Origin of the sequence: Veillonella dispar (assembly GCF_900637515.1) — a bacterium.
Taxonomy (GTDB): domain Bacteria; phylum Bacillota; class Negativicutes; order Veillonellales; family Veillonellaceae; genus Veillonella; species Veillonella dispar.
Window position 1 is genome coordinate 1,309,901 of the sequence record NZ_LR134375.1, and the last position, 57,671, is coordinate 1,367,571.

General features: G+C 37.4%; 55 protein-coding genes and 1 pseudogene (1 of these 56 cut by a window edge). All 56 read right to left on the reverse strand.

From position 1 onward, the window contains the following. Nucleotides 1–496 carry the 5' portion of a chloride channel protein gene (locus EL171_RS06100; protein WP_005386986.1) on the reverse strand. The gene continues 743 nt to the left of window position 1, outside the view, so only the first 496 of its 1,239 coding nucleotides appear in the window; its start codon is at nt 494–496; the stop codon falls past the left edge of the window. 2 nt (nt 497–498) lie between these two features. Further along, nucleotides 499–996, reverse strand: coding sequence for an anaerobic ribonucleoside-triphosphate reductase activating protein (gene nrdG / locus EL171_RS06105; protein ID WP_039969258.1), 498 nt, complete (start codon nt 994–996; stop codon nt 499–501). 135 nt (nt 997–1,131) lie between these two features. Continuing rightward, nucleotides 1,132–3,282 carry an anaerobic ribonucleoside-triphosphate reductase gene (gene nrdD, locus EL171_RS06110; protein WP_005386990.1) on the reverse strand — a complete coding sequence of 717 codons (2,151 nt, stop codon included), beginning with the start codon at nt 3,280–3,282 and terminating at the stop codon, nt 1,132–1,134. A 245-nt stretch (nt 3,283–3,527) separates the two neighbouring features. Beyond that, a complete protein-coding gene (locus tag EL171_RS06115; RefSeq protein ID WP_005386991.1) occupies nt 3,528–4,331 on the reverse strand; it encodes a CpsB/CapC family capsule biosynthesis tyrosine phosphatase in 804 nt (267 codons plus the stop codon). A gap of 263 nt (nt 4,332–4,594) precedes the next feature. Then, on the reverse strand, nt 4,595–5,041 hold the full coding sequence (locus tag EL171_RS06120) for a VanZ family protein (protein ID WP_005386993.1): 447 nt from the start codon (nt 5,039–5,041) through the stop codon (nt 4,595–4,597). Between the two features lie 36 nt (nt 5,042–5,077). Beyond that, complete coding sequence (locus EL171_RS06125; protein WP_005386998.1) at nt 5,078–6,244, reverse strand: nucleotide sugar dehydrogenase; 1,167 nt, start codon at nt 6,242–6,244, stop codon at nt 5,078–5,080. Further along, nucleotides 6,245–7,342 (reverse strand): NAD-dependent epimerase/dehydratase family protein, encoded by a 1,098-nt coding sequence (locus tag EL171_RS06130; RefSeq protein WP_039969261.1) that lies wholly within the window; start codon nt 7,340–7,342, stop codon nt 6,245–6,247. Between the two features lie 26 nt (nt 7,343–7,368). Beyond that, complete coding sequence (locus tag EL171_RS06135; protein ID WP_005387002.1) at nt 7,369–8,820, reverse strand: lipopolysaccharide biosynthesis protein; 1,452 nt, start codon at nt 8,818–8,820, stop codon at nt 7,369–7,371. Continuing rightward, nucleotides 8,820–9,959, reverse strand: coding sequence for a CapA family protein (locus EL171_RS06140; protein WP_039969263.1), 1,140 nt, complete (start codon nt 9,957–9,959; stop codon nt 8,820–8,822). The genes EL171_RS06135 and EL171_RS06140 overlap by 1 nt, the downstream gene beginning before the upstream one ends. Beyond that, the gene (locus tag EL171_RS06145) at nt 9,937–10,869 is read right to left on the reverse strand and encodes an ATP-grasp fold amidoligase family protein (protein WP_005387004.1); all 933 of its coding nucleotides are present in this window, start codon (nt 10,867–10,869) and stop codon (nt 9,937–9,939) included. The genes EL171_RS06140 and EL171_RS06145 overlap by 23 nt, the downstream gene beginning before the upstream one ends. After that, a complete protein-coding gene (locus tag EL171_RS06150) occupies nt 10,847–12,088 on the reverse strand; it encodes an O-antigen ligase family protein (RefSeq protein ID WP_039969265.1) in 1,242 nt (413 codons plus the stop codon). Before EL171_RS06150 ends, EL171_RS06145 begins: the two co-directional genes overlap by 23 nt. Before the next feature lie 19 nt (nt 12,089–12,107). Further along, on the reverse strand, nt 12,108–13,175 hold the full coding sequence (locus EL171_RS06155; RefSeq protein WP_005387006.1) for a glycosyltransferase: 1,068 nt from the start codon (nt 13,173–13,175) through the stop codon (nt 12,108–12,110). After that, a complete protein-coding gene (locus tag EL171_RS06160; protein WP_005387007.1) occupies nt 13,172–14,221 on the reverse strand; it encodes an NAD-dependent epimerase/dehydratase family protein in 1,050 nt (349 codons plus the stop codon). The genes EL171_RS06155 and EL171_RS06160 overlap by 4 nt, the downstream gene beginning before the upstream one ends. Continuing rightward, nucleotides 14,214–14,936: an IspD/TarI family cytidylyltransferase gene (locus EL171_RS06165; RefSeq protein WP_005387013.1), complete on the reverse strand. Its 723-nt coding sequence runs from the start codon at nt 14,934–14,936 to the stop codon at nt 14,214–14,216. Before EL171_RS06165 ends, EL171_RS06160 begins: the two co-directional genes overlap by 8 nt. A 9-nt stretch (nt 14,937–14,945) precedes the next feature. Next, a complete protein-coding gene (locus EL171_RS06170; RefSeq protein ID WP_039969266.1) occupies nt 14,946–15,812 on the reverse strand; it encodes a LicD family protein in 867 nt (288 codons plus the stop codon). Nucleotides 15,813–15,823: 11 nt separating this feature from the next. After that, nucleotides 15,824–16,510 (reverse strand): sugar transferase, encoded by a 687-nt coding sequence (locus tag EL171_RS06175; RefSeq protein WP_005387016.1) that lies wholly within the window; start codon nt 16,508–16,510, stop codon nt 15,824–15,826. Beyond that, nucleotides 16,504–17,703, reverse strand: coding sequence for a DegT/DnrJ/EryC1/StrS family aminotransferase (locus EL171_RS06180; RefSeq protein WP_039969267.1), 1,200 nt, complete (start codon nt 17,701–17,703; stop codon nt 16,504–16,506). Before EL171_RS06180 ends, EL171_RS06175 begins: the two co-directional genes overlap by 7 nt. Nucleotides 17,704–17,778: 75 nt before the next feature. Continuing rightward, nucleotides 17,779–18,390: a CpsD/CapB family tyrosine-protein kinase gene (locus EL171_RS06185; protein WP_005387020.1), complete on the reverse strand. Its 612-nt coding sequence runs from the start codon at nt 18,388–18,390 to the stop codon at nt 17,779–17,781. Between the two features lies 1 nt (nt 18,391). Next, nucleotides 18,392–19,837 (reverse strand): GumC family protein, encoded by a 1,446-nt coding sequence (locus EL171_RS06190; RefSeq protein ID WP_005387022.1) that lies wholly within the window; start codon nt 19,835–19,837, stop codon nt 18,392–18,394. Nucleotides 19,838–19,957: 120 nt separating this feature from the next. Then, entirely contained in the window at nt 19,958–21,784 is a 1,827-nt protein-coding gene (locus EL171_RS06195) for a polysaccharide biosynthesis protein (RefSeq protein WP_005387024.1), read from the reverse strand. A gap of 36 nt (nt 21,785–21,820) precedes the next feature. After that, the gene (locus tag EL171_RS06200; RefSeq protein WP_005387026.1) at nt 21,821–22,564 is read right to left on the reverse strand and encodes a polysaccharide biosynthesis/export family protein; all 744 of its coding nucleotides are present in this window, start codon (nt 22,562–22,564) and stop codon (nt 21,821–21,823) included. Nucleotides 22,565–22,982: 418 nt separating this feature from the next. Further along, the gene (locus tag EL171_RS06205; RefSeq protein ID WP_005387028.1) at nt 22,983–23,693 is read right to left on the reverse strand and encodes an ABC transporter ATP-binding protein; all 711 of its coding nucleotides are present in this window, start codon (nt 23,691–23,693) and stop codon (nt 22,983–22,985) included. A gap of 1 nt (nt 23,694) precedes the next feature. Continuing rightward, nucleotides 23,695–24,456 (reverse strand): ABC transporter ATP-binding protein, encoded by a 762-nt coding sequence (locus tag EL171_RS06210; protein ID WP_005387030.1) that lies wholly within the window; start codon nt 24,454–24,456, stop codon nt 23,695–23,697. Between the two features lie 11 nt (nt 24,457–24,467). Beyond that, nucleotides 24,468–25,481 carry a branched-chain amino acid ABC transporter permease gene (locus EL171_RS06215; RefSeq protein WP_005387032.1) on the reverse strand — a complete coding sequence of 338 codons (1,014 nt, stop codon included), beginning with the start codon at nt 25,479–25,481 and terminating at the stop codon, nt 24,468–24,470. Next, a complete protein-coding gene (locus EL171_RS06220; RefSeq protein ID WP_005387034.1) occupies nt 25,481–26,362 on the reverse strand; it encodes a branched-chain amino acid ABC transporter permease in 882 nt (293 codons plus the stop codon). The genes EL171_RS06215 and EL171_RS06220 overlap by 1 nt, the downstream gene beginning before the upstream one ends. A gap of 16 nt (nt 26,363–26,378) precedes the next feature. Then, a complete protein-coding gene (locus EL171_RS06225; protein WP_005387036.1) occupies nt 26,379–27,527 on the reverse strand; it encodes an ABC transporter substrate-binding protein in 1,149 nt (382 codons plus the stop codon). Between the two features lie 109 nt (nt 27,528–27,636). Beyond that, nucleotides 27,637–29,556 carry an ABC-F family ATP-binding cassette domain-containing protein gene (locus EL171_RS06230; RefSeq protein WP_005387038.1) on the reverse strand — a complete coding sequence of 640 codons (1,920 nt, stop codon included), beginning with the start codon at nt 29,554–29,556 and terminating at the stop codon, nt 27,637–27,639. 28 nt (nt 29,557–29,584) lie between these two features. Beyond that, entirely contained in the window at nt 29,585–30,850 is a 1,266-nt protein-coding gene (locus EL171_RS06235) for a type II secretion system protein GspD (RefSeq protein WP_005387039.1), read from the reverse strand. Continuing rightward, on the reverse strand, nt 30,832–31,692 hold the full coding sequence (locus EL171_RS06240) for a hypothetical protein (RefSeq protein ID WP_005387042.1): 861 nt from the start codon (nt 31,690–31,692) through the stop codon (nt 30,832–30,834). Before EL171_RS06240 ends, EL171_RS06235 begins: the two co-directional genes overlap by 19 nt. A 129-nt stretch (nt 31,693–31,821) precedes the next feature. Continuing rightward, nucleotides 31,822–32,811, reverse strand: a pseudogene (gene galE / locus EL171_RS06245) (UDP-glucose 4-epimerase GalE). A 9-nt stretch (nt 32,812–32,820) separates the two neighbouring features. Further along, nucleotides 32,821–34,257, reverse strand: a complete 1,437-nt coding sequence (locus EL171_RS06250; protein WP_126413454.1) for a phosphoglucose isomerase-related protein — start codon at nt 34,255–34,257, stop codon at nt 32,821–32,823. An 84-nt stretch (nt 34,258–34,341) separates the two neighbouring features. Continuing rightward, the gene (locus EL171_RS06255) at nt 34,342–34,620 is read right to left on the reverse strand and encodes a DUF1294 domain-containing protein (RefSeq protein WP_005387048.1); all 279 of its coding nucleotides are present in this window, start codon (nt 34,618–34,620) and stop codon (nt 34,342–34,344) included. Nucleotides 34,621–34,640: 20 nt separating this feature from the next. Then, nucleotides 34,641–35,564, reverse strand: a complete 924-nt coding sequence (locus tag EL171_RS06260) for an NAD-dependent epimerase/dehydratase family protein (protein ID WP_039969268.1) — start codon at nt 35,562–35,564, stop codon at nt 34,641–34,643. A gap of 22 nt (nt 35,565–35,586) precedes the next feature. Continuing rightward, nucleotides 35,587–36,312: a ribonuclease H1 domain-containing protein gene (locus EL171_RS06265; protein ID WP_005387050.1), complete on the reverse strand. Its 726-nt coding sequence runs from the start codon at nt 36,310–36,312 to the stop codon at nt 35,587–35,589. Between the two features lie 9 nt (nt 36,313–36,321). Next, nucleotides 36,322–36,813, reverse strand: a complete 492-nt coding sequence (gene ybaK / locus EL171_RS06270) for a Cys-tRNA(Pro) deacylase (RefSeq protein ID WP_039969269.1) — start codon at nt 36,811–36,813, stop codon at nt 36,322–36,324. Nucleotides 36,814–36,893: 80 nt separating this feature from the next. After that, nucleotides 36,894–37,892, reverse strand: a complete 999-nt coding sequence (locus EL171_RS06275) for a nucleoid-associated protein (protein WP_005387052.1) — start codon at nt 37,890–37,892, stop codon at nt 36,894–36,896. Between the two features lie 27 nt (nt 37,893–37,919). Then, entirely contained in the window at nt 37,920–39,215 is a 1,296-nt protein-coding gene (locus EL171_RS06280) for an AMP-binding protein (RefSeq protein WP_005387054.1), read from the reverse strand. Nucleotide 39,216: 1 nt separating this feature from the next. Further along, nucleotides 39,217–40,323 (reverse strand): thiolase family protein, encoded by a 1,107-nt coding sequence (locus EL171_RS06285; protein WP_039969270.1) that lies wholly within the window; start codon nt 40,321–40,323, stop codon nt 39,217–39,219. 66 nt (nt 40,324–40,389) lie between these two features. Further along, nucleotides 40,390–40,902, reverse strand: a complete 513-nt coding sequence (locus EL171_RS06290; RefSeq protein WP_005387058.1) for a biotin transporter BioY — start codon at nt 40,900–40,902, stop codon at nt 40,390–40,392. 8 nt (nt 40,903–40,910) lie between these two features. Beyond that, complete coding sequence (locus tag EL171_RS06295; protein WP_005387060.1) at nt 40,911–41,477, reverse strand: hypothetical protein; 567 nt, start codon at nt 41,475–41,477, stop codon at nt 40,911–40,913. 168 nt (nt 41,478–41,645) lie between these two features. After that, on the reverse strand, nt 41,646–42,509 hold the full coding sequence (gene galU / locus EL171_RS06300) for a UTP--glucose-1-phosphate uridylyltransferase GalU (RefSeq protein ID WP_005387062.1): 864 nt from the start codon (nt 42,507–42,509) through the stop codon (nt 41,646–41,648). Nucleotides 42,510–42,522: 13 nt separating this feature from the next. Next, nucleotides 42,523–44,076 carry an LptA/OstA family protein gene (locus tag EL171_RS06305; RefSeq protein WP_005387063.1) on the reverse strand — a complete coding sequence of 518 codons (1,554 nt, stop codon included), beginning with the start codon at nt 44,074–44,076 and terminating at the stop codon, nt 42,523–42,525. A gap of 37 nt (nt 44,077–44,113) precedes the next feature. Beyond that, entirely contained in the window at nt 44,114–45,232 is a 1,119-nt protein-coding gene (locus EL171_RS06310; protein WP_039969271.1) for a hypothetical protein, read from the reverse strand. Nucleotides 45,233–45,340: 108 nt separating this feature from the next. After that, nucleotides 45,341–45,787: a hypothetical protein gene (locus EL171_RS06315; RefSeq protein ID WP_005387067.1), complete on the reverse strand. Its 447-nt coding sequence runs from the start codon at nt 45,785–45,787 to the stop codon at nt 45,341–45,343. 254 nt (nt 45,788–46,041) lie between these two features. Beyond that, complete coding sequence (hypE, locus tag EL171_RS06320; protein ID WP_005387069.1) at nt 46,042–47,049, reverse strand: hydrogenase expression/formation protein HypE; 1,008 nt, start codon at nt 47,047–47,049, stop codon at nt 46,042–46,044. A gap of 1 nt (nt 47,050) precedes the next feature. Continuing rightward, the gene (gene hypD, locus EL171_RS06325; protein ID WP_039969273.1) at nt 47,051–48,169 is read right to left on the reverse strand and encodes a hydrogenase formation protein HypD; all 1,119 of its coding nucleotides are present in this window, start codon (nt 48,167–48,169) and stop codon (nt 47,051–47,053) included. After that, complete coding sequence (locus EL171_RS06330) at nt 48,129–48,380, reverse strand: HypC/HybG/HupF family hydrogenase formation chaperone (protein WP_005387071.1); 252 nt, start codon at nt 48,378–48,380, stop codon at nt 48,129–48,131. Before EL171_RS06330 ends, hypD begins: the two co-directional genes overlap by 41 nt. A gap of 143 nt (nt 48,381–48,523) precedes the next feature. Then, complete coding sequence (hypF, locus tag EL171_RS06335; RefSeq protein ID WP_005387072.1) at nt 48,524–50,803, reverse strand: carbamoyltransferase HypF; 2,280 nt, start codon at nt 50,801–50,803, stop codon at nt 48,524–48,526. 35 nt (nt 50,804–50,838) lie between these two features. Beyond that, on the reverse strand, nt 50,839–52,248 hold the full coding sequence (gene scfB, locus EL171_RS06340; protein WP_039969275.1) for a thioether cross-link-forming SCIFF peptide maturase: 1,410 nt from the start codon (nt 52,246–52,248) through the stop codon (nt 50,839–50,841). A 166-nt stretch (nt 52,249–52,414) separates the two neighbouring features. Continuing rightward, complete coding sequence (scfA, locus tag EL171_RS06345; RefSeq protein WP_004693318.1) at nt 52,415–52,558, reverse strand: six-cysteine ranthipeptide SCIFF; 144 nt, start codon at nt 52,556–52,558, stop codon at nt 52,415–52,417. 67 nt (nt 52,559–52,625) lie between these two features. Next, a complete protein-coding gene (locus tag EL171_RS06350) occupies nt 52,626–53,417 on the reverse strand; it encodes an ECF transporter S component (RefSeq protein ID WP_005387078.1) in 792 nt (263 codons plus the stop codon). Nucleotides 53,418–53,466: 49 nt separating this feature from the next. Continuing rightward, on the reverse strand, nt 53,467–54,309 hold the full coding sequence (locus tag EL171_RS06355) for a hypothetical protein (protein WP_005387079.1): 843 nt from the start codon (nt 54,307–54,309) through the stop codon (nt 53,467–53,469). Beyond that, nucleotides 54,302–54,706 (reverse strand): hypothetical protein, encoded by a 405-nt coding sequence (locus EL171_RS06360; protein ID WP_005387080.1) that lies wholly within the window; start codon nt 54,704–54,706, stop codon nt 54,302–54,304. Before EL171_RS06360 ends, EL171_RS06355 begins: the two co-directional genes overlap by 8 nt. A gap of 115 nt (nt 54,707–54,821) precedes the next feature. After that, complete coding sequence (locus EL171_RS06365) at nt 54,822–56,960, reverse strand: heavy metal translocating P-type ATPase (RefSeq protein ID WP_005387082.1); 2,139 nt, start codon at nt 56,958–56,960, stop codon at nt 54,822–54,824. 16 nt (nt 56,961–56,976) lie between these two features. Then, nucleotides 56,977–57,237, reverse strand: a complete 261-nt coding sequence (locus EL171_RS06370; RefSeq protein WP_004697111.1) for a DUF6110 family protein — start codon at nt 57,235–57,237, stop codon at nt 56,977–56,979. Between the two features lie 104 nt (nt 57,238–57,341). Further along, nucleotides 57,342–57,548 (reverse strand): FeoB-associated Cys-rich membrane protein, encoded by a 207-nt coding sequence (locus EL171_RS06375; RefSeq protein ID WP_004697259.1) that lies wholly within the window; start codon nt 57,546–57,548, stop codon nt 57,342–57,344. Nucleotides 57,549–57,671: the final 123 nt, after the last annotated feature.

Consider the following 57,671-nt stretch of genomic DNA (forward strand, 5'->3'; position numbering starts at 1 on the left):
GTGAATTATAAACCGCTGCCAAGCCAGCACCTGCTGCACAAGCAATCAATAGTTGGCGATCTTCTTGTTTAATATCAAAATGTTTAACTAAAAAAGTAGTAATCCCTGCACTGGCTTCACGTGGTGCAACTTCTCGCCCTAATGGTGAACCAATACCTACGGTAATAATTTGTAAAGTTGCATGTAAAACAGTAGTAATAGGATTCATATCCATCTTACCAGATACAGCCGTTTTAATATCTACAACACCTTTACCATATCGGTGAATAAGTACCCAACCAACACCGCCTATAAGACCGCAAATAATCAATGGTATCAATCGCTCTACCGGAGATACACGAGCTACAGCAGCGCCAAAACTCATATGATCAGCAGAAGAATAATGATATACAAAGTGCTGAATTCCATGTAATAAATGTGTATAAGAGGCCCCTACTAATCCCGCTATAAATCCAACGATAATTATGAGGCCTATTAAACGTTTATCAAATGCCATACTTACTCCATTGCTAATACGACTTCGCCTGTTTCTAATGTTTTCTTAACGTCTATAATACGTTGATTAGATGACCCTCTAAATCGCAATGCTGGATCTTTTAGTTCATCTACAAAGCGACCGTCTACGAGAATATCAATTTCATGTAATAAAGCGCTTCTCAACTCATCTTCTAAGATATCATCTATTGTATAACCTGAATAGGCCCAAATTTTCTTTTCTGGCGCCGCCGCACGAACTGCCCGCACCACCGGTAATAAGCCTTGTACATTTTGGAACGGTTCCCCACCTAACAAGGTTAAACCTGAGCATGTTGGACTTTTCACATAGGATACAACTAAATCAGTTTCAGATTGAGTCCATTCCTTACCGGCATTAAAATTCTGGTATTCTTCATTAAAACAGTTATAGCAACAATGTGTACAACCGGTTACGAATATAGATGTACGAATACCTTCCCCATTGGCAATATCATATTGTCTTATTTGCCCATATCTCATAATTACCTCCATAATAGTGGTTATCAAATGATCAACACCATATAGATATATTTCAATTTCTCATATATACAGTAAAAGCTGTGCCTTAAGCACAGCTTTTACCATGTATTTATAGTAACTATAATTCTAATAATTTTAAATATGCATTACACGATCTTTGATTTCTTTCGTACGACCTTCATTCCAGAAGTTTTCACCTAAATAACCACAAGTACGACGAATTACAGTTAATTTATCGCGGTTTGTGTTGTGGCAACGAGGACATTCCCATTCATTATGTTCATTGACCTTAATTTCACCATCAAAACCACATTCGTGACAGTAGTCGGACTTGGTATTAAATTCAGCATAAGAAATATGATCATAAATATATTGAATCATAGTCAAAACAGCTGGGATATTGTTAGTCATATTCGGAATTTCCGCATAGGAAATACAACCGCCGGTCGATTTCTTTTGGAATTCAGATTCAAAATTAAACTTATCAAATACATTGATTTCTTCACGAACATTAACGTGATAGCTATTAGTATAATATCCTTTATCAGTGATATCTTCAATTACACCAAAGCGAGCACGATCTAGAGAAGAGAATCGATTTGTTAAGCTTTCAGCAGGTGTACCATATAAACCAAAGCCAAGATTATGTTTATCATGCCATAGATTGATGGCATCATTTAAACGATCCATAATTTTCATGGCAAATACACGACCTTTTTCACCTGTGTTAGACTCACCGGTAATCAATCGTGTTGCTTCATAAATGCCGATGTAGCCAAGAGAAATTGTCGCATAACCACCAGTAAGGAATCGACCGATTTTTTCGCCTTTTTTTAGGCGCGCAATAGCACCGTGTTGCCAATGAATTGGAGATACATCACTTACTACATCCTTTAATAAGTTATACCGTAATAGTAATGCTTTTTCTGCTAATTCAAGGCGCTTATCTAAAATTTCAAAATATTTTTCTTCGCTACCACGAGCTAAGATGCCAATTTGAGGTAAGTTCAAACTTACAACGCCCATATTAAAGCGACCATCAAACTTATAGTTCCCCTTTTCATCCTTCCAAGGAGATAAGAATGAACGACATCCCATTGGGCTAAATACATTACCTTCATAGTTTTCCTTCATCTTCTTAGCGGAAATGTAATCTGGATACATGCGTTTAGCAGTACATTGTGCAGCAAGATCAGTTAAATAGTAATATGGACTATCAGGCGTTACATTATGTTCATCAAGAACATAAATCAATTTAGGGAATGCTGGCGTAATATATACATCAGCTTCATTTTTTACACCTTTAATGCGTTGACGCAAAATCTCTTCTGTAATAAGAGCAGCTTCTTTAGCATATTCATAATCAGGCTTAAAATACATGAACAATGTAACAAATGGAGATTGACCATTTGTAGTCATCAATGTATTGATTTGATATTGGATAGTTTGGATACCATCCTTAACCTCTTTACGCGTACGTTTCCACGCAATTTCACGGGCTTTTTCCATATTTGGTTCCATACCGTAAATTTCAACTTGTTCTTCAATAACATTGTTGAGGATTTTTTCGTAAGACTTACGTACGAATGGTGCTAAGATACGATCGATACCGTTGATGCTTTGACCACCATATTGACCAGATGCAACTTGAGCAATAATTTGTGTTGTTACGGTACATGCAACTTGGAAAGACTTAGGTGTATCAATCTTCTTACCATTGATAACTGTACCATTTGTAAGCATATCTTCCAAATTGATCAAGCAACAATTAAACATAGGTTGGATAATGTAATCCATATCATGGAAGTGGATAGCACCACTATCATGGGCTTCTAAAATATCTGTAGGAATTAATTTACGGCGAGCGATATCCTTAGATACTTCACCAGCGATTAAATCACGTTGTGTAGATACAATAGCAGCATCCTTATTAGAGTTTTCGTCGAGAACGCTAACATTACTGCGATCTAATAAACCGATTACATCATCATCTGTAGTATTTTGACGACGTTTAAAAGCTTGAACAGCTTTGTAACCTTCATAGGCACGTGCCGTTGCAGGATTATGATACTCAATCAACTTATAATACACTTGATCTTCAATAGCATAAATTGTCATGTCTTTTTGGAGTTTTGTAGCATATTCTTCAATTTCATCAGCAATAAGCTGTGCCAACCCCTCTTCGTACAACCCTGTACTACTATGCTCAGCTTTTTCTATAGCCAAAGCAATCTTATTCTTATCAAATGGTACCTTTGTACCATCCCGTTTAATGACCTGCAACATATTGGCAACCTCCCCATTTTGTTACCGCTGAAATATATGTTAAGACATAGAAAAAAGTATGGAAAACCATACTTTTTATAAATTTATATGTAAAAATGTAAAGAATTATGACTAAACTCTCTATTTTTTACCGCTAACTCAGTATACTATATATGGTGGTTGTTTTCAAGAACAAATACAATATAAAGTAAAAATAGGCTCTTTTAGCCATGCCAATACAGCATGAATAAAAGAACCTATATAAATTATAATGTAAAACCAAATAGACGTGTCAAGAAATTGGACTTTTGACCTACCCAACTAGAAGGAACCGCTGGATAGAATGTGCGATCAGCTAAAAGATCGCGTTCATTGAGATGAATATTCGGCAACAAATCTTTTTTGTACGTACTATCTAATTTAGAAATAGCTTCTACGTATCCTTGATGTGCTTGTACATCACTTTCATTACAGTAACCAGTACCAAAGAAGTGAATTAGACCATTGCGATATAATTCAATAGCTCTGTGATAATTAGCATTGCTATGATTAAAGGAAGCCATATTACATTGAATTAGTATCCCTTTATCTACCCATTCCAACAATTGCTCTGGTTTAGTAAACAATTGACGATGTATCTCTACTTCACTAATGATAGGAACAATACCCATATTAAGCAAATCTAATAACCATGCATTAATGTGATGGACTTTGCTATTTTCAGGAATGGACACTAACATAAAATGGCTATTTCCCAATAGATATTGATTGCGATGAGAAGCAATATATTCAATCATTTCATCACAAAGCAAAACTCGAGCACCACCATGAATAGTTACATCTACTTGTTGTTCCCCTACAGCAAGCTTCACATCATTCAATGTTGTTTCCATCTCATCCCATGTATTCATATCCATAGATACGGTTACATCAGGTGTACTAAAAATATCTGTAATACCTTGTTCAGCCAAGGATTTTATCATTTTTACTGATTCTGCCATTGTTTGTGGCCCTTGAGGCCCTAACACAGCTGGCAAAATGCAACCATGTAAGTCAACCACGCGATTCATATTCTTTCCCTTCTACTTACGATAATCCCTTACAGAAATCGTTCTCTTTATAAAGTTCATGTTTATCTCATTTATTTTTCATTTTCTATTCATGATTATATCAAGGGAAAAGTGGCTTGTACAGTGGTTTTTATATAAAAATAGATAAATTATAATATGTTCATTTAATATATTTTTTATATTTTCATGTTATCTTCATTAAAAATACCTCATAATCCCTAAGATTATGAGGTATTTATATATATTTGTATATTATTAACAAATTAATTTTTAAATGTACTTCGTTTATACCTGATGTAATGAACTAGTTTCACTACTAGAATACCAATAACAACACCAACAGTATCAATCAAAATATCAGAAACCTGAGAGCTACGCCCTGGTGAGAACAATTGTATAAATTCATCAAGACTAGCTATCAACATTCCTAAACCTATAGTCTTAATTACGGTACCATATGTAATATATCGACGTAGAATCGTATATAAAACACCACCAAGAATTGTAAACTCTGTGAGATGTGCTAATTTTCGAACAATCCTATTTAAGGTCCATATATTTCCATGAAAGCCTAATTTATTTGCTATAGGAGTCAAAGTCTCTGCAAAAAGCAAACTAAATCCATCTGATGATCCACCATTCTGCATCGAATTATCCCATATAAAAAATACTATTAGCCCTAACAGGATATATAGTATCCAACGTTTCATACTACTCTCCTAAACGCCACAATACATATACTTATATTAATCGCGGTCAAAAATGTCTCTTGTGTAAACTTTATCCTTCACATCTTCTAAACTATTATCCCAACGGTTAGCTACTATGACATCACTAACACGTTTAAAGTCTTCAAAGTTACGAATCACAGGGGAATTAAAGAAGTCTTCTGCATCAAGAGTCGGTTCATAAACAACTACTGCAATCCCCTTCGCTTTAATTCGTTTCATTACACCTTGAATTGCAGATGCTCTAAAGTTATCAGAGTTCATTTTCATAGTCAAGCGATAGATGCCAACAATTTTTGGGTTCTTTCCTATAATAACATCTGCTATGTGATCCTTGCGAGTTCTATTAGCATCAACAATAGCAGAAATCAAATTTTGTGGAACATCATTATAGTTAGCTAATAATTGCTTAGTATCTTTTGGTAAGCAATACCCTCCATAACCAAAGGATGGATTATTATAGAAGTCGCCTATACGAGGATCTAAACAAACACCATTAATAATCTGGCTTGTACTAAGACCTCGAACTTCGGCATAAGAATCTAACTCATTAAAGTAAGCAACGCGCAATGCTAAATACGTATTAGCAAATAATTTAATAGCTTCTGCTTCCGTAGAATCCGTATACAATTGAGGCACATTTTCTTTGATGGCACCATCAGCTAATAGTTGACCAAAACAACGAGCCCTTTTAGAGTCTTCTCCTACCACTATACGAGAAGGATGTAAATTATCATATAAAGCTTTACCTTCACGTAAGAACTCTGGAGAGAACATCAAGTTCTCTGTATCGAATTCTTTACGCATTTGAGCTGTATACCCAACTGGTACTGTTGACTTGATAACCATAACAGCATCTGGATTGATATCTAATACTGTTTTGATAACTTGCTCTACAGAAGATGTGTCAAAAAAATTCTTTTGAGGATCATAATTAGTAGGGGTCGAAATAATAACATAATCAGCACCTGTAAAAGCCTCTACAGGATCTAAGGTAGCTTTAAAGTTTAATTTTTTAGTAGCCAAGTACTCTTGCAATTCTGCATCTACAATAGGTGACTCTTTGCGATTTAACATTTCTACCTTTTCAGGAATAATATCGAGGGCTACTACTTCATTATGTTGTGCTAATAAAACACCATTTGAAAGGCCTACATAGCCGGTCCCAGCAATTGCAATCTTCATTTATTTGCCCTCCGTCATATAAAACTCTTTATACCATATAGCAAATTTCCGTAACCCTTCACGTAAAGATGTATTTGGCTTGAATCCAAAATCTTCTTCTAGAGCACTTGTGTCTGCATAGGTAACAGGTACGTCGCCTGGTTGCATCGCCACTAATTCTTTATGGTCTTCAAAATTATAATCCTCTGGTAATACGCCAGCTGCAACTAATTCCTCTGAAAGAATACGCACAAAATCTAGAAGATTTTCAGGATGACTATTGCCAATATTATAAATAGCATACGGAGGAACTGGTAAACCATCGGCACCGTTGCGACGTTCTGGAGCCGCACACATCACCTTAGATACGCCCTCTACTATATCATCGATATAGGTAAAGTCACGTTTACAGTTACCATAGTTAAAGATTTTTATAGTGCCACCGCTCCGCAACGTGTTAGTAAAGCCAAAGTACGCCATATCCGGACGCCCCGCTGGACCGTACACAGTGAAGAAACGAAGCCCTGTACTAGGTATGTTATATAACTTGGCATACGAATAAGCCAATAATTCATTCGATTTTTTAGTAGCTGCATACAGAGAAACTGGGTTATCTACTTTATGCTCTGTAGAGTATGGAATTTGTTTGTTCGCACCGTATACGGAGGAGGATGATGCATATACTAAATGCTCTACTCCACTTTCACCATTATCATAAGAATGACGACAAGCCTCTAATATATTGTAGAAACCAATAATATTAGACTCGATATAAGCATCGGGGTTCGTAATAGAATAACGCACACCCGCCTGTGCTGCTAAGTTAACAACAACACGTGGTTTATAAGTAGAGAAAATTTCTTCGATAAAGGCCTTATCTGCAATATTCCCTTTTTTAAATACCCACGCATTTTTATTATCTTTGCACATCTCATCAATTTGTTGCAATCGATAATCTTTTAAGGCCACGTCATAGTAATCATTAACAGAATCTATGCCGATAATTTGAGTTCCTTCTGCTTCAGATAACAGGGACATAACAAGATTAGCCCCTACAAATCCAGCGGCTCCCGTTACTAGGATCACCGTGTTGTTTAAGTCTACATTTTTTGAAAGCATATGTACTCCTTTCATAGTTCTGTTAATTATGATCGTCTTACTTTACTTAATAATTTATCAACGCCAGAAGTGATAATAGTGCGCTCAGATGGTATGAGATATAAGATAACCACATACAATACAACGCATAAAATCATACAAGCTATAGTCCACCATACCGCATCATATAAATGTAAAATACTATATGCAAGAGCACCAACAATAGATGCAGTAATTAGATATACACCTATATTAGTAATCACCCGAAGGGCACTTATATGTATAAATAATGCTAAGAAAATCATGGCAACCATTAACATTTCCATGCGTACTATTGAACGAGCATAGACAAATGTACTAAAGTCATACTGAATACAAATATAAATGACCGGTATTAATACAACTAAATGTAATATTTGAGTCCAGAATGATAAATTAGGAACTCCTTTTGCACGGAATACTTCAGAAATCAAATTCGCTGTTACTGTCATAATAGCGGAACTCAAGGCCCAAGATCCCAATACAATACCTGCTAACTTCCATTGTGGTCCCAATAAGAGATCAACAACAAAGTCTTGGAATACAAACAAGCCTATCCCTATAGGTACTAAAAAAAGAGCCATATAGCGTTGGAAGGTAAAGAATGTATTGGAAAATGCCTGTTCATCCTGTTGAACTCGACTTAAAGCGGCAAATAATACAGGCGCTAAAGATGAAGTAGCCATAGCCATGACAGTTGTAACAATAGCCATAGGCATTTTATAGATCCCTAAATAATAGGCATCCAAAAAGCGACTAATAATGAAGGTATCCACCCATGCAGTAAGCCAAATAGAAAATGCTTCAGCCAATGACCATGCACTATAACTAAACATGTTCATAAAGACTCTAGAACTAAAGAAGAGATGGATTTGATTTTTCCTACTCTTCAATAAGGCCAAAGCCGTAAATAACTGAGCCCCTAACATACCAGCGATTAAAGACCAATAGTCATATCCCATGAGCGCCATAGGTATGGATATCAATATAGGAGTCAGAATTGTGATGAGCCGAATGTTAAGAAGAAACTTAAAGTTAAAGTCCCGTCTATACAATGCCATTTGTACACTACTGAAAGCAGAGAGCGGAATCATGGCCCCCATTATGGCCAACGGTATGCCTAAGCCATCATTTCCAACTAATACGGCCAGTTCATCACGACCGACTATAATAGCCCCCCACAAGAGTAAAGAAAGAACTAAGTTAGCAATAAAAGCTACATCTGTAGCCTCCTGTTTTTCTTTATCACTTTGAAACTCATGCTGTACAAGAAATTTTTGGAATCCCGCATCAGCTAGCATTTCTGCAAAGGATATAACCATCATAATTGTTGCCAATATCCCAAATGCCGTAGGTGCTAGCATATGGGCCAATATTATATTTGTTAGTGGTGTAATAAGCTTTGCTAAAACCTCTGTTATGACAGACCATTTAGCAGCAGCTACTATTTTTGTATCCATTATTTTTTATTGATATTCTTAATGCCCCGCAAGAATAATTCATGGTGAGCTTCACATTCCAAGTAATTTTGAATTGCTAAATAACTTGTTTTTCCTAAAATAAGTTGTATTAATTTTCGTCCAAATAATCCATTTATTGCACGAATGATAAAAGATCTACCTAAAAATTCACGCAAATATCGCTTTACATGAGTATCAGCAAAATCCTTATATGCTTGAGCAACAAAATGAGCATCTCTAATGTTTTCACTTCGCTTTTTATATTCCGTCAATGTTTCCATGGCTTCCGATTCAGTAGCCAAACGGGTGCCCCTTTCGGTACCACGAATTGGCACTTCAGATACAATAAAACTATCCTTTGTAGCCTCTACACTGATTAATAAGGAATCTTTTACAAACTCCTTATGATGTATATAGGATTCGGAGTTAAAGATAAAGTTACCTTGGCCATAAATAATAGTCCCCTTACCATAGTCCTCACGAGAACCTATACAATGACTATGTTGGCAAATTACAAGATCTGCCCCTTTATCAACAAATTTTCTGCAATATCTTTGTAACATTGGCGATGGATAGCGATAAAACTCCTTCCCACCATGATATAGGACGATAACATAATCACAAGTTTTTTTTAAAGCTTCTACATCATCGAAGCTCTCTAATACATCAAATGGATTAGCCCCCATTGTATGACAAGAAGCAACGGTAAACTCATGTTCTGCACATAAGTAAAATCCTATACGTATACCTTCTTTTTCAAAGATAAATGGCTTTTTAGCTTCCTTTACATTGGCACCAGCACCTGCATTTTTAATATCATGCTTTTTTAATAACTCCAATGTAGTAGTTAAGCCTTCCACACCATGGTCTAAGGAGTGATTATTAGCCAGTGTTAAAAATATAGGTTCTAAAGCCTTATAACCGTATATTGTTTTCGTAGGCGACTTTAAATTATTACCAAATTTATCAATCGGTGTAGATGCATCAGTTAAGGGTACCTCTAGATTAAACACATTTAAATCAGATTGCTTAAAGAGTCCTAATAATTCTTTACCAACTAAAGCTTCTATATTACCAGTTTCAAATAATACTCTATTTATATCCGTAGGAACAAAATCAGCTCCGATGTACAGTTTCAAGGTGTAACCACTCTCCCAATTCATAATCTTTTGATATAGGACGAAACTGTTCTAATCCCGCACCAGGGAAGAACGTTAACTCTCCAATATACAGTCGTCTCTTTATTTCATAGAAATCAACACGTAAAAACGGACAGTCTTTACTAAGTTCTGTAGCAAGTCTTAACATCTCATCATATGTTTCAGGTCTCGGGAACTCTGTTGGCAACGGTGGATAATGGCCAAAATGAATGCCCATAGGTTTCCAATCGATATCGTAAAAATTCATACGCGTTCCAGTTTTAGAAAAACGGTCAGAACAAACTACTGTCATCTTTGGTTCACCGTGGAAACAATACATCTTATAATCTAAGATTTCATTGCTACCTAATTCAGATAAGTATTCCTCTGCGATAATCCGACGAGGAACCTCCTTATAAGGCCACTCTCTGGCTATACGCGAATAATCCCGTTGTAAGGATGCACTTAATTTAGCTTTAGCAGCTTCTCGATCAAGGGATGACTTATCTTTACAAATAACGATGCCCCCACTATCATGTGTACATTTCAAAACAAATTGATTAGGTAATGCATCAAAGTCTATATCCTCTACAGAATCCCAAACAGCAAGTGTGCGAATTATATATTGTTCACCCACCCGTTGAGCAATAAAGTTCTTAGCTTCATGTTTATCAACCATTACAGTTTGTATAGGGTCTCTGTAATTAACCTTTAGCCATTGTAACTTTTCGCTAAAAGTTTTAGGATTCTCTAAATCTAGAGGATAGCCCATGTATTTTGGGAATACTTTCTTTAAAAACTCTTCATCAGATAAAGAATCATAATAACCTAATTTGATTAATACTCTTGTGCGATAGTAAGGTTTTGTTAAAAAGGACATGCCAACTTTACATAACTTGCTGAGCTTCATTTTTACGTCCTTTCCGGATCAATTGCATCTCTAAATAAAACATCATCATATAAAAATATGTACTCTTACTTTCATAAGACACCATCCCCATATCCATGACGATTTGAGAAAGGAATAAAATGAGCACCATTACATATTCATTGCTATGAAAATTTCGATAGCGAATTAAGTTATAAGCTATATACACATACATTGAGTAATACGCCAATAAGCCGATTATCCCTGTACCCGCTAATAGTTCAATATAATTATTATGTAAATAATAATTCTCTTTACCATATAAAAAATAGGTAAGTACAGATGGATTATTAACCCCCACCCCAGTCATGGGCGATTGATAAAATAAATCCCACCCTATATCAACCAAGGCTAAACGAATAATAGTAGATGAATCACCACCAGTACCGGAGAAAGCATCCACCATACTCGACATACGATCCAGAACCTCTGAAAACATAGGTAATTGTAGAACTGCAATACCAATGATGGTAAGAGCTAACAATGACCCAATAATCTTAGCAATAGAATTTACTACATTGGCACTACGTAAACTTTTAAATACAAATAGTAATACTGTACCAACAACAACAAATACTAAAGCTTTACGACTACCAGTAGCTGCTAGAATCCCCAATGTAGGTAAGGCTATAATATTCCACCAACGAGGTCGATCGTATAACATGTAATACAATGTCATAACGATAGCATTGGCACCTAATAAACCTACAGTATTCGCATTTAATGCATCATTTGCAATTCGTGCGGAAGATGACAAAACCGTAATAAAGTAATCTAAGCCATAGAAATATACCGTGTAAAAACAAACTATATAACCGGTCCACATACCAATTTTTAGTAATGTGTCCACCGATGTTTTATCTTGATAACACATGTATAAAATGATAAGCATAAAGAATATCTTGACGATATCAAAACTTCGACTGAGTGCTACAGATGGCTCAATAGCATTAATAGTACTCAGATAACAGGCTCCAATAAAGAGCAGCATATAACCATGCATCCAGGTAAGCCTAAATTTTATAACTCCCTGCTCTCGTATGAGATAAAAAATAATAAGTCCAAATAGGCATACAAATAATACATAGGCACCATAATTCGCATCGCCAAGGGCAAAGGAAATGGTCAACGACAACACTAAAAATATTAGAGTTATGAACCATATCATGCGGTCAGCAATAGCCGTAATATTTAACTTCAATGGTTCTCCTCCTTACAACTCATAAAACATCTAACCAACGTTTAGCAATTTTACATAGTGGGAATTTATCACGAACCTTGATAGCTTCCTGTGAAAGTTTTGCTGCTAGTGCAGGGTCTTTCAGAATACTACGCATAGCTTCATACATGGCCTTTGTATCTCCTACAGGTACCAAGATTCCATTTTCTCCACTATTTATTACCATACGAGCACCACCTACTGGACAGTCTGTAACTACAGCAGGCAAGCCCATGCCAAGTGCTTCTAACATAGAGTTTGAAATACCTTCAAAATCAGATGATGAAACATACATAGAACAAGGTGCAACCTTCTCTAAAATATTACTAGCAAAGCCAGGTAATAAAATACGATTTTCTAAATTGAGCGCTTTAATTTGAGCACGTAGTTCATCCTCTAAAACACCTTGGCCATAAATAACAAGTTTATACTCTGGAAACTCATCTGCCAGCATACTAAAAGCATTAATCATCATAGGCAAATTCTTTTGAGGATGTAATCGACAAGCCGTAACAATTGTCTTCTCACGTTCCCCTTCTATTGGTGGTGGCAGTTTACCATTAATAGGATTTGGAATGATAACACCACGCTTTTGTACAGATTCAGGGAAATATGAACGAGCATCCTCAGTTTGGAATACTAACGCATCAGCAAAGCGAAAGGCAAAATTACGCAACGCTTGTTGATGCCAACCAATAGGCACCTTACGCGGATTATTTCGCTCCGAAAAGACGATGCGATTCTTCACAAACCAAGAGCTAATGGCGAGAATAAAGCTCGATGCCGACAAAAACGATAAGCATGTTGCGTTAGGTCTTGTCTTCAAAATCTTGATCAGCTCTTTAATTTCCTGAATAAAGCGAATTACTTTATTAGAGCTTGTAGTATGAATTTGAATTTGTTCAATACCTTCCTCTAAAGCATATTCATTACCATAACGATTAGGGCTTGTTTGGATAACCGTAATATGGTGACCATCATGCACCCACTGACGAGCTAACTCTGTTAAAATACGTTCAGCTCCATCATTACCGAGGGAGATGGTAACAATAATTATTTCCTTTTTCATAAGCCTTCCTCTTGGATATATTCTGCAAGTCTTACATAGGCTTGTGCCATTGACACTTTAGGCTGCCAACCTAAAGATTTCAACTTCTTAGAGCTTAAGAACATGTGAACTGTCGGTGCGTATCCCAAACCCTGTACATCTTCTGGAATGTCAAAAACTACTTCACTTTTTCCATGACTTACATGCGTAGCTACTAGATGCGCAATACTTGCTATGGAGCGAGTTTCCTCATCATGACAAATATTATATGCTTCACCAGCTTCGCCATCCTTCATGAGGGTTAAAATGCCCGTTAATGCATCAGTAATATAGCAATAATTCGACATGGAGTCACCTTTTGTATGAAGAATAATATTTTCATTTCGTAAAGCACTCTTAGTAAACTGCATGAATACACGATTATCAGATACGGGAACACCTGGTCCAAAGGTTTGAGCAAGTCTAGCTATAACAGCAGGAACTCCAAATTCTACAGCATAGGACTTACAATAACACTCACATAATCTCTTACTTTCAGAATAAGAACTACGAATATTTAAATGATCTAAATACCCTAATCGTTCTTCTGTCATCACTTGTCCGGATTCATAGGGTACACCATACTGTTCCATACTCGATAAGTACACAAGTTTTTTTACCGTTTTATGATGTCCGAGCTCTAACATAGCTTCAGTACCATGAATTGATGTACGAATAGTTTCTACAGGATGCTCCATAAAGAATTTAGATTGTGTTGGTGCAGCACCATGTAAGATATAGTCACAAGGTACGTCAATAGATTCTAAAGCACCATCAATAAGTGTAATGGAATCATTATCTAAGTAGTTACCTAATATAGCCTGTGCTTTATCATGACTTCGTACATGACCTATTACCTTTATGTCCAAGTTAAAAGTCTCATTGGCAAGTATAAGCAATTTTATAAACATAGAACCAATAAGTCCCGTCGCACCTGTCACAAGAATGCGCTGATGGCGGAGGAATTCAAAGTACTCTTTGTCTTGTAATAAAGCTATTAACTCGCGCTTAATAACGGAATTACTCATCTTGTAATCCTCCTAATTCACGGTTTTTAATAATACCTGTGAACATATAATAATCAGATGGTGTAGTAATCTTTATATTTTCTGTTTCTCCTAATACTGGATACAAGGTGTATCCATAATGCATCATCATGGATGCAGAATCTATAAAATTATGGATACCTTCTGCTTTAGCTCTATCATGAACCGATAAAATATCATCTAGTTTAAAGCTTTGAGGTGCTTTTGCCATAAGGCATTCACTACGATTTAAAATTCGGTTTATAGAACCATTATCTGTAACCATAACGGTTTCAATAGCAGGTGTAACTGTAATAGCAGAACCCTTTGTTTCTACAGATTCAATATTCCTCTCTATTGTTGCCTTATCCACAAGTGGTCTAACACCATCGTGAATCAATACGGTAATCTCTTCATTAGGAAATAATCGTTTTGCCTCTGTCAATCCATTATATTGAGAGTCTAAAGCACTGTCTCCACCTGGAACAATGGATACAATTTTTTGTAAACCAGCCTCTTTGATGAGGTTTTTAGTATGATCAATCCACTCTGCTTTGCAAGCTAAAACAATACCGTCAATAGAGTCGGTTTGTTCAAACACATCTAAAGTTTGAATCAAAATAGGTCTACCGTTCCATTCTAGAAACTGTTTTGGCGTCTTGCTGTTATTCATTCGAGCACCTACGCCACCCGCAAAGATTACTGCTATTCGTTTCATAGGCCCTCCTTAAGGTTGAGCTTCGTTCTTGGCATAATGTATGCCTCTATACTCCTTGTAAGGTGTATGTAAATCAGCAAACACAGCATCATGTTTTGCTACACGCTGTTCTACTGGTGGTAATTGCATATAGTCGCCCCAAATGAGACGTAAATATCTTTCATACCCTTTCATAACAGGTATCTGATGACCTTCAAAGTCTTTATATACAACAGATTCGAAGTCTTCTCGAGGATGACGCAACTTCATGCCTTTTAAACTACCAATTAACTCAGTACACTCCTTGCTCGTATTAAAATCATATTTAGTCATTTGCTTTTCTGCAAAGCGCCATATATGGTAACGTAATGACTGACTAGAGAATACCTTGTAGATACATCCTGCTAATGCACGATACATCGGTCCTTTATTATCCGGTAAACGTTGTGCATTAAAAAGTGCAAAGGTCATAGCCCACATAAGTTGTAAAGTGCGGCTAATTTTTCCTGGTGCACAACCATCAATAGGCATAATTTCAAGAGCTAAACCATGACAAATATCTTCATGCATACTATGACGATTAATAAATGTCGTATGATTATCTCTAATAGAAGCACCTGCATCATGATAGATATGATGCCGATCCGTACGACAATAGGTATACCGTTCTGTATCTGCATACTTAGGCCATAGTTCAGCTAACTTTTCGTAATCTGGACGTGGCATAAATAAATCCAAGTCGTCATCCCAAGGGATAAAACCATTATGACGTATAGCCCCAATGAGGCCACCGCCACAGAGATAAAAGCGCAAATTATGTTTGTCACAAAACTCTTTAAAGTACAGCAACATACTAAGCTCTTTTTCTTGTATTTCCTTTGTCATAGATGTACTCATAGGAACCTCTCTTAACGTAAAACAGCTAGTACGGTATCAATCATCGTTTTAATATCTTGTAGAAAAGAAAACTCTTTAATACTCTTTAAATTCCAAGCCATTTTGCCTGGTAAAACCTCATTGATATACACTTCATCAACATTTTTAGCATTTTGTAAAAGTTGATCTTCGTCTTTATAGGCAATGCTTGCCACACTAGTTACACCAGCTGGCAATAATAAAGTCGCCTTCATTTCATTGGTGTAGGCCGCCACATAACGAGGCACCTCTGGTCTTGTACCAACAAAGCTCATATCTCCTAATAGGATATTGATTAGCTGAGGCAATTCATCAAGACGACAGCTACGAAGCATATTGCCTACCTTTGTAACGCGCATATCATTTTGTGATGTCACCTGAGCACCTAATGATTCCGCATTTTTTACCATGGTACGAAATTTATAGATACCAAATGTACGACCATATTGCGTCACCCGAGTTTGGCGGAAGAAGACCTCCCCTTCGCTATCTCGTTTAATCATGATGGCTAACACCAAAAATACAGGACTTAATACAATGAGCATACCAGCGGCTATAACACGGTCAAATATGCTTTTACAAAGAAGGCTTGTTCGTCTTTGGTTTAATATTTCAAAGTAAGGACACACCTCTTCACACTGCAACTCTTGTGGTAGATCGTGAAAGTTTTTTACTAACATTCGGTAATAATCCTTTTAAATGTTTCAATGATATATTGCACTTCTTCATTCGTCAGCAATGTATGAAGAGGCAATGTGATTTCATTTTTAAATTGATTATAAGCATTTGGATAATCATCAATGGTAAATCCTAAGTTCTTATAAGCCGTATGCATAGGAATTGGCTTATAGTGAACATTGGTTGCAATACCAGCTTCAGCCATAGCCTCAATTACCTTATTACGGTATTCAGCATCTTGACCATCTAATCGTACTAAATATAAGTGGCCACTACTTTGATGGTCATCAGTATAATGATGTAGCAATGTAACAGGTAAATCTTTAAAACCTGCATCATAAGCTGCGATGATTTCTTTACGTCGTTCTAACAGTTTTGGGTATCTTTCAAATTGAGCCAAACCAATAGCCGCCATAATATCGGTCATATTACATTTATAATATGTACCCTTAATATCGTATTCCCATGCACCAGCCTTTGTCTTAGCAAGGGCGTCCTTATCTTGTCCATGCAAAGATAATAATTGGAATTGCTTATAAATGACTTCATCATCAATACCATCTATATGTCGCCATGTAGCACAGCCCCCTTCGGCAGTCGTAAAGTTCTTTACTGCGTGGAAGGAAAAACTACTAAAATCAGCTACATTACCAGTGGGTATACCTTTGTATGAAGCACCAAAGGAATGGGCACAGTCCGCTACGATAGGAATATGTCCCAATGCTTTTTGAATATCATTGGCAGGTGTAAATAGCGATTTCTTTTCGTTTACAATAGAGCGTAAACGGTCATAATCACAAGGTACCCCTGCAATATCTACAGGAATGATTGCCTTTGTTTTTGGTGTAATAGCACGAGCCACTGCATCATAATCCATTTCAAATGAATCTTTTTGGGTATCTACAATAACTAGTGTAGCCCCTACATGAACAACAGGACTTGCACTAGCAGTATAGGAATAGGCACTGGTAATAACTTCATCGCCAGGTCCAATACCTAATACACGAAGAGACATCTCAAGCGCCGCGGTAGCAGAGTTTAAACAAACAGCTTTAGGTGTACCTAATTGTGCCGCAATCTTTTTTTCCAATTCTTTAGTACGCGGTCCAGTTGTAATCCAACCACTCTTTAAGGCTTCAACAACTTCATTGATTTCTAACTCTGTAATATCAGGAGGGGAAAAATTAATTTTCATATACATCACCTCATTACTTTCTGTACCTTATCGATACGCTTGATTTATCTAATGGAGTATATATTAAATTATTGACTACACATCAATGACGATAGAACCTAATAAAGGAATTCCTACTTGAGTAAGTCGTTTCTTAGCTTCTATTAAATCGTTAGGACTTGCTACTTCAGTTTTAACAACAAGCATAACAGCGTCAGATTTTTCAGCTAATACAATGGCATCCGTAACATCTAATACTGGTGGTGTATCAATGATAACTACATCATATTCGTCGCGGATATAATCCCAAATTGTAGATAATTTACTAGAATCTACGACTTCAGAAGGATGTTCAACTATTTCGCCTGCAGTAAGTACATCTAGATGAGGGACAATATTGCGATGAATCGTCAAATCTTCATCCATAATAACTGCGTTAGTAAGGCCTTTATTTTGCACGTTGAATACTACGTGCTGAACTGGATTACGTAAATTACCATCTACCAAAAGAACTTTGTTATTATTCTTCGATAAAGCTAATGCCGTATTAGCCGCTACCTCAGAGGTGCCTTCTCCACTAGTAGCAGCGGTGATACAAATGATCTTACATTTATGTTGATTACATACGTATTGTAAATTGCTGCGCAATGTACGATATGCTTCTACAAGTGGTGTATCACCACGCTCATTAGAAATTAGTCTAATCATATTAACCTCTCACTTTACGCCACAATGCTACAACACGATTACTTGGTTCTTCATATTCCTTTTCTTCATGATTTGGAATGACACCTAAGTTTTCAATACCAAGAATCTCATTGATTTCTTGTACGGATTGAACCTTGCGATTACAGAAGAACTGACCCAATGTGTAAAGGCAACCAAGAATAATTCCTAAAATTGCAGAGCCTAATAAAATAAGTACTTTACGAGGAGCAATAGCTTTTTCTGGCAATGTAGGAGCATCTACGATTTGCACTTCATTTGGCACCATTACTTCTGCTACCTTGGCTTCTTCTAAGCGTTTAGATAGCATTTCGTAAATATCTTGTGCTACATCTACATCACGTTTGGCTTGAATATAACCACGTTCTTTTTCTGGTAAGTTTTTCATAGCCTCTTCGTTTTCTTTATCAAGTTCAGCCAATGTAGACTCTTTGCCTTGTGCTACGGCTAAAGCCGCTTCATTTCTGAATTTATCGGCCAACAAACCTTGTTGAGCAGAATTGCTAGATGGTGCTTGTTGGGTTGCAATAGCATTAATCTCAGCATTTAAGCCGCTTTTTGCTTCTTCAATTTGTTGGTTAAGTTCTTTCATCGCAGGATGCTCATCAGTATATTTGCCAACATAGGAGGCCTTACGAGATTCTAAATCGGCTAGTTGCCCTTTATAAGCCTGAACGGTAGCACTGTCAGCAATACTTTTACCAGCAGAACCTAATTGCTCATTAATACTGCCCAACGCTGCTTGCGCTGTTTCTAAATCAAGTTGATTTTGAGCTTTCTCACGATCGATAAGGGTAATCTTATCCGTTAATCCCTTCATTTGATCTGCGGTGGAGTAAACCTTATTATCCACTTGGAATTGTTGCAATTTCTTTTCTGCTTGCTCCAATTCTTCTTTTGCAGTTACTACGCGTTTTTGCAAGAACTCACGTGTCGTCCGTTGCTCAACATGTGAAATGTCTGCTAAGCGCTTTAAGAATGTATCAATTAATAATTGATTAGCCTCTTGTGCTTGTTCTGGACTTTTACCTGTGACACTAACTTGTAATAATTCAGTTTCTTTATATGGTTTTGTTTCGATACGCGTTTTAACAAACTCTTCGTATGTAGGTGCTTTACCTGTTCCCTCTGGATCTTCAATAGCGGAAATAACAGGTTCTACAACATTACGACTCTTTAAAATTTCTGCATCTGTATTCATCAATTGACGTGCCATAGAATCAGAATAACCATTAGCACTTGATAATACAGAGTTACTTAAACCTTGAGATTGTTTAATGCGCAACATAGATGTAGATTGATAGGTAGATGGTGCTAACAGGCTATATGCACCACCTAATACAATACAAGCAACCATTACATTGATAATTTTACGGCGCCGTTTAACGAGGACTCTACCGACCTCTTTTAAATCAATAATTTGTTCCACCCATATACCCCTTTCTGTGAAAGTTTACAAACAACAGGGTCTCTCCCTTTTAGGAATATGTACTGTATATCTCCCTCTCACGTAGATTACAGTTTTGAATAAATGATTATAATTAAATTGTTATACATTATGATTTGGATGATATGTTGGGACGATATCTTGTAATACATTGATTACATCCAAATCAGATTTACACGTTTCAAAGCGCTCGATTTCACCACTTAACCATTCTTGGTCTACATCTTCTAATGCAGCTTCAAAAATCTTCTTATGTGTAGTTGTGTTAGTGCCTTCTTCAGCAGTTAATAATTCTTCATATAGCTTTTCACCTGGACGTAAGCCAGTAAATTCAATACGAATATCTTTATCAGGCTCATATCCAGAAAGACGAATCATATTCTTTGCTAAATCAACAATTTTCACTGGTTCACCCATATCTAATAAGAACACTTCACCACCATTCCCCATAGCACCAGCTTGTAAAACAAGTTGGCTTGCTTCTGGAATAGTCATAAAGTAACGAGTCATTTCGGGATCTGTAACAGTTACAGGGCCGCCAGCTTCAATTTGTTTACGGAATAATGGAATAACAGAACCTCGACTACCAAGAACATTACCAAAGCGAACGGTAATAAACTTTGTATCGTACTTATGATTCATACCAAGTACAACCTTTTCTGCCACTCGCTTCGTAGCACCCATGACACTTGTTGGATTTACCGCCTTGTCTGTGGAAATCATAACAAAACGTTCAACACCATGTGCGCCTGCTACATCTGCTACATTACGAGTACCATAAATATTATTTAGCACCGCTGCAATTGGTTGGATTTCCATAAGTGGTACATGTTTGTGAGCTGCTGCATGGAACACTACATCTGGTTCATAGTCAGTAAAAATTTGGTCTAACTGATTTTTATCTCGAATATCAGCAATAATGGGAACCAAAGTCCCTTCAGGTACAATGGATCGCAACTCTTGGTGAATAAGATAAATACTATTTTCACCATGTCCTAGTAACAATAGTTTTTTAGGTTTTACCCGCAGTACTTGACGACAGATTTCAGAACCAATAGAACCACCTGCACCAGTAACAAGAACTACTTTATCCTTAAGATATGGTTCCACCTTAGATGTATCGAGATGAATTTCATCACGCTCTAATAAATCCTCGATAGAAACAGGATGAAGATGAGATACAAGGACTTCGTCATCTAGTAACTGGTACATCCCCGGCAATGTATTAATCTTACATTTAAGAGGAGAGCAGATTTCCATAATCTCACGAATGACATCACGCTTTACAGATGGCATGGCAATGATAATTTCTTCAACCTTATATCTTGCTACAAGCATTGGAATATCTTCACGATTCCCTAAAATTCTAAAGCCATTCATAAGACGATTATGTTTAAACATATCATCATCAACAAAACCAATGATTCTTCGAGACCGCTTATGATAACGTTCGATTTCACGAGCTATCGTCGCACCGGCATCACCAGCACCTATAATGAGTGTATTTACTTGGCCACTTTCACCATCGTCCCCATTACTATAATGAAGTGCCACATAATGAAGTAACATACGGCCCATACCAACGGTACCGGTAGTTAAAAACCATGTAATAAAATAGATAGAACGCGGTAAAGATTTGTCAAAAGCAAACATAGAGGAATAAAAGATTGCTGTACCAATAGTTGTAGCTACAAAAACAGCTAGAACCTCTCTCATCCCTGCATAACGCCATATGCGCGTATATAGGTGCATAACCAAGAACATCAACATATATGAAACCAATAATAATGGCAATGCGTCTACCATTTGATCAATATATCGAGGTTCTATATAACCATCAAATCTAATAAATAAACTGATAAATGCAACAATAACAATCGTCGCAATATCGGCAATAAACAGTATGGCTGGTAATAAATATGAACGCAAAAGAACGCCCCCTTATATGTGAGATAAATCCTATCCTTAATCTTTACCGATTCGAGATACCATGTATGCGCCGGTCAAGATTGGAGCAATATCACGAGCAAAGTTAATACGACTGTTTTTAGTTAAGTAAAGAACATCGCCCTCTCTCATAATATAGTTTTCAGACATATCTCCAGTTTGTAAGATACGATTTAGATTAATTGGGATTGGTTTTTCTGGATTATCTTGATGAATTAAATAAATTTTCTTCTTCGCTGTATCCCAGTTAAAGCTACCAGCAGCACCAATAGCATCGATAACAGTACTAGACTTAGTCAATGTATAGGCACCAGGTTTGTTAATCTCACCGAATACATACACACGAACACCACCAAGTTTCGTAACATTTACAGTAATATCTGGATTAATAATGTAACGAGATAGACCTTGCTGCAATTGAGCCGTAAACTCATCGACGGTTAATCCATCCGCTTTTACTGGTCCCACCATAGGAAATGATACATATCCATCAGGACGGACAGTGTACATAATGTCGTTCCCATTACGTGTACCAAGATCCGCTTGTTGTACAACTTGAATGGTTAGTTCATCACCTTGACGCAAGCGATACTCTTTATCAGAGCTCACAACGGATGCACTTGTTTCTAGTGGTGCATGACCTTCTGTTTGTAATGCTTTAGCATTGTAGGACTGTTCTGTTGTTACATTAACAGATGCAGCCATAGATGTTGTTGTGGCACATAAGAATGCTGCCATCATCATATACTGTTTTTTATTCATACTTTACCTCTTTGATTTACATACAACCCACTCAATACATCACTTATTTTCTAAGATTATTAATCCTAAAAAATCGGTTAAGTCATTTTATCATTATTTTAAATTTTCTTCCATAAACGCAGACCATTCTGAGCCAACTTCATCAAATCTTTAAGAAGAAATCCCGTAAATATAAGGATTTCACTATCTATTCATGGGTATTTTTTTACTCATTTCACTCACATTTCACCCGATTTTTTCATTTGTTTTCGATAAATAAATTAAATATATATAAACTCAATTCACCATCGCTTCACAAAATCATCAAAGCCTCATCAAATTTATTGATGAAACAAAAAAATAAGGTGTATATACTAGCTTGCTAGTATATACACCTTATTCAAAATTTTAGATAAGCGCTACCGACTTAAGGTATTAATTATTCAACACGACCGCCTAAATATGCTTCCATAACGCGAGGATCATGACGTACTTCATCAGCTGGACCAGATAATACCATTTTACCTGTTTCCAATACATACGCGTAATCAGCAATTTTCAATGCTTGTCGTACATTTTGTTCTACCAAAAGAACAGTAGTTCCTTCAGCACTAATTTCTTTGATAGTTTCAAAGATTTCATTTACTACTAATGGTGCAAGACCCATTGATGGTTCATCCAATAGTAAGAGCTTTGGACGTGCCATAAGTGCACGACCAATAGCTAACATTTGCTGTTGACCACCAGATAGAGTACCACCTAATTGGTAACTACGTTCGTCAAGGATTGGGAAGCGTTTAAATACTTTTTTAATATCTGCTTCAATCTCATTATCGTTACGAATATAAGCACCCATTTCTAGGTTTTCATAAACGCTCATATCTTGAAGAATTTGACGACCTTCAGGAACCAAGGAAATACCACCATGTACAATTTGATGTGTTTTATGACCAGTAATATCTTGGCCTTCAAATAATACTTTACCAGATGTTGGTTTTACAAGCCCCATGATGGTTTTCATAGTTGTAGATTTACCGGCACCATTGGCACCAATCAAGGATACAATAGAGCCTTGAGGTACTTCTAAACTAATATTTTTTAAGGCTGTAATATGTCCATAACCAGCCACGATGTTTTCTAGCTTTAACATATTACGCCTCCTCTTTACCTAAGTAAGCTTCAATTACAGCCTCATTGTTTTGAATTTCTTGAGGTGTACCTTCAGCAATCTTTTTACCAAAGTTGAATACTACCAAACGGTCACAAATATTCATCATCAATTCCATAGCATGTTCAATTACGACAACAGTAATACCTAGATCGCGAATCTTACCAATTAATTGGCGCAATGCTTCTGTTTCACTATCGTTCATACCTGCTGCTGGCTCATCGAGCAAAATTAATTGAGGATGCGTTGCCAAGGCACGTGCAATTTCAAGGCGACGTTGTTTACCATATGGCAAAGATGTAGCTACCTCTTCAGCATCGTCTTCAAGACCTACCAACTTTAAAAACTCATAAGCAATACCACGACAACGTTCTTCTTCAATACGTTGGCGTTTAGTTCTTAAGAAACTAGCAACGAAACCAGAACCTGTTCGGCAATGCATACCTGTTAAAACAGTTTCTAAAGCTGTCATATTACCAAAGAGACGAATATTTTGGAATGTACGAGCTATACCCATTTCAACTGTTCTATGTGGCTTAATACCTACAACAGACATGCCATCAAATACGATTTCACCAGAACTTACAGGGAATACACCAGTAATCAAGTTAAAGAGTGTAGTCTTACCAGCACCGTTTGGACCAATAACACCAAACACTTCACCTTGTTTTACACCAAAGGATATACCGGTGAGAGCTGCAACGCCACCAAAGCTTTTACTTACGTCATTTAATTCTAATAGCATTCAGTTCCCTCCTATCCTTGTTTTTCTTCTTGTTGTTTGCGTTTATACGCTTCAAAACGTTCTGTTAATACTTGTGATTCAGGAATATATGGAGCTTTTTTAAAGCCTAATTTACGACTAATTTTGTCTACCATAGATTCTGTTAAAATACCATCTGGGCGAACTGCCATCAAGATAACAAGCAATGCACCGTAGATGATGTCCCGATAATCGGATAAGAAGCGCAATACTTCTGGCAATAATGTAAGAATAAAGGAACCTAATACGGAGCCCCATACGACATTAGAACCACCAAATACAGGGAATAATAAGATTTGTACTACCTTATGGTAGCTAAAGTCTGTAGGATTGATAAAGTTTGTAATATGAGCATACAAACCACCGCCAATACCAGCGATGAAAGCACCAATGATAAAGGCCATCATCTTGTAGTATACAACGTTAATCCCCATTAATTCTGCTGCATGATCATCAGCCTTAATCGCTGCAAAGGCACGACCAACACGGCTATTATTAATGCGTACACAGAAGGCAATAATCAATACTAAGATTGCCAATAGGATAATGATAGCCATTAAGTTGCCCCATGCAACAGCATCAATACCCATCAAACCATCGATATCAAGTTCATAGGCTAAGTTTGTTAATTCTTGAGGAATGGATGGAATACCAGAAAGGCCTAATGCACCATTAGTAATATCCAAGTTCAAGAAAATAACACGCACCACCTCGCCAAAACCAAGAGTAGCAATGGCAAGATATAAACCGCGAAGACGTGTTGTTGGTAAACCGATAATAACGGCTACAAGACTGGCAACTAGGCCACCAATGATAATGCCTACAACGATAGGCAAATCAGCCTTCAAAGAAAGGATAGCGCCTACGTATGCACCAACGCTCATAAAGCCAGCAGCCCCTAAAGAAAGCTGACCACTTGCAAGTGTAAAGTAAATAGAGATACCCATGATGGCATTGATGATGAAGAACATCACGATCTGTAGATAATACGGGTTCAATAAATCCATTATGGTCTCCCCCCTTTATCTTTAGAACCAAACAAGCCTTGTGGGCGCCAGAATAATAATAGGATGATGAGGCCAAAGGCCACAGCATCACGGAATGTAGATGCGCCATAGGCAACAGAGAAGATTTCTGCTACGCCTAAAATGAAGCCGCCAACCATAGCGCCTGTAATATTACCAAGGCCACCTAAGATAAGCACTGCAAGGCCTTTAAAGCCGATGATAACGCCCATTGTAGGCTCAATAGCATTAAAGGACAAACCTACTAATACGCCTGCAGCAGCACCTAAGGCAGATGCAATCATAACAGTAACAGATATAATCATGGTTGGATTAATACCCAACAAAGCTGCCGTTTCAGTGCTCATGGATACAGCGCGGATAGCCTTACCAATTTTAGTTTTCTTAATAACTACATTAAGAATTAACATTAACACAACAGAAACGCCTAAGCCAATAATTTGTACCATGGAAATTTTGAAAGCTCCAAAGTCGATTAGGCCACCAATATAATCTGGTGGGAAAGATCTTGTTTGAGGGCCCCAAAGCAATAATGCCAAACTTTCAAGGAAAATAGAAACACCAATGGTACTAATAAGTGGTGCCAAGTGAGACACCTTTTTCTTGCGGAGTGGACGAAGCGCCACAAATTCTAAAAGATAACCGAGGATAGCACCGACAGCCATAGCTACGATAAGGGCTACAAAAATGTTAACGTCAAAAACAGTTACCATAAAAAGACCAACGAAGGCACCTATCATAAAGATGCCTCCGTGTGCCATGTTGATGATATTTAAAACGCCAAACACAAGTGTTAAGCCAATAGCGAGTACAGCATATAAGCTACCGAGGGTTAACCCGTTAACTAATTGTTGTAAAAACACTATATTACCTCAACTTTTATTTTTTTAATGCGTCAAATTGACCGTTTTTAATTTGTAAAACTTGAACTTCCATGGAAGGATCGCGTTTTTCGTTGAACTTGAATTGACCAGTTACACCAACGAAGTCAGCAATATTTTTCAAAGCTTCGCGGAATTTTTCACGATCTGTAGTAGAACCTGCTTTTTTCAAAGCTGCTTCATAGAGGTATACTGCATCATAAGCTTGAGCTGCGAATTGGTCTGGTTCTTTACCGTATTTATCTTTGTAAGCTTTACGGAAGTCTTTTACCTTTTGATCGTCTTTGTTAGGGAACCAAGGTGTACCTACGATAACACCATCAGCTGCAGCACCTGCAATTTTAATGAATTCAGGGCTGTTGAAACCATTAGAACCAATTACAGGTTGATTCATACCCATTTCACGCATTTTTTTCATGATTAATGCGCCTTCTTGGTAAAGAGAAGCAACTACGATAACATCAGGTTTTGCTTGTTGAATCTTAGTTAATTGTGCAGAGAAGTCAGTATCTTTATCTGCAAATGTTTCAGTATCAACAATTTGTACACCTTCGGATTCCAATGCTTTACGAGCTGTATTATTTACAGATACCATTTGGTCATTGTTGTTGGAGTACATAATAGCTGCAGTTTTGAAGCCTAAAGTTTTATGTGCTTCTTTAATTGCAGTATCTACTGCCAAGGATTCTGGTACAGCGTTACGGAAAATGTAATCGCCGATATCTGTAATACCTTCAGCAGTTGTAGATGTGCCAAGAGCTACGATTTTGCTTTTGTTTGCTACAGGACCTGCTGCCATCATTTCGCCAGATAACATTGGGCCAATAACAGCTACAACTTTATCTTTAGAAATTACTTTATTCATTGCATTGATAGCTTCGTTTTTATCACCTTTAGTATCTTCTACTAACAAGTTGATTTTTACAGCATTTGCATCAGCGTTGATTTCGCTTACTGCCAATTCTGCACCAGCTTTAATGGATTCACCATATGCCGCTGCACCACCAGTTGTTGTTGTTAACAATGCAATTTTAGCCTCATTGCTATTTGCATTACCTGCATCTTTATTACTGCCACAACCAGCAGCAACTGCCATTACACCAGCAAGACCAAAAATGGCTGCTTTTTTTAACATGGATTTATTCATGCTACACCTTTCCTTTGGAACATAAAACTTTAAATCTATATCTATATTATTAGAGTTTTTAATTTTTTGTCAATTAAAATAACTCTATAATAATATATACTATTATAAGTTATTCAGATAGTCGTTCCCATTTTTCATATAATGCATCTAACTCACTTTGTGTTGATTCAATTTGTATGGAAATTTTGGACATTTCATCTAAATCTTGCTGTACTACAGGATTAGCTAATTGAACTTCATACATTTTCATAGTTGCTTCTAATCGGGCAATTTCAGATTCCACCTCAGCTAATTGCTTTTCTATCATATAGGCGTTCGGTTTCTTCTGCGATCCCTCTGTAGATTCTTCTACTGAAAGTATAGATTCATTAATAGAAGTATGTTTATTATCACTAACACTATTTTCTAAGTTTTGCTCGTTAGCTATGGCTAACAAATCTTCCTGTTCTTTTAACTTTTCTTTGTAATACGAATAATTACCGAGATATTCAGTAATTTTCCCATCATCTAGAACAATGGTTTTTGTAGAAACTTGATCCAAAAAATATCTGTCATGAGAAATAATAAAGCAAGTACCTTCAAATTGTTGTAATGCTTCTTCCACAATTTCACGCGTTGGAATATCTAAATGGTTTGTCGGTTCGTCTAAGATAAGGAAATTATCACCTTGAAGGAATAATTTTAACAATGCTAACCGAGCTCTCTCACCACCAGATAAGTCTCCTACTAGCTTAAATACATCATCCCCTTTAAAAAGGAATGAGCCTAATACATTGCGGGCTTTTTCTTCAGTATAGTTAAAATGGTTCATAACCTCTTCTACTACCTGCCAAGAATCATGTAATTCCTCATGCTCTTGTGAGAAGTATCCCACTTGTACGCGGTTACCGATATCTACGTGACCATTCTCAGGGAATAATTCACCTACTATAGTTTTTACGAGTGTCGATTTACCAGCCCCGTTAGGTCCAATAAGGGCTACTGATTCTCCACGTCGTACTACGAGTGATATATCATCAATGATAGGATTTTCACCATATCCTACTGATAAATGATCTAGAACAAGAACCTTATCGGCACTCATCGCAGCAGGGGGGAAAGAAAATTGTAAATGATGTGAAGTTACCGGTGCATCAAGTCGTTCTAAACGATTAAGTTGAGACTGCCGTCCACGAGCCATTTTAGATTTAATACCTGCGCGGTATTTATCTATATAAGCCTCTGTCTTTTTGATGTACTCCTGTTGTTTCTCATAGGCCACCATATCCGCTTTCAACCGTTCATCCCGCTGTTGAATATACCGACTATAATTACCACGATACGTTGTAGCCTTATGGTTATCCAATTCTACAACGCCAGTGACAATACGGTCTAAGAAATAACGGTCATGGCTGACAATGAGAATCCCGCCATGATAGGCAGACAAATACCCTTCAAGCCACTCTAACATGTCCATATCTAAATGGTTAGTTGGTTCGTCTAAGAATAAAAAGTCTGGACGCCGTACCAATGCTTTAGCTAAATTAATTCGAGTCTTTTGACCACCAGAAAAAGCGCTTGCTGGTTTATCTAAATCCTCATCAGTAAAGCCAAGACCATAAATGATGCGCTTAGTCTTTTGCTCGTAATCATAGCCGCCTAACCATTCAAGGCGATTTTGTAAATAATCTAATCGTTGTAAATCAGATTCACTAGCCTCTTCTGTTTCTAAGCGTGTGGTAAGTTCTTTAAGTTGTTCTTCCAATGCATGTACATCAGCCCATGCCTTTTCAATCTCAGTAGCTAAACTATCATCACCAAGATTTACATCTTGTTGTAAGTAGCCAATGCTTGCAACAGGCGACTTAACTACATTACCTTCATCAAGATCTTCATAGCCTAATATGCATTTTAATAAGGTCGATTTCCCAGCCCCATTAGGACCTACTAAGGCTAGGCGATCACCTTCTTTTATCTCAAAGGACACATTGGAAAATACTTGGCGCACCCCAAATGACTTTCCAAGGCCTATCATTCGAATGCGTTCCATTCACAACCTCCTAATCATTTACCCTTTATTATACCACATTTGCTCGCACTAATATTAACATTTCTATAGAATCTTTTGTTTTTCTACTATGACGAAATAATTTCCCCAATAAAGGAATGTCTCCTAATATAGGGATCTTTTGTATTTGGTGCTGATCGCGATTGTCCATGAGGCCGCCTATAACGAGTACCTCTCCTGGTTGTAAACGCACTCTTGTATGTGCTTGCCGCGTACTAATTTTATAAGCTTTCATTTCAGATACCATAATCGGTGTACTTACCTCGGCATGTATTTTTGCGTCTACACCGCCATCTGCGGTAATAATGGGAGTATAGTTTAACTTAATCCCTACCTCTTCATAGCGGGTAGAACGCTTGCGCTCTCCATTTACCTCTGACTCTTCTATAACGGGTATACGTTCCCCTATTAATATATGTGCTGTCTCACCATTGAGGGCCATAATGGATGGTTTAGCTATTAGAACAGCTTTTCCAGAACTTTCCATAAGACTTAGTTCTGGTTTTACAAAAAATTTGTAAGCTTCACCGCCTGGTGTTTTACCAAAGGTAACAGCCCCATAGGAATTAGTCTTATCTTCTCCATGTCCAGTCAAGCTGAGCCAGGACCATCTAAATCCTTGCTCTTTTGCATAAGATTGTTCCATAGCAATGATGGTTGCTTCTAATTGTACTTGTTTAGGTTCCTTGTCAACTGCATTGATTAGGGTTTCTACACGCCTCTTTTCTCCGCTTGTCAAATGCATTATTACTTCGTTTTGTTCTGAAAGCACAGCCATTTTATCATTTTTTACTACTGTTCCCATTATATTTGATAAAGACTCTGCAGGCAGATGTTCAGGAGAAACTACATAGAGCTCTCTATTCTCTAGTGCAGTATCCTCAGATTCAATAAGAAGAGTCTTATGTTGTTTTGTTACAGTAAAATGATATAACCGCCCTAGCTCTTTAATAATCTCTTCTGGAGACTCTCCTTTTACACTTGCTGTAATATTGCCCTTTAATGACTCTACTCCGATAACTGATATACCATAACTGCGACAAATGCCTAACACAGTATCCTTTAAAGAGGCATTGCGTACAGATATTGTAATTGTTTCTTTATCTTTATAAGGTTCTACGCTCTTTACTGAATTATTTGTTGCATTATTTCCTACATTTTTTATTACATTATCTTCTATAGTATTTCCTGTTACAACTAACGTTTGTGCTAATAAAAAATATATTAGTGCAACTATTAATATAACTATTTTTATGATCACTCGATTTTTAGCCATCGCGACGAACCTCCTTCAATGATTTCTACACCACTTGCAGTAATATTAGATATGGATATTCCTTGCCAACTACTCCCCACTGTAACCATCAGTTCCTCTGAACCTTTTCGTACAATAGCTATATTTTGATTTCCTTCAATGATGCCCACCAGTTCAATTGGTTGTTCTAAAGTCAACGCATTAGAATTAATACTTGTTCTGGAGTGAACACTTTCATTACTATAGTTATTAATATCATCATGGATCATATTGCTATTCCAATCTTTATTCTTTCTATCCGTTTTTATATTTTTATTCTTAGTACTTCTATGCCGCCGTGAAGTTCTTTTATTACTTATTTTCTTACTATCACTAAGTGATGTTTCATCATTACTAATAGTATCTAAATCGTTATCCATATCTTTCATCTCATCACTTTGGCTTAATAAATCGGTACTAGAAATATCCTTAAAGACCTCTCGCCAAGGATGAGGCCGTTCTACACTACTCACATCATATAGTAAGCGTCCTTTAACAATAGAGTCATCTTTCTCATCATGTACGGCCTTATTCTCCACACCAGCTTTACTAGATTTTCCGTTATTGTTACCATTTCTTTTTTTATTAGCTCTCTTTGATGACTGCTCTTTTGCATCTACCTGCCTTTGATTATCAATAGTATCCTCTGATTGTGCTGAATTAATATCGATATGTTCATCTTTGTGAGGATAAAAAATACCAGCTGCTATCATTGCTAAAGCCAGTATAAAGAATATAAAAATTACAATTCGATAGTGTCGTATAAGAAAATATTGTCTAACAATCCAGCCTTTGATCTGTTCTATATAGTCTTGTAAGTTCATAATTCACCTCCTGCAGACTATTTCTAGGAGGTCCTTTTAAATTCCTACAAAAAAATGACTCTACCAGTCACCTAGGTGACTAATAGAGTCATTCATTATATTGACAAATCAAAAGGATTTGTTCTTGTTTTATTTGCTTTTAAAACCATCAGGATGAGATGTATGCCATTTCCAAGCATCTTTGATAACATCAGCTACATTACTGAATTTAGAGTCCCAACCAAGTAAGTTTTTAATCTTCTCAGAAGAAGCAATCAATGTACCAGGGTCCCCAGCACGACGATCACCATATTGAACAGGAATATCGATGCCTGTAACCTCTTTTGCAGTTTCAATGATTTCTTTTACGGAGAAGCCATTTCCGCTACCAAGATTAAATACTTGGGACTCGCCGCCTTTACGTAGATAATCCATAGCCAAAACATGGGCAGCAGCTAAATCATTAACATGAATATAATCGCGTACACATGTACCATCAGCTGTATTATAATCAGTACCAAAAACAGTTATGTGCTCTCTTTTACCACGAGCTGCATCTAGCACAAGCGGAATCAAATGTGTTTCCGGATGATGATCTTCCCCAATCGTACCAGACGGATCTGCGCCAGCCGCATTAAAATAACGCAATGCAACATACGTAGAACCATAAATAGCACTATAATCAGATAGCATTTCTTCAATCATCAGTTTAGTACGACCATATACATTAGTTGGATGCAATGGCGCATCTTCACGAATTGGTACCACCTCTGGTTCGCCATATACAGCAGCCGTACTAGAAAACACAAAATGTTTTACCCCAGCAGTACGAGCAGATTAAATAAGGTGATAGGATCCAACTACATTATTTTCATAATAAATAGCTGGATTTACCATTGATTCTCCAACTTGAGAATGGGCAGCGAAATGCATAACCCCAATAATATGATGATCTTTCATAATATCTACTAACTTAGGATCTGCAATATCCATATTGTAGAATGTAACCCCTTCAGGAATAGATTCTACATGTCCGCGAGATAAATTATCTACAATGATTGGTGTATAACCTGCTTGTTGTAAGGCACGTACAGTATGACTCCCAATATAGCCAGCACCACCTGTTACTAAAATATTCATAGTTCCCCCTTATGAATTATGTGTATCCTTTGCACGAGCTAATTTAGGCCCGATGAGACGTTTATAGACCTCAACACCTGGTTGGTCAAAGGCATCAACACCAGCAAAAATAGACTCGAAATAAACTGCCCAACAATGCATAAACATAATTTCCCCTAAATGGAATGAATTTAATGTTGGTACAGTTATCGTCATATTAAAACGATTATCGCTAGATAAGGCCTCTCTATTGGCATCTAAAGCAATATTCAAAATATCACAAATACCTACATTGCCAAGTGCTTGTAATCGTTCATATTGACTATGTGTATTAGGCACTACAAGATTATGTTTCCAATCCTTAACCTTAATAAATTGAACCACCTTATTAAGACGGCCCTCTTGATGCTCTTGTACTTGAGCATGCATATCCATAGTCCCTACTGCAGCAACCGGCGTACGACCATATGGTAAGCAAGTATTACTCATCTTCCCTAAAGATTCGGATAATAGTTGTACATACCAATCAGATAAGGAGTGAAGCGCTTCACCATAAGGCATAAACACCTCAATAATACGACCGTACCGTTCAGACGCAATATATTTTAGTAAAGCACTTAATAAAGCAGGATTTTTAAAAATATCCTCTTCTTGACAGGCCGCATCCATTGAGGCTGCACCTGCCAAGAAACCTTCAATATCAAATCCTACGAGAGCAGCTGTAACGAAACCTACTTCAGTAAATACAGAGAAACGACCACCTACACCATATGGAATGCTATAGGTCTTCCAATGATTCTCTATTGCCATAGAGCGTAAAACTGTAGGATGTTCATCATCAGACATATCGGTAACAGCTACCACTTCATAATTTATATTACGATCTTGTAAAGCTTTTTCCAAAATCATGAAGTTAGCCATTGGCTCGATGGTAGAACCTGACTTAGATGTAATAACGAGCATCACCTTATAGTCTGATCCTTTTGTCTGAGCTTGGTACTCTAAGGTACGAATAAGGCCTGATAAATAATCACCATCTACGTTAAATCCAGCAAAATACATCCGTGGATATCCATTTCGTTCTTCCGTACTGAGATTATTCCAAAACGCACCACATTGGACATCGAAAATAACCTTACTACCCAAGTAAGAGCCACCAATGCCTACAGATACAACTGTGTCAATATTATGGCGAGCATAGTCCCGCAGTTCATAAAGTCGTTTCAACATTGCAGGTGTATTGATACCATCTTCTGAAATATAAGGAAGTTGGTAAAACAATACCGGTTCAGGCAGTCCATCCTTAGAAACATGTCCTTCTTCAAAGCCTGTAGAACGCAAAATATTTGTATGACGCCAAACATTTTGTATAGCACGCTCAAAGTTATTTACGTCTCGTTCTTGTATGCAACTTTCATTATATATGTTAGCGTAATCTAACTCGAACCCTGATTGTAACCGCAACATCAAATATCTCCTTTACTGACATTTTATGTACAATATTCTACTCATTATACCATAAAACAATGAATAAAATATTAGTTTATGCAATCATTTTACCCACAAGCCATAGCCAAAACCCACTGCATAAACAGACCATAACAATGCGATAGGAATAGCTAGCTTAAACTTAATCTTTAAAGTCTTATGATGCCAAATAACCATACCTAATAGAGCACCAAGGCCACCAAAGGCAAATGCTAAAAATAATAATGTAAACTCTGAAATTCGATTATACCCCTTTATAGCACATAACTTATCATAGCCATACATACTAAATACAATTAGATTCCATACGCCTACAGTAACCCAAAATTGTGTATCACTCATGTCCCCAAACCTTATATTTTTTACTTATGATGAGCCTTAAAATATTCTAATGTTTTTTGTAAGCCATCATCTAATGTTGTGGATGCTACAAATCCAAAATCGCGTTCCGCCTTTGCATTGCTTAACCGTGAATGTTTGATATCACCTATGCGTTCAGCCTCATAATGAACCATAAAGTCGGCACCACTAATAGTTCTGAATCGCGTAATCAACTCATTTACAGATGTTCCCGTATTGGTAGAAACATTATAAATACCTGTACAGTTATTATTTCCCATAGCCTTAATATTAGCTTCTACCACATCTTCTACGTAAATAAAGTCTCTTGTTTGTTCCCCATCACCATATACGGTTAAAGGCTTACCTTCAACAATTAAACGATTGAAAATACTTATAACGCCGCCTTCACCACCATCACCTTGACGTGGTCCATATACATTGGCATATCTAAAGCATACTGTATTTAATCCAAAAGCTTCACGATAAATACGCAAATATCCTTCTGCGGTAAGCTTAGTCAAACCATAGAAGGATGATGGCATACCACTAAGTTCTTCAGTCAATGGTAATACTGCTAAGTCCCCATAAACAGCAGCTGAAGAAGGCATTAAAAATTGTTCAACTTTCACCTTACGACATGCATCAAGTACATTTATTAGCCCTAGTAAATTAACATCACAGTCATATCCAGGATTCTCCATTGAGGACTGCACCATAGTTTGAGCAGCCTCATGGAATACAATAGAGGGCTTAAACTCTTCAAAAATAGATACTAGCTTTGGATCTCGTACATCCATCTCAATAAATTGAGCGGACTCATGTACAAAAGAACGCATACCTGTAGATAGATTATCTATAACAAGCACATTGTGCCCTAATTCAATTAATCGATCAACGAGATGAGAGCCAATAAATCCAGCCCCACCTGTAACACATATATTCATAGTATCCTCCCTTCTTATATTTCTAAATACCTGCACCTTGTTTAGCTAGTGCATCGGCCATTTCATTATATGTATCGCCCGTATGTGCTGCCACCTTGTGAAAGTGTACGCGCACACGATTTTTTATAGAATCATAAAATGCAGCATATTGTTGAGTTAGTGCATTATTCCGTTTCCATCTTTTGGTAGCCCACATTTCAATTCCCATATAATCATAATATAAGGAACATTCAGGAATACCATGATCAACAGCATATTTCATAACATACATCGCAGCTAATAGCTCGCCAGACACATTCCAAAAAGCCGTATATCGTTCATCAGTAGAGGGAAAGGAAAAAGTCTTTCTAGTCCCATTCAAGAAGATAACACCACCTGAGCCAACAGTATTAGTCCCTTTATTATAACTACCATCAATATAAGCAATAATATGGTCGGCCTTAGTAAAATCTGGTTTCACCACATCTGGAGATACCTTATTTTGAACTTTAGAACTAAATCCTATAGGTCTAGAATTCATAGATTTAGACTTAACTGCTTGTGGCGATTTAGGTTCGCTCCGTTTAGCACTCATGAAATCACTCAAGGATAATCCTGAATCATCTACAAAGGCACGTGCTTCTGCTTCTGTAGGGAAAGATTTGTAGATAGCACCGCCAAAACCCTTTACCTGTTTCTCACAATCTGCCCATGTAGTATAAACTCCTGGTACACGGCCTTGACGAACTGCATAAAACTTCTTTGCCATACGTACCTCTTAATGATCCATTGTAAGTGATACAAATTCAGCATTTACAACAGAGGCCAAGTTCTTTGGATTTACCTTCATCTGCATGCCTCGTAGACCAGCGCTTACATATACAAACTCTTGAGGCTCCATTGTGGCATCAAAATAGGTAGGAAATGATTTTTTCATCCCCACTGGAGAACATCCGCCCCGTAAGTATCCGGTAATACCTAGTAAGTCCTTAACATGAATCAGTTCTACAGACTTATTATGACTGACACGAGCCGCTTGTTTCATATCTAGCTCTTCAGCCACTGGAATACAGAATACTACAAACCCTGTTTTATCGCCCTTACCAACAAGTGTTTTAAAGACTTGTTTTTCATCGAGTCCTAAAGCTTCTACTACATGAAGGCCTGCAGCACGCTCTTCAGACCACTCATATTCGCTAATACTATAAGGTATCTTATGAGTATCTAAAATACGTAATGCATTTGTTTTCTTATGTTTCTCTTTACCCACTATAACCTCCATATACTAGCATAACAAATAAATTTAATCATACCATAATATATTTCTATCGATAAATATATTTTTCATTACTATTTATTTACGATTTTATTAATATTTTTTAGTTCAATACGCAAGGTTCCATCATCATTAGTTTTGATTTCAATGAACTCGCGATTTTTCATATACTCTACAGGAAAAGAAATTTCAATGCCCGTATCGGTTTTAATCTTATGATGTTCGCCAACCTTCGTAGCAAACTCTCGATTAACAGGTAGAGGCCTCATCATATCCGCATCAGCTAATTCTTTCTTAGCCGCCTCTTGTTGAACAGGATTGGCTTTAAATACCTCTTCCACAATGCGAACAGGATCTACTGTATCAGATACTTCTGCATTTTTCGCAATCATAGACTTTGCAATCGTCAATTCAACGACACCATCTGACTCATGGGCTTGAGCCACCTTATCTACGATAGCTTTCACCTTTTTCACCGTATCTCTAGAAGATTGGTTAGTGCCTAATTGCAATACCTTATCTGCTAAGATATAGGATACTTCACCATCAAATTCACCTTTTGGTTCAAAAATTCGAACGCTAAAATCATGCAAATTAATCGATGCAAAGGCGCGTAACTTTTGTGAAGGCATAGGCAACACAGCCTTATGAGAAACAAGTTCTGTAGCTAAACTGCCATCATCTTCACTAAATAGTTGATGAGTAAAAGCATCATGAGCTTGGCACAGAAGAATGCAGATATAAGATGCATCCGTAACAGCTTCACAAATAATCGTATCGATAACAACGGAGTCCGTCGCTTGTTTCATATAGGTAAACAAGCTTTCACCTAAATTCTTAGATAACTCTATAAACTTAAGGTCTCCATTTTTATAATCGACTAATTGTTTACCAAATGGACTTGCATCATGCAAGGTACCTGTTCTAGCACCGGGGTCTTTGAACGCCTTAACTACATGATTTGAAATATAATCATGAATAGCTTGATCGCCAACCTTTAATTCATGTTCAGAGTATACAGCTAAAGAAGACGTAAAATCGAAAATCTCTAGCGCCGCCTTATTAATCTGCATGATGCCTCCTTATAACAGTAAAAACGATTACCCTTTATTATACCACTCTTTTAGCTTTCGTTTATCAACTTTTGAGCATTCTGTAAGAGGTAACATAGGAATAGAGTAGATGGATTTTGGCCATTCTATGGAAGGTCTATGATGCCGAATTGTTTCCATAACATCGGCGACTAGAACATTATCCTCCAACACCATATATGCTACAAAATCTTCCCCTTTTACATCATCTATGATATCGATAATAGCTACTTCTGAGACACCATCTATAGATTGCAAATAAGTTTCCATGGAGGGAATAGATATTTTATAGCCCCCCTTGTTTACCACATCGCCTTGTCGCCCAGTAAACATAAGATACCCCTCTGTATCTATATAACCACAATCATTAACGGTATATGTATCGGAAATACCTTCAATATGATATTTTGTAGTTACATATATAACCCCATCATCTGCTTTAATTCGGACCGTTGGGAATGGCCTGCCCACAGTGCCTTCTCGGTCTAGCCACTCTTTACCTGTGCAATAGGTTATATAGTTAAGCTCAGAAGCACCATAATACAGAATAAACTCCATATTAGGACATAGCTGTTGCAACTGCTCCATCAAATGACGATCAAGCACTTGTGAGCCAGCAATAATATAGTTAATCGTAGATAATTTACATTTACAATGCCTTATGAGCAATCTAAGTTTTGTAGGAAGAGCATAGATATGATCTACTTCATATCTTTCAAGCAGCTCAATCCATCGAGTAGGACGCAAGGAACTGGTAGTAACAATAGTCCCCCCTGCCCATAAGACAGCAACAACCATATTACTAACACCAGTAAAACTAAAGCTGCCTTGCAAAAAGATTTTTGTATCTTCATTTATATGAAAGATATTATTTTGAATATCAAAAAACTCTCGCCACGATTCCTCTTTTCTCCACAACGGTTTAGGACGCCCCGTAGTACCTGATGTAAGTACACCAAAATCAGTTAATGGCAACACGCCTTCATCAGCTATAATATGAGCTAATTCGTCTATATACTCAGTATCCATTTCATTATGGCATACCATAGGAATGTAACATCTATACAATGCACCTAACCATTGTACAAGTTGTTCTAAAAAGTATTGACTCTGAATTAAAAGAACTTTATTTTTTGCTGATTCTTTAACTTCAGTGAGATTTACTATATGACTAGTATCATCAATATCGATTGATAGAATAGCATCATATAGTTCACTATATGTATACTTTGTATCATCTATAATGAGAGCAATCTTATGAGGCTCTAATTCTTTATATTGTCGTAACCGTTCAATAATTGTCATTTTACATACGTTCCATAATCAAAGCAGTTCCTGTACCGCCTGCACCGGCAATAGCACACAAACCATAGCGACCATTACAAGATTCTAAAGCAGCCATACAATGAAGAGCTAATATAGCACCAGAACAGCCATAAGGATGTCCATACGCTAAGGCACCACCCAATTTATTATATTTTTCTAAATGCTTGGGATAGGCCTTATTGAAGAGCACATCAATGATAGCAAAGGCTTCATTCCATTCCACTACATCAATATCATCCATCGTTAGACCAGTGCGTTTTAAAATCGCTTCTGTGCTTTCTAAAGCTCCTTCTGGGCTAAACTGAGGGTTACCTGCCCAAGGCATAACACTATAAATTCTAAAGGGCCCTTTTTCATTAGATACGTATACAAAAGCCGCGCCATCATGAGTTAAACAAGCATTACCTGCATTTGTAATAGCATTAGGTCCTAATAAAGGCTTCATCCGTGATAATAGTTTCTCATTCATCTTAGGCCGAATACATTCATCTACACATGCTTTGCCATCGATGGTAATAGGCATAATGTAAGATTTCAAATGCGGATTATTTAAAGCTTCAGAAGCGCGTTTATGACTGCCAATAATGTAGGGATATAAGTCTTCCTTTAATACATTATGCTTTTGAATCGTCCTCTCTGCCCCTTCTAACATAGCTAAAGGAGAACAATCTTGAGGGCTAAACTGAGCAACCTTATATAAGCCTTTACGATCATCATTAGCTGCATACATCCTATCTGGCTGTAATGAAGAACTTTCAATACCACCAGCAATAGCCGAATCCATAACACCTGATGCAATATGTGTATAGGCCATCTCAATACTCATCAAGGCTGATGCACATTGCATATCTACGGTAATCGCAGGAACAGAATTCGGTAAATTAGTCATGAGCCCCATAAGGCGACCAATATTACCACCAGTCCCCACAGCATTGCCACAGAAGATTCCATCCACTTGTGAAATATCATAACGCTTGATTAATTCATCAATGAGTTGAGCTCCTAACATTTCAGGTCTCATATTTCTATATTGTCCATTTAATACGCCTATAGGGGTTCTAAGCCCACCATGAATATATACTGACATATTAGCTCCTATAAGAAAATGCAGAAAAGAGGCATTCCAAGGAATGCCTCTTTTCATTATTACATTCTAAATTTTAATTTTAGTTGCTAACCAAGAAGCAACGAGACATTTTACAATATCCCCAGGAATGAATGGGAACATTACTACAGGCAATGCCGCCCAAAGTTCAGTTTTTGTTACAATCATAAAGCCTGCAACGCCAAATAGATATACTACAGGAATAGTAATTACAAGAGAACGCCATGCATAAGAGAAAAAGCTCTTCTTAGAACCTTTGAATACGCTTAATAATGTATAAGCTATTGGCCAAGAGAAGATAAAGCCCCCTGTTGGTCCTAATAATTTACCAAGACCTGCTGTGCCACCAACGAATACTGGTAAACCTACAGCACCAAGTAAAACGTAAATGATAAATACAATAAATGCATCCTTTGGTTGCAATAATAGACCTGTTAATGTAGCCACCAAAGTCAATGCAGTTACCATAGCCGGACTAAATGGCAATGGGAACGAAATATATGCTGAAATACATAATAAGGCTGTTAATAAAGCCATTTTTGTTAAACGTCTTGCTTCCATAATTACCTCTAACTAATACATCTTTGTTTTAAAGATGTTAAATCTTCATTTTCACCAAAAAACGTAGCAGAAAATGCCAATGTGTCACCTACATAACCTTCTACATGAGCATCTTCAGAGTTTTCCACCAAAGTTACCTGATCATCTGCAATAACGGGTGCATGAAAATAAATAGCCATCTGCTGTGCAGATTTACTAATATTCCAATAATTCCATAAATTTTCTAAAATCATACAACCAGGCACTACATAGGGCGATTCACGATGAATTTCATTGGTATCGTTAATATCATTTACAAATCGTATGATATCCTCCTTAGAGAAAGATATCGTCCGATCATTCTCTTCTTCATGAATTATTGAACGAATACGAAATTTTCTCGGTACCGGTCGTAAATCAACTATTAAAAAACCTGATTTGTCTAGAATACCAATTGTAGTAGTTTTAGCAACTTGATATAAAATGCCACAGATAGATTGATCACTACCCGAAGCATCATAATGCATATGCTTAATAACACTATGCCCTGGTAATCCAAAATCATTATTACACAATGTTGTAAAGAGCGATCTCATATAATCACAGTCCTTTATTTATTCAATAAATTGATTATAATCAACATTATTTTATTAGTCAACAAAATCACCTTAGTTTTGTTGACAATAATACAAAAATATCGCCATTAAATAAAAGAACCCATGGTAACATCCACAGGTTCTTTCTTATATACATATATAGCTTCACTATTTAAGGTCTAGTTCTTTCAAATATGCTTTGAAGTTCTCACCTAACTCTTCATTACGAAGGGCATACTCAACAGTAGCTTTCAAGTAACCTAATTTATCGCCTGTATCGTAACGAATACCTTCATAAGCTAATGCATACGTATCGGTTTTAGATGCTGCTAGAGCATCAGTTAATTGAACTTCATTACCTACGCCTGGTTTTGTATTTTCTAAAATATTGAAAATATCTGGCGTTAAAATGTAACGACCTAATACTGCTAGTCTAGATGGTGCATCTTCTTTTTTTGGTTTTTCCACCAAATTATGAACGCGATATAAATTATCCGCTAATGCTTCACCAGATACAATGCCATAAGAGCTAACTTTATCTTCAGGTACAAATTGAGCCCCTAAGATAATACCAGGATGTTCATCGTAACACTCAATTAACTGTTTAAGGCATGGATTTTCAGGATTATATACAATATCATCACCAAGTAATACAGCAAATGGTTCATCACCAATAAAGGCTTTTGCACATAGTACAGCATCGCCAAGACCACGAGGAGCTTTTTGACGAATAAAGTGAACTTTAATATCTGCTAAGTCTTTAATCATAGCCAATTGTTTATTTTTACCTTGGCTTTGTAAAAGCAATTCTAGTTCCACACTGCTATCAAAATGATCTTCAATAGCGCGTTTATTACGGCCTGTAATGATTAGGATCTCTTCAATACCAGAATCTAATGCTTCTTTTACAATATATTGGATAGCAGGTGTATCCACGATAGGAAGCATTTCCTTTGGTTGTGCTTTAGTAGCTGGTAAGAAGCGTGTACCAAAGCCAGCTGCTGGAATAACGGCTTTTCTAATACGTTGCATAGTTATCTCCTAATTAAAAGTCTTTGCCAACAAATTTGATTTTCCATTGATCATTATTGCTTCTATGTGCATCCTTATAAGTTAAGTACAAGTCAAAGGAATGTAAATCACGATGCCATGTATAATATACAGAGTCTATCTGACCACTCATCATATTTGTTTTAACACTTACAGACACATCATCTAAGCGAGTCAATTTATAGTTACCGCCATAGATGAGCTCTTTAGGAAGCTCTGTAGTATCAAATCGATATGGAGAGTTATTATAAGAAATATTACGTTGATTATAGCTAACCCATACATTAGCACGATTTCCCACTTTAGAGCGGAATCTAGCGCCCCAGTAAGGCATGCTACGAATCGTGCCATCGTAACCATAGTAGTCGCGTTGGTAACCGCCCAAGAAGCGTAAATCAGCATTTTTACCAAGCTTAATTGGATCATGAGATATTTCTGTATAGTATTCCTTATGGGAACCTTTTACAGAACCTTCTTTCCAATAACCGGCATTAACGCCACCGCGTACAGTTACTGGTGATTTACCCACATGATACGTATGAGTATCTAAACGTGCCTCACCAATCTTTTCAACCCATACCGTTTCATCATTATATTCATTAGATTCTTTACTGTACCCAATTGACGCAGTAGCCCAAGGCAAGTAGTGTCTATAACCAACTTTTGGTTTAAAGCCTGATTTTGAATACCAGCGATAATCGATATAAGCTTCACCATGCTTACCAATTGGATAATCAGTACTACCATGCAAGCCAAGTCCATCATCACTACTATATGTAGGCTTTGGAACTAATGAGAATATACTGAATTTTCCTTCTTTATCATGGCGCAAGGATGCTGTATAAGAAGGTAAAGATAAAACCTTAAAGTTTTTAATGTAGAAAGACGGTTTTTTAATAATGACTTTATCGCCAGGATACACCTTGATATCTTGACCTTCTACACGATAATCTGGTGTATGTTTAAAGGCCATCGCATGTTTTGTGGTAACCATGCCTTTATCCATATGACCAGTTTCACCATCAAATGTAGCATTTTGCCCCTTCACATAGTAAGGATCATTCCAACCAAACGCTTGGTCAGCTGTAAAATGACGGTCACTAGTCCGATATGTCATATTTTGACCTGTAATATCCTTTGTTTTACCGCCATTTTCCAAAAAGCGATACCCACCAACAGTACGGTATTCTGTAGTTTTTGTATTACCTTCTATACGTGGTGCCATCAAGGTTTGATTACCTTGAGTCACTACTACATCACCTTGTGCATATACATCACCAGTGGACCCAGTATAGGACATTTTATCTGCATCAATACGAGTCGGCAATTGTTCTGTAGGTTGATCAGACTTTGCCTTTTCACCACGACGTACAACACGGATATTACTATTTTCAGGTGTAGATGCTTTAGAGATTTCTCCAAGATAGGATTGATCAACGCTATCCAATTGATCTTGATATACCGTGGTTGACTCCGTAGCGGCCCATACTGGTTGTGCTAAACAAAAAACACAAGCCGCTGCCAGCCATTGTACTTTACGTTTCCTCATGGTTACTAGAACTCCTCTTGCTTTAAGAATTTGTTAATTATTGATTACGCTTTACAACTACGATAGGTTGAGAAACATTTTCTACCGGTTCTTCTTGTTCTTCTACTGCTGCTGGTTCCTCTGTTGTTGTTTCATTTTCATCAACAGCCGCTTCATTAGTGTCTACAGTCTCTTCAGATTCATCGGCCGTATTAGGTACAGTTACTGCTTCAGCCAATTCATCATCACTGTGAGCCAAACCATCACCACCAATTACAAGACCTTGAATTGTAACAGAATCTTGAGGTTGTACATAAATAGTTGCACCAGCAGGGTATTCAATATTTTTACCCTTAACAAAGGCACCACCTACTAAGCCTACTGGTCCAAGTAAAACAGCACCAGCTACGGATGCACCAGCTGCTTTAACTTCACTGCGAGTTTTATCCTTAGCTTCTTTACCTTGTACTGCAGTAAATTCAGTACCATCAATAGCAGGGATTGTGTCAAATGTGATGTCTAATACACCATTACGACCAAAGGAACGAGCCTTTTTCAAGGATGTAATTGTACCAGATCCTACTGTACCTGCAGGTACCAATAACACATTGCCATCCATTACATTTTCAGCTACTGTGAAAGCAACAGTGTCGCCTTCATGGCTAGTTTTAGAAGAAACAGCGTCATTCAAGGTAACTTTGAAGACTTGGTTACCAGCTAATGTACCAACTTGGTTAGTAAGCGTTACATTGCTACCATATACTTTTGTTTTCAAAGAAATGATACGTTTTTGTAAAGAGCCGCTACCAATACGACCATTAACGCTACGTTCCATCTTTTCTACGCGATCTACAAGAGAACCTGCGTTAATGCTATTTTGATATGTATATTCAAGCGCATCCATTTCTTCGCGCAAAGAAATGTTTGTGCCACTACCTTCTACGGAGTTATAGAGGGAATCAACACGTTTGCTCAATGTAGCAGAATTGCCATTGAAACCAGTACCATACACGGTTTCATCAAGTTGATTAATGCGGTCCACTACAGCACCATCTTGTACTGCACCATATACAGTAGTTTCCAAAACATTTGTTTTCTCTGTAACTGTACCAGGAGCAGCAAATGCAGTGCCTGAAATCAAGGATGCCATTAAAAGTGTAAGTACTTGCTTCTTCATAAATTCCTCCACAACGTATCTAATGTATAACTGTTATACAACAGAATAAGCACGGGCCTAAGACCGTGCTTATTCCCTGAGTCTACTATTTTATATGCTCAGTGGCCATTAAATTTTCAAATCGATAATCGCAGATACACCTACGCCTTGAACACGAGATGCACCAACTGGGTTTGTGCTATCAACAGGTACTAAACCTTTAACACGAACCATACCGTTAAAGCTACCTTCTACTTGAGCAACTGCTTTAACTTGTTCAATGCTAGATGCAGGACCAGTAACTTGAGCAGCACCGATATAACCTTTTGTACCAATACTGATAATAGGTACAACTTTAGTTGTATACTCTGTGCTTAAGTTATTTTGTTTCAATAATTTATTTAAGAAAGAGTCAATTTGAGGACCGAATTTATTGATAACAATACCGATACCACCAATTTTAGCTGCACCACCAAGAATACTGCTAAGGCCGCCAGCTTGAGTAGTCAAGATGCCACCGAATGCAGTTGTAGTTAAACAAATCCCTAGAACAGCTGTAATAATCTTCTTTTTCATAATAAGCCTCCTATAGATACTTATATTTTAACAAATTCTATACATAGATTCTAGTGAAAGTATAAGAACTTACACATAAAGATACTAGCATTGTATAAAAGTCCGATGAACAACCAATGAATTTTACACAACTTAATTTAATGCTACCATCACAAAGATTTAGTGTCAATATCAACTCTCAATCATACTCTATAGGCATAAAATAGTTCTTATCTTTACATACCCTTAGGACTTAAAGAAACTCAATTAGTTAATTAGCAGATACGAGGAACTTGATCTTCACCTAACAAATCGATTAAGCGAACACCACCAATAGCGGTTTGTAAACCAACCTTACCAATATTCTTGTCTAGTGTTCTCCCAATTAACACAGCTTCTTTGCCCTCTTCAAAGCCGTGAAGAATGGAGAGAACTTCTTCTGTAACGGATTGATCTACTACCAGTACAACCTTTCCTTCATTTGCTAAATATAATGGATCATATCCTAAAATATCACAAACAGACTGTACTTCAGCGTGAATTGGTATAGCCGCTTCTTCTACCTTAATACCAACTTGACTTTGGTCTGCAATTTCTTTTAAAACAGTACCTAAACCACCACGTGTAGGATCTCGCAATAGAGCCACTTGAGGCCCCACTTTATCAAGTACAGCATGAACCATGTTATTTAAAGGCGCACAGTCAGTTTTTAACGCATCAGATAAATCCAAGCCAAATCGTTGACCCATAACAGCAATAGAATGATCCCCAATAGCACCAGATAAGATAATATCCATTCCCGCTTTCACACGATGTGGACCAATATCAATCCCATCTGGGATCATGCCAATACCCGCTGTATTTATGTAGATTTTGTCTACCTCGCCCTTTTTAACAACCTTAGTGTCCCCTGTAACAATTTGTACATTTGCAGCTTTTGCCATATCTGACATAGTATGAAGTATTTCATCTAACTCATCAAAGGCCAAGCCTTCTTCTAAGATAAGGCCACAACTTAAATATTGTGGGACAGCACCATTCATAGCTAAATCATTCACAGTACCACATACAGCTAATTTACCAATATTTCCGCCAGGGAAAAACGTTGGTTGTACTACATAGGAATCTGTAGAGAACGCCATACGTCCTGCTGTAACGGGAAATTGAGCACCATCATGTAAAGGAGCCAATAAATCATTTGTAAAGTATTTCAAAATAAAACGCTCGGTCAATTCATGACTAAATCGACCGCCATTCCCATGGACTAAGCGAACTCGTTCCATATTAATCCTCCCACGTCGATCCACCACTGGAATAACCGTATTTATACCATGCTGCACAACTACCTTCTACAGATACCATGCAAGCACCAACAGGGTGGTCAGCAGTACAGCTTTTACCAAATAATGGACATTCACTTGGCTTAATAAGCCCTTGCAATACACGACCACATTGGCACCCTTTTGGATCAAGAGAAGGCTTTTCAAGCTGGATAGGTAATGCACGTTCCACATCATAGGCTGCATATGCATCCTTTAATCTTAAGCCAGAGTTTGGAATAACACCGATACCACGCCACGCATCATCACATACATCATATACTTCTTTGATCATCGCTTGCGCTACCGGATTCCCCTTCTGCATAACTACAGAATGATAGGTATTACCCACCACAAAATTACCGGTTTTACGTTGCTCTAAAATATTTGCTATAGCAGATAAAATCTCAAGTCCATCAAAGCCAGCAATACAAGACGGTATGTGATATTCTTCAGGTAAGAATCGGTATGGCTCTTCACCAATAATAACGCTTACATGACCTGGCAAAATAAATCCGTCAATATGACCTTCTTGTTTATCTAATAAAGCTCGTAATGCAGGAGGCACTAATTTATGAGATACAAGGAAGAAAACATTCTTCAGCCCTGCTGCATGAACTGCTTTTACAGTTGCACAAATAACGGCAATAGTCGTTTCAAAACCTATAGCCAGAAATACTATTTTCTTATCTGGGTATTTTTTACTAAGTTCTACCACCTCTAAAGGGGTATAAATGACATGAATATGGGCGCCCTTTGTTTGAGCCTCACTAAGACTGCTATAGCTACCAGGAACCTTTAACATATCCCCAAAGGTAGCAATAATAACATCATCCCGTTCAGCATAGGCTAACGCCTTATCCATATACGTTTGATCTGTTACACATACAGGACATCCTGGTCCACTTACAAGTTCAATGCCACTTGGCAATAATTGTCGAAGACCTTCACGGAAAATCGATACAGTATGTGTACCACAAACCTCCATAAGCCTTACGGTTTCCCCAGGCTCATGAAGGGCATTGATACGTTTTAATAACGCATCAGCACTGTTCTGCTTTTCCTGCAAAGTAAGCTTCTTCAAGTTCTTCTAGCTCCTTAAAGGCCTCTAATGTTTTTTGTGCCTCTTCTTCATCAACAATTTGTACAGCAAAACCCGCATGGACTAACAACCAGTCCCCTACCTTTGCTTCTGGTACGAGGAGTAAGCTGCAGTCACGGGTGGCACCTGTTAATTCAACAGTGCCAATAACATCATTCACAGCTACTAACTGTGCTGGTACAGCTAAGCACATACTATCTCCTTATATATTATATTAATAACAAATTCTATGAGTTTACTTTCGAGAAAGAAAACTCACCATATATAAATATTTCTAATATCATTGTATCACAATTGTAGTAATTATTAAGTGATACTAACTACAAGAATATATAACTATTTCTGATTGCCAATCCATAGTTGACCAAAGGCTAATCCGCCATCATTGGAAGGAACCGCTTCATTCATATACAAATCGCCTACATGCCAAGCGCGATATATCAGCTCTACTAATTTGCGATTTTGAAATACACCGCCAGAAATAGCCGCATCACTAACATTATAGCGCTCCATTAAATCCGCTGCGGTTTCACATAATGCGATAGCAACGGTTTTATGGAAAGATGCAGCAAGATGAGCCCTAGATTCACCATTAACTACACCATCCATAATGGATTGAACGGTAGGTGTAAAATCAAGAATTCGCCCATCATAGTTATAATCAAGCAATATTCCTTTTTCATCACCACATAGAGCCTCTAAGGCTATAGCAATTTGTGCATCATAGGTGTGGACCATACCAAGCCCTAAAAGAGAGCCAACCGCATCAAACAAACGACCACAACTCGTTGCTTGAACCATAGGCATCGTAGATTGTAATGCTTTATCTAATATGGCCCAACCTTTAGGCAATTCTTTCATCCAATCTTGGTAGATAGGTGGAACATCATCACCATAGTAATTTCGAATATACCATAAGGCTTGGCGCCATGGCTCGGAAACAGCTTTCTCTCCTCCCGGTAATGGCGCTTCATGGATATGAGCTAATCGTTGATATTTATCTCCCTTGCAAAGGAGAAATTCACCACCCCATACCGTTCCATCTGGTCCATATCCGGTACCATCCATGGCAATCCCCAGCACTGGACCTTCAAGATTGTGCTCTGCCATGACTGATGCAATATGAGCGTGATGATGTTGAACAGATATAACAGGAATCTGTGCGCTTTTACCAATGCGCTCTCCTAAGTGGGACGAGAAAAATTGAGGATGACTATCTACAATAATTTTCTCTGGTTGTATAGAAAACAATTCCTCATATCGGTCAATAGTCCACTCCAATGTGGCATGAGTAGATGCATTTTGTAGATCCCCAATATGTGGGCCTACAAGGACTTCTGAGCCTTTATTCATAGCAAATGCATTTTTAAGATCACTACCCATGGCTAATATCGAAGTTTGCCCTGAAAGTTCACAATGAATAGGTTCTGGTACATAACCACGACTACGACGAATCAATCGAGGTTTATTATGGATGACAGTTACAACAGAGTCATCGAGAGGTGCATAGATTTGACGATTGTGTACCAAGAAATAATCGGCAACCGATTCTAACTCTTCAAAGGCTTGATTATCATCATATAAAACTGGATCACCACTTCGATTACCGCTTGTCATAACCCATGCTGCATCTGATGGTAATAGTACCTCATGCATCGGTGTATATGGTAACATTACGCCAAGCATATGATTATCCGGAGCTACATGGGGACTCAAACGCACTAAACTATCAGTATTTCTTTTTAATAATACGATAGGCCGTTCCATTCCCGTCAAAACATCTAATTCTTCATCACTAAGATGGACAAGCTCAATTGCCGTATCTAGGGACCCTACCATAATTGCTAAGGGTTTATGTGGTCGATTCTTACGCTTACGCAAGCGTTGAACCGCCGCATCATTTCGAGCATCACAAACTAGGTGGTATCCACCTATCCCTTTTATAGCAATAATACTACCTTCATTGATTAATTCACGGGTAGTATTCCATACATTTACAGTATCTACAACCGTACGATTAGGTTTATATAAAGTATAATGAGGACCACATTGAACACAAGCATTTGGTTCAGCACGATAACGGCGCCCCTCTATATCTTCGTATTCAGCCTTACAAGCTTCACACATAGGAAACTCGTCCATCGTCGTTCGTTCCCGATCATAGGGAAGTGATTTAATAATCGTATATCGTGGGCCGCAATTTGTACAATTAATAAAAGGATATTCTTTTCTACGCTTGTCCTGTTGTAGTTCTTTAAGACAATCAGCACATGGCGCTGTATCGGCACTAATAAAGGTGCTAACTGCTTCCCCTAATGGAGATGGCTCCACAGAAAACTCAACTTCATTATTTTTTATAGTAAGATGTTCTACTGTTTGACTTGTAATACGGCACAGTCTAGGTCGGTCATCTTGAATCGCATCTAAAAACAACTGCAAATCACTAGTACAACCTTGTATCTCGACGTAAACACCTTGGCTATCATTATATACAAAACCTGTTAAACCTAGGGAATGTGCCCACATAGAAACAAGGGGCCGGAATCCGACCCCTTGAACTATACCGGTATAACGAATTCCCCAGCGTTCTATAGTTTGATTACTATTTTGTTTCATATAAACTCCTACTATAGACGGAGAATTAATGGCTATTAACCTAATGCTACAGGAATACTGCCATCAATGCCAGCTTGTTCTAACTCGGCTTGAATCATAATAGCGCATTCAATACGTTTCTTTTGTAAGCGGCAGCCAAATTCATAAGGTGTTTCTAAATCGCCACCTAATGTAATGTTGTTAGCATGACAGCCACCAGAACAGAAGAATTTCGCCCAACATTCAGCACAAGTTGGTTTAGAGAATACATGTGTATTACGGAAATCTTTAGGAATTTCTGTATTTTGTAAACCATCATACACATTGCCAAGCACATATCCATCTTTACCTACGAATTGATGACATGGGTAAATATCGCCATTTGGTACGACTGCCATATATTCATGACCTGCCCCACAACCACGAAGGCGTTTAGCCATACATGGACCGCGATACAAATCCATACGGAAGTGGAAGAAGTTAAACTTCTCGCCCCAACCATCTAATTGACGTTGTAAATAAATATCTGCTAATTTTTCATATTCTTTTTCCAATACAGGCCAATCCTCTTCGCGAAGAACATAGTCCCCCTCTTCACCTACTACAGGCTCCATGGATAAATGTTCGAAGCCAAGATCAGACATAGCCATAACGTCTTTTGTAAAGTCTAAGTTTTTATGTGTATACGTACCACGTACGTAGTATTCAAGGCCATGGCGTTGTTTTACCGCATTGATAAGGTTTTTAGCAATATATTTATAAGATTCCGCACCACTACCAGCTACAGGACGCATCGCATTATGTACAGATTCACGACCGTCCAAAGATAATACAAGGCTCATCTTATGTTCGTTTACATAGTCGATTTTATCTTGTGTTAATAGCATGCCATTTGTAGTCAATGTAAGCTTGAAAATCTTATTGTGCTTTTCTTGAATGGATTCAATATATTCAACTGTTTGTTTAACAACATCCCAGTTCAACAAAGGTTCTCCACCAAAGAAGTCTATTTCACAATGTTGACGAGGTCCGCTCATTTTAATGAGGAAATCTACAGCACGCTTCGCCACATCAAAACTCATTAATTCACGTTTTACACCGCCGTAATCACCTTGGCTGGCAAAACAGTATTTACATGCTAAATTACAATCATGAGCAATATTTAAGCATAATGCCTTAACAATAGGTTTTTCACCTACTACAAGTTTAAACTCTGTACTCATCGGAGCAAACAATTGCTCTGCTTTAATGAGCTCATCTAACTCATCCATAATCTCATCAAGTTCTACGGCATCTTCTTTAGCATCTAATGCAGCATGTACTGCATCGCGATTAGTGCCATCATATATGTCAAGAACTCTATCAATGAGTTCGTCGATAACGTGAATAATACCACTATTAACATCTAAGCAGTAATAGTTATCCTTCATCCGAAACTTATGGATCATTGGTTTTAATTCTAACATGGTACCTCCAATTATTATGTATGGTAAAAGTTCTACTATATAGAACTTTCTAGATAATTGTACCACATTTCCACGCTAAACGTTATGAAAAGAGTCATAAAGATATACCATACAAAGTATGTATTATACACATAAACAAAAAAGGCCCGCTAAGCGAGCCTCTTTATTATTTTTGTTTGCAAACTTGGTTACCAACTGTGCAGCTTGTTTTGCAAGCAGATTGGCAAGATGTTTGACATTCCCCACAACCGCCAGTTTTAGCAGTTTTTTGCAAGGATTCAGTGTTGATAGTACGAATACGTTTAGCCATGGTTATCCTCCTCAATACTTATCGAATGATATTTATTTTATCATATTTATGAAAAGCCTGTAAAATACTATTTAGTTATGTTTTCGTCTACAGATTTGATTTTATTAACTTCTGTAGTTTTATTTGCATCTGCTCCTACTGTTGTTGCAGCGCTTGTAACAGCATCAGTTTTTTCTTTCTTAAGAGTATCCTTACGCAATACCTTGCGTAATGCCAATGCAACTGGAGTAACGATAACAGCTGCAAAAACAGCTTCTGGAATACCATGCGTAACAGATAAGAATACAATAGAGCCTAATACTTGATCTGGGCTTAGGTTCATTTTAATAGCAAACATATCTGCGTAAAGCAAGAAGATAAGTCCCATAACCATAATTGTATGGAATACAGTCCCCATGAAGGCAGATACAAGAATGCGTGGACCTTGAGATGCTTTCCACAATAATAAGTATACTAAATATGCTAATACAGGGAAAAGTATACGTGGTAACACAGAAATGATTGGATTAATAAATAGTGGAGATAAAATATTTGGAGCTGTAATATTTTGCCACAAGCTATAGCAACCAAAGATAAACCCTACAAAAGCACCAACTTTAGGCCCCTCTACAATTGCACCAATAAGTGTCGGTACATGTAAAGTAGTTACATTAAGCGGGCCTAATGGAATAATACCATAGCCAGATACACCTAATGCGATTGTGATCCCCGCCAACAAACCAATAATGGTAAGCTCACGAATAGTAATACCACTCTTTTTCTCTTTTTTAACCTGTTTACGTTCAACGGGGCTAGTCGTTTCATTGCCTGGGATTGATACAGTTGAGTTATCATCCACTGGACGTTCATTGTTGTTCATAGATCCTCCTTCGTTCTCATTCCTTACGGATATAAGTCGAAACTAGAAATTAAATACGTTCACGGCGTCGTGAAATAATACCACGCTCTACCAATGCACCTATAATCACTGCTACACCTGTCATACCAGCTTCTAACAAAGTTGGGGTAACAAACACTAGTGGATTACCTTGATACGTTGGAAAAACGGTGGGAACTAAAGATAAAACAAATTCTGGAATATAACCGCCATATAAAATATGAGCATTCATAGCGAGCCATAAACCAGCAGTTAAAACAATACGGAATAATCGTATACCTTTATAAGCTATTTCTCTTGGGTATAAATAGAATACAAATACCAATAAGGATATAAGTAATAACACCAATTCTGCAAAGAGTATATTTACATTCATGGATGACGCATACATGAAGTATACCATAGGATCTTGTAGATCAATATAGAGCAGTGAACCAATATATAAGAATGGAATTGGTATAGTGTACCCGATTATATCAAGTGCTTCATCCACCATACCCCACCGATGATTTCGATTGAAAAACTTTGTTGCCAACAAACCACAAAGTTCAATAAGTACTTGAACTATGAAATACACTACGAAGAGGAGTAATGCTGTTACAATTCCATTTTCTGTAGTAAAGCTAAAGGGCGTATGAAGAAATGAAAATACAGTCCACCAAGCCCAACTATACGTATGATATCCCATACTCAATGGTAGATCGTCATTAAATTTAGCATTCTTCAGTCTTCGTACCATAAGAGGTATTACGAGGGACAACACGGGGAATACTAAGATTGGTAAAGCTAGCGCTCCACTCAAAGAAAGAACTGTCGTTACAGCACTTACAAATAATGCACAGACAACGGTAAATAACCAGAAACTCTTATTCATTACGGCCTCCTACTAAACGAGTAAGACCATATGCCAAAAGCAAGCTAATAGTAACACCAATATACATAGCTACTAAAAAAGCTACATCTCGACCAACGGTTGGCCAGCTCCATAACATGGATAAATCTACACCAAGAAAAATACCTTTATAGCTAATACCGTGGATGATAATCCAACTTATAACATAGGCAATACGGCTAATCGATTTACCATCTCCAAAGGCACTACTTTTAAACGATAAATATGCCCAAGGCATAACTAGTGATAAAAGTAAATACCATACAAGTGCTACCGTCGCACTTGATCCATTATGAATCATATACGCAATAATAGGAATTACTACGATAAATATATTCAAGTAGATGGATCTTTTACAAATATCTATTAATGTGTTCATAAAGATCTCCTATGATATGTAATCTCTTTGTATTTTACAATAATCATAGATAAATGTCATCAAAAAAGAAAAACCTCCATATAGGTAAATGAATACCTTATATGGAGGTTTATAATTAAGCTACTACGGAGTCAGCTGTTACATCAATTGTAGGAACAGTTTCCTTTGTTTCTTCTTTTTTCAACAATGGAGTCATGCTTTCTAAGCCGATACCCAATGTGAATAGATTATGCAACCATGCTGTTTGGCTTGGCGGCATAATACCGAGTACGCCACCACCTACAAGAGCACCGTTGAAACCAACGATACCATTGTAATTAGCTTTGATGCGTTTCATCAATGCCATAGAAATGCGGCGTAAATCTACAAGAGCCTGTAGATGGTCGGAAGAAATAGTAACATTTGCAATTTTTTGAGCAATTGGAGCGCCTTCATTCATAGCGATACCAACATGTGCTTCAGAAATTGCTGGGGAATCGTTAATACCATCCCCTACCATCATAACAGTATAGCCTTCAGCTTTTGCTTGTTTTACATAAGCCGCTTTATCTTCTGGCAATACTTCAGCATGCAATTCATCGATGCCGAGTTCGTCAGCTACACGTTGTGCATTACGTTTGGAGTCACCAGTCATCATGACAACCTTTTTAATACCCAAAGTGTGTAAATCAGCTATAACTTGTTTTGCTTCCTCACGAACAGGGTCTTTAATACAAATAACCGCTGCTAATGTACCCCCAATAGCGAGGTAAATATGGGAAGATGAATTTGGTAAATTGTTGAATTTTTCTTGTTCATCTGTAGGAATTTTTGTCTTTTCATCATCAAAGATGTAGTGAGCACTACCAATGCGTACACGGTAGCGACCGACTTTAGATGCAATACCATGAGCTACAACGTATTCTACATCGGAATGCATTTCCTTGTGAGGCAAGTCATGATCCTTAGCAGCGCGTACAATTGCTTTTGCCATGGAGTGAGGGAAATGTTCCTCAATACATGCAGCTAATTTCAACATTTCATCTGCATCATGACCGTTGAACGGGATGATTTGTTCAAACTCAGGTTCTGCTTTTGTAAGAGTACCAGTTTTATCGAACACAATCATATCTGCTTGTGCAATTTGTTCTAAGAACTTACCACCTTTAACAGTGATACCGCGTTTAGATGCTTCTTGCATAGCGGAAAGTACTGACAATGGAATAGATAATTTTAGAGCACAAGAGAAGTCAACCATAACGAAAGACAATGCTTTCATTACATTTCGAGTCAACAAATATGTTAAACCAGCACCAATAAAGCTAATTGGAACTAATTTATCTGCCATGCGGTATGCTTGTTGTTCCATACCAGATTTCATTTGTTCAGACTCTTCAATAAGGTTAACGATTTTTTCGTAACGAGATGTTTTGGATGTACTACGTACTTCTACAATAGCTTTACCGTCTTCTACAACAGTACCTGCATATACAGAACTATCTTTATCGCGGCGAACCGCTTCTGGTTCACCAGTCATGGAGCTTTCATTAACAAGAACAACACCATCGATAACGACGCCATCCAATGGAATCACTTCGCCTTGACGAATGATAATTTGATCGCCTGCCACAACTTCGTTAACTGGCTTGCTCACTTCAATGTCATCAACTAAAACCCATACTTTATCTACGTTCAAGGACATGCTTTGAGCGAGATTTAATACAGATTTACGGTGAGTCCATTCTTCTAAGATATCACCAATACCTAATAGGTACATAACAGCGCCAGCTGTAGGGTAATCCTTTTGAAGTAATGCAGCACCAATAGCTACACCATCAAGTACTTCGACAGTTAACTTACGTTGCCACAATGTTTTAATAGCCTTACCAATAAATTTAATACCATCAAACCAAGCCCATGCAGCTGCAATAGGCGCAGGAAGCACTGCTTTTTTACCTAAGTAAAGTGCAGTACGGTTGATCATCATTTCACGGTATTTTTTATTTACCAAGCGAGGAGAATATTCGTTTAAAGCAGGAGCTTCAGACAAATCTAAATCGCGTAGACCTAGCACTGCATCACGCACAGCATCAACATCGCCAGTATGTTTAATGGCGATTTGACTGCTACGAGTGTAGAAGGTTACATCTACAATTGCATCATTAAGGAGTAATGTATCCTCTACATAAGCTGCTTCAGCCTCTGTAAAGTGATGACCAGTTACCTTAACATGCAAGCGATTTCTGAGTTTTTTTACTACAGAAAATTGTAACATATGTGCAATCCTCTAATTATTTGTTTTCTTCAAAGATTTCTTCGTTGCGTGCTTCGTTGATTTCTTGAGCTTCTGCCAATACATCAGATGCGGATGCTTGTACTTTTTCAGCTGTTTCTAATACAGTTTCTTTAGCGCGAAGACCAGCTGCTACGATACCAGCATATACTTTTTTAGCATCTTTAGAAGTTAATACTTTAAGACCTACAGTACCCAATGCAAGACCTGCTGCGAATAAGTTAGCGTTTTTAAGATTTTTTTGATCGATGTTGAACATGATAATATTCCTTTCTACTAAATATGATAAAAAATTTAATTACTATATTTGAAAAGAGGAGCCATTATAGAGACCCCTCATTCAAATTCAGAATTCGTATTAGCTTACTTAGCAGTACGTTTAATGCCTAGTGCTTTATTGGAACCATCACAGCTGCAGTTACCACCGCAACCAGAAGATTTTTTAGAGCCAGACTTGGAGCTACCGCCACCACAGCCACAGCCACCTTTACCAGACATTTGTTTGTAAAATTTATTACCGATATAAGCTAATGCTAATACAACTATGAGTCCTATAACAAGATTATCCATTATTATGCCTCTTTCTCAATATCTACTAAATTATAATATGTGTATTAGTGATAAACAAGATAAAAGCAATATCTAAAGGATATTTCCCTTTTCTCATTATCATTTAACCACGAATATTGATAA

Excerpts from the sequence above, each read along its gene's own strand:
- nrdG (WP_039969258.1), bottom strand. The coding sequence starts at position 996 with ATGAGATATGGGCAAATAAGACAATATGATATTGCCAATGGGGAAGGT.
- nrdD (WP_005386990.1), bottom strand. The coding sequence starts at position 3,282 with ATGTTGCAGGTCATTAAACGGGATGGTACAAAGGTACCATTTGATAAG.
- EL171_RS06115 (WP_005386991.1), bottom strand. The coding sequence starts at position 4,331 with ATGAATCGCGTGGTTGACTTACATGGTTGCATTTTGCCAGCTGTGTTA.
- EL171_RS06120 (WP_005386993.1), bottom strand. The coding sequence starts at position 5,041 with ATGAAACGTTGGATACTATATATCCTGTTAGGGCTAATAGTATTTTTT.
- EL171_RS06125 (WP_005386998.1), bottom strand. The coding sequence starts at position 6,244 with ATGAAGATTGCAATTGCTGGGACCGGCTATGTAGGCCTTTCAAATGGT.
- EL171_RS06130 (WP_039969261.1), bottom strand. The coding sequence starts at position 7,342 with ATGCTTTCAAAAAATGTAGACTTAAACAACACGGTGATCCTAGTAACG.
- EL171_RS06135 (WP_005387002.1), bottom strand. The coding sequence starts at position 8,820 with ATGGATACAAAAATAGTAGCTGCTGCTAAATGGTCTGTCATAACAGAG.
- EL171_RS06145 (WP_005387004.1), bottom strand. The coding sequence starts at position 10,869 with ATGAAGCTCAGCAAGTTATGTAAAGTTGGCATGTCCTTTTTAACAAAA.
- EL171_RS06155 (WP_005387006.1), bottom strand. The coding sequence starts at position 13,175 with ATGAAAAAGGAAATAATTATTGTTACCATCTCCCTCGGTAATGATGGA.
- EL171_RS06160 (WP_005387007.1), bottom strand. The coding sequence starts at position 14,221 with ATGAGTAATTCCGTTATTAAGCGCGAGTTAATAGCTTTATTACAAGAC.
- EL171_RS06165 (WP_005387013.1), bottom strand. The coding sequence starts at position 14,936 with ATGAAACGAATAGCAGTAATCTTTGCGGGTGGCGTAGGTGCTCGAATG.
- EL171_RS06170 (WP_039969266.1), bottom strand. The coding sequence starts at position 15,812 with ATGAGTACATCTATGACAAAGGAAATACAAGAAAAAGAGCTTAGTATG.
- EL171_RS06175 (WP_005387016.1), bottom strand. The coding sequence starts at position 16,510 with ATGTTAGTAAAAAACTTTCACGATCTACCACAAGAGTTGCAGTGTGAA.
- EL171_RS06180 (WP_039969267.1), bottom strand. The coding sequence starts at position 17,703 with ATGAAAATTAATTTTTCCCCTCCTGATATTACAGAGTTAGAAATCAAT.
- EL171_RS06185 (WP_005387020.1), bottom strand. The coding sequence starts at position 18,390 with ATGATTAGACTAATTTCTAATGAGCGTGGTGATACACCACTTGTAGAA.
- EL171_RS06200 (WP_005387026.1), bottom strand. The coding sequence starts at position 22,564 with ATGAATAAAAAACAGTATATGATGATGGCAGCATTCTTATGTGCCACA.
- EL171_RS06205 (WP_005387028.1), bottom strand. The coding sequence starts at position 23,693 with ATGTTAAAGCTAGAAAACATCGTGGCTGGTTATGGACATATTACAGCC.
- EL171_RS06210 (WP_005387030.1), bottom strand. The coding sequence starts at position 24,456 with ATGCTATTAGAATTAAATGACGTAAGTAAAAGCTTTGGTGGCGTTGCA.
- EL171_RS06215 (WP_005387032.1), bottom strand. The coding sequence starts at position 25,481 with ATGGATTTATTGAACCCGTATTATCTACAGATCGTGATGTTCTTCATC.
- EL171_RS06225 (WP_005387036.1), bottom strand. The coding sequence starts at position 27,527 with ATGAATAAATCCATGTTAAAAAAAGCAGCCATTTTTGGTCTTGCTGGT.
- EL171_RS06230 (WP_005387038.1), bottom strand. The coding sequence starts at position 29,556 with ATGGAACGCATTCGAATGATAGGCCTTGGAAAGTCATTTGGGGTGCGC.
- EL171_RS06235 (WP_005387039.1), bottom strand. The coding sequence starts at position 30,850 with ATGGCTAAAAATCGAGTGATCATAAAAATAGTTATATTAATAGTTGCA.
- EL171_RS06240 (WP_005387042.1), bottom strand. The coding sequence starts at position 31,692 with ATGAACTTACAAGACTATATAGAACAGATCAAAGGCTGGATTGTTAGA.
- EL171_RS06250 (WP_126413454.1), bottom strand. The coding sequence starts at position 34,257 with ATGTTGCGGTTACAATCAGGGTTCGAGTTAGATTACGCTAACATATAT.
- EL171_RS06255 (WP_005387048.1), bottom strand. The coding sequence starts at position 34,620 with ATGAGTGATACACAATTTTGGGTTACTGTAGGCGTATGGAATCTAATT.
- EL171_RS06260 (WP_039969268.1), bottom strand. The coding sequence starts at position 35,564 with ATGAATATATGTGTTACAGGTGGGGCTGGATTTATTGGCTCTCATCTC.
- EL171_RS06265 (WP_005387050.1), bottom strand. The coding sequence starts at position 36,312 with ATGGCAAAGAAGTTTTATGCAGTTCGTCAAGGCCGTGTACCAGGAGTT.
- EL171_RS06275 (WP_005387052.1), bottom strand. The coding sequence starts at position 37,892 with ATGCAGATTAATAAGGCGGCGCTAGAGATTTTCGATTTTACGTCTTCT.
- EL171_RS06280 (WP_005387054.1), bottom strand. The coding sequence starts at position 39,215 with ATGACAATTATTGAACGGTTACGACAATATAAAGAATTAGAGCCTCAT.
- EL171_RS06285 (WP_039969270.1), bottom strand. The coding sequence starts at position 40,323 with ATGTCAGTATATATTCATGGTGGGCTTAGAACCCCTATAGGCGTATTA.
- EL171_RS06290 (WP_005387058.1), bottom strand. The coding sequence starts at position 40,902 with ATGGAAGCAAGACGTTTAACAAAAATGGCTTTATTAACAGCCTTATTA.
- EL171_RS06295 (WP_005387060.1), bottom strand. The coding sequence starts at position 41,477 with ATGAGATCGCTCTTTACAACATTGTGTAATAATGATTTTGGATTACCA.
- galU (WP_005387062.1), bottom strand. The coding sequence starts at position 42,509 with ATGCAACGTATTAGAAAAGCCGTTATTCCAGCAGCTGGCTTTGGTACA.
- EL171_RS06305 (WP_005387063.1), bottom strand. The coding sequence starts at position 44,076 with ATGAGGAAACGTAAAGTACAATGGCTGGCAGCGGCTTGTGTTTTTTGT.
- EL171_RS06310 (WP_039969271.1), bottom strand. The coding sequence starts at position 45,232 with ATGAAGAAGCAAGTACTTACACTTTTAATGGCATCCTTGATTTCAGGC.
- EL171_RS06315 (WP_005387067.1), bottom strand. The coding sequence starts at position 45,787 with ATGAAAAAGAAGATTATTACAGCTGTTCTAGGGATTTGTTTAACTACA.
- hypE (WP_005387069.1), bottom strand. The coding sequence starts at position 47,049 with ATGGAACGAGTTCGCTTAGTCCATGGGAATGGCGGTCGATTTAGTCAT.
- EL171_RS06330 (WP_005387071.1), bottom strand. The coding sequence starts at position 48,380 with ATGTGCTTAGCTGTACCAGCACAGTTAGTAGCTGTGAATGATGTTATT.
- hypF (WP_005387072.1), bottom strand. The coding sequence starts at position 50,803 with ATGAAACAAAATAGTAATCAAACTATAGAACGCTGGGGAATTCGTTAT.
- scfB (WP_039969275.1), bottom strand. The coding sequence starts at position 52,248 with ATGTTAGAATTAAAACCAATGATCCATAAGTTTCGGATGAAGGATAAC.
- scfA (WP_004693318.1), bottom strand. The coding sequence starts at position 52,558 with ATGGCTAAACGTATTCGTACTATCAACACTGAATCCTTGCAAAAAACT.
- EL171_RS06350 (WP_005387078.1), bottom strand. The coding sequence starts at position 53,417 with ATGAACAACAATGAACGTCCAGTGGATGATAACTCAACTGTATCAATC.
- EL171_RS06355 (WP_005387079.1), bottom strand. The coding sequence starts at position 54,309 with ATGAATAAGAGTTTCTGGTTATTTACCGTTGTCTGTGCATTATTTGTA.
- EL171_RS06360 (WP_005387080.1), bottom strand. The coding sequence starts at position 54,706 with ATGAACACATTAATAGATATTTGTAAAAGATCCATCTACTTGAATATA.
- EL171_RS06365 (WP_005387082.1), bottom strand. The coding sequence starts at position 56,960 with ATGTTACAATTTTCTGTAGTAAAAAAACTCAGAAATCGCTTGCATGTT.
- EL171_RS06370 (WP_004697111.1), bottom strand. The coding sequence starts at position 57,237 with ATGTTCAACATCGATCAAAAAAATCTTAAAAACGCTAACTTATTCGCA.
- EL171_RS06375 (WP_004697259.1), bottom strand. The coding sequence starts at position 57,548 with ATGGATAATCTTGTTATAGGACTCATAGTTGTATTAGCATTAGCTTAT.